Source organism: Spirulina sp. LEGE 11439, assembly GCF_059821285.1.
The window spans coordinates 155704-213374 of sequence record NZ_JCAMRX010000003.1 but is presented as its reverse complement, the minus strand read 5'-3'; the positions used below and the strand labels follow the sequence as shown (position 1 = coordinate 213374).

The window sequence follows — 57671 nt, the reverse complement described above, 5'->3', positions numbered from 1 at the left end:
ATGCTCTCTCAAAATCGTTTATCAATCTTAATTTTATCCGTTCTGGGAATTATTGCGTTAAATTGCAATTTAAAAGCAATTGCTCAATCTATTATACCAGCCAATGATGGAACGGGAACAACAGTTAATTTAACTGGGGATAATTTTACCATTGACGGCGGTTCGCGATCGGGAGATGGAATCAATTTATTTCACAGTTTTGAGCAATTTGGCCTCACTTCTGGGCAAATTGCCGAATTTCTCAGTAACTCGCAAATTCAAAATATTTTAAGTCGCGTAGTAGGCGGCGATCCTTCCATCATTAACGGCTTAATTGAAGTCACTGGCGGGAATAGCAACCTCTATTTACTGAATCCGGCTGGGATTGTTTTTGGCATAGGAGCGAGTTTAAATGTTCCGGGGGATTTTACCGCCACAACTGCCACGGGAATTAGGTTTAGTGATAATGATTGGTTTAATGTTTTTGGGAGTAATAATTACGCGGAATTGAACGAAATTCCCACTCAGTTTTCTTTCGATCTAGAACAGTCTGGAACAATTATTAATTCAGGTCATTTAACGCTCTCAGCCGAACAAAATTTAACACTATTAGGAGGAGCAGTTATCAATACCGGAACTCTCGCAACAGAAGGCGGTAATATTCTCATTTCCGCCGTTCCCGGCAGGAGTACAATCCGTATTTCTCAACCGGGAAATTTATTAAGTTTGGAAATTGAACCGCCACGAGATAGTCAAGGAAATTTGCTGGCTTTTCAGGCGATCGATCTACCAGAATTATTAACAGGGACAGATACAGGATTAACAGTAAATGGAGATGAAAACGTACAATTTAACGATTCTGGAACAATTGTACCATTTTCAATAGGAACAGCACTTTCATCAGGAATTATCGATAGTTCAGGAACGACTGGACAAGGGGGAACTGTTCATTTTTTAGGCGATCGCGTTGCTTTGCTCGATAATGCCCGTATTGATGTTTCTGGAGCAACAGGAGGAGGAATTGCTCGTGTTGGAGGCGATTATCTTGGTCAGCATTCCCTTGCGTCTTTCGCCGACGCGGGGTCTGACCGCTATTTAGGAAGTGGAACTATTCCCAATGCTCGTTTTAACTTTGGCAGTGAAAATGTTGCCATTAATGCTAATGCTCGAAATATAGGCAATGGAGGCACTGTTATTGTTTGGTCGGATGAAGCAACTCGATTTTTTGGAAATATTAGCGCCAGAGGCGGGCAAAATGGCGGCAATGGAGGATTTATTGAGACTTCTGGAAAAGATTATTTAGATGTTTTTGGCGCTTCTATTGATGCCAGTGCCGTAGCGGGAAATGCGGGAGAATGGTTGCTCGATCCTCGCAATGTTATCATTACGAATGTTACTAGTGGTGGCAGTTTTGGCGGTGGCAATCCCAATACTTTTACTCCAACGAGCGACGATGCAACCATCAATGTTACAGATATTACGGGAATTTTAGGAGGAGGAACGAGTGTTACAATTTCAACGGGAAGTACGGGAAATCAAGATGGAAATATTACCGTTGCAGCAGCAATTAATCCGGGAGGAATTGGAGGGAGTCCAACCTTAACCTTTAATGCTGCCAATGATATTATTATTAATGCTCCTATTGTTAATGGAGATACGACCCTCGGCCACAAACTTAGTCTGACATTTTCCGCAGGAGGAGATATTGATGTTAATAGCAATTTGATAACAGTTGGAGGCAGTATTAATTTAACCAGTAGTGGGAATATTGACACAACGGGAGGAATTTTAGATACTTCTGAATTTCGCAATGCAGTACCTGCTACAGTTAATTTAACACCCGGTGATGTTACTCTCAATGCAGGAGGCTCGATAAGTACGGGAGCGATCGATACTTCCGCCGCTCAAACGAATGCAGTGTTTAATAGTACGGTACAAGCAGGCAACGTCACCGTTAATGCGGGCAGTACGATCGCAGTCAATGGTGCGATCGATGCTTCAGCAGACATTTCAGGAGGTTCGACTTATACGGCAACAGGAGGAATCGTTAATTTAACTTCGGGGACAACTCCCGGAAGCAGTATTTCTTTTGTCACAATTGATACTACTGCCCTGAGTAATAATGGAGGGAATACGGCAAATGGCGGTAATACAACCCTAACTGCTTACGGACTGGTACGAGGTTCGGGAACTCTTGCCAACGGAAACACTATCGATACTTCAGGGAACAATAGTTCGGGAGCAATTCGTATTACCCACGACGGGGGTTTTGATAATATTGATTTTACGGTAGGAAGTTCAACGGCAAATGGAACGGCGGGAGCGCTTAAAGCAACACCTCAGCTTGCTTCGGGGTCATTCTCCGTGCTACCGAATGGAGGCTCTGTCACGCCAGTTTCAGGAATTAATATTACATCAATTAACAGTCCGCCGACCCTCAGCACATTTTCAACGATGGTGGTGAATTCAGGCGATATTCTCACTTTAAGTTATACCGATTTAATGACTTTAGCCAACGATGTCGATGCGGATAATCTGATTCTGACTTTAAATAATTTTACCAGTCTCGGCACGTTAACGTTAAACGGCGTGACGGTGACAGGTTCTTCTATTACTATCTCTGCGGGGGATGTTCTTGTTTATACCCCTCCCAGCAATTTTTCTGGGACAATTGCGGTGTTTGATATTGGTGCTAATGATGTCGTCTCCAACTCGAATGAGATAACCGTCAATGTCAGTTCGTCGGAGTTTGATTCTGGTTTTTCTTGTACTCTCGAATGCAACGATCGCGACATACTCGAGACAATTCCCGATCCAGAAGGCGATCGCACCGGTGCATCTTGGTTGTTAGCGGCCTTTTGTCGAGGAGATAAACGCAGAAGCATCCATGCGATCGAAACCCTCTATAGCGAAGAATATGCCCGTTATTTAGAGTTGGATGCCCCCGACCCCTTAACCTTGCAACAGGTGCAAGCAGCCCTCAAAAATGCCGAATCTAAAACAGGGGTTTCTCCCAGTGCCATTTATCTTACTTTTTGTCCGAAATCTCTCACTCCACCTTTAGCGAGGGAAATACAAGGCGAAAAAGGAGTAGAAGAAAATGCTAAGAATCTTAGCGAAACACCTGAATCAGATATTCCTTTAGGAGAGGATCGCCTCCTGAGAGATGACGATCGCCTCGTCCTCATCCTCGTTCCTCCAGAAGGAGAACCCATTCGCCACGCCATCAATGCGACTCGAGGAGAAATGAGAGATATGGCGATCGCATTCCGAACAACTGTTACTAATGTACGTCGTCCTGATGCCTATCTCAAACCTGCTCAACAAATGTACGACTGGTTACTCGCACCTTTAGAGGAAGAACTCACCGATCTCGGCATTCAACATTTAACCTATATCGTCGATGCAGGCATTCGCACCACTCCTCTCGCCGCCCTGCACGACGGCCAAGGATTCGCGATCGAACGCTATAGTATCAGTCTCATGCCCAATATATCTGCCAGCGATTTGACTCCCCATCGTTTAAAAGACGAGAAAGTTTTGGCCATGGGAGCCGATCGCTTTGCAGAATTGCCTCCTCTCCCCGCAGTTCCCGTAGAACTCGAACTTATTGCTGAAGAAATCTGGCACGGCGATAAATTTCTCAACGAAGAGTTTACCTTAAAAACCCTGAATAGCGCTCGTCAAAATTCCCCTTACGGTATCATTCACCTCGCCACTCACGGCGACTTTCGTGCAGGTGACTTAAGTGAATCTTATATTCAGTTTTGGGATTCGCGTTTGAGTCTGGATCGCCTGCGAAATCTGCGTTGGAATTTTCCCTCTGTAGAAATGTTGGTCTTGAGCGCGTGTCGCACGGCGTTAGGAGATACTGATGCTGAGTTGGGGTTTGCCGGTTTAGCGGTGGCGGCGGGAGTGAAGTCGTCTTTAGGTAGTTTGTGGTATGTGAATGATGAGGGAACGTTAGGGCTAATGAGTCAATTTTACGCACAATTACAAGATGCTCCTATTCGTGCTGAGGCGTTGCGTCAAGCTCAATTAAAGATGCTTCGTCAAGAAGTTCGTTTTGAGGAAGGACATTTAATTAGTGGGGAAGAACGAGTGATTTTGCCTCCCGATCTGTCGGGGATCGACGATCGCGTTTTATCTCATCCTTATTATTGGTCGGCTTTTACAATGGTAGGAAATCCATTTTAACAATGAGCAATAAGCAATGAACAATTTTGGGATTCTACTTACTTTTTCTATTTTCTTTGCCAGACTTTGAGAACGAGTTTGAGAAGGTTGAGGAGTCTTTGAATTTTTTGCAGTTGTCCTTCTAGTTTGCTGTAGCGATCGCGCAGGTTGGCGCTTCCTTTTTGTGCCATGTAAATATAGCGCGGTGCTGGATGGAGGGAATTATAAAGGGTGCGATCGAGAGAAATCAGAGTTTTCGTTGCTCTAGCGATTGTTTTTCGCAAGCGGATAATTTTCCATGCGACATAGAAATTAATGAGAGCAAGGATGCAATTAAAAACAATTACAAAAATCAACATCTTAAAGTTATCACCGAAAAGCTAAAAAATAGAACCTTAATATCGAGAGATGATTTTAATAATATCAGTTTTTACCGCACTGCGCGATCGAAATCATCATCATTGGCGCGATCTTGGGAAAAATCTTAAGAGTGAATGACAGAAAACGAGAGAATCTGGGTAGGTTAACTGTAGAGACAAGAGAAACATAAAACTTAGCAAAAAAGAAAGATATTTTTTGCTGAGAATGGATTTTTATTGAGTTTTTTCTCTTCTTAAATTAAGAGTGGATAAGGAGGAAGTTAGATGAAACCCGTACTCAAAAACAAATTTTTACAATATTTCTATCATTGGCGCGATCGCGAAAATGGCTCTATCTGGATTCGTGTTCTCGTCCTTGCAATCCTAATTGGTGTGTTCGTGACAAAGACACTCCCTCAATTATTTACTCAAACAAGTCATGGTCGCCAAAGTGAAAGTCGTAATAATGTTGGAGCTATGGGTCGCGCTCAACAGGCTTTTTATTGGGAAAATAAACACTTTACAACCGATCTCGTTCAACTAGGTATAGGAATTCAATCAAAAACGGTGAACTACAAATATGAAATTATTGGCATCCCATCAGACAAACCTACAATTGTCAATAATTTAGCAATTCCTCTGCAAGATGGGCTTTTAGTCCATCTCAGTATTGTTGGAACAACAATAATTGATGGTGAGCTTGTATCAATTTCAGTGGGTTGCAAATCCAAAGAACCCACAGGAAAAAATCCTATTTGGGAAGGTCTTTCTATCAAAGAAGGCGAGAAAGCTCTTAGTTGCGATTGCATTACAGTAGGCGGTCAACGTTTAATTGATTTAAGTAAATAATTGACTCTATTTCACTGGATTGACAGTTAATGAAAGCCAAAAAAGAGGAAAATATAATGAAATTAGCATTAAGAATCAAATTCTTCCGGTATCTCAACGATCGGCGCGATCGCGAAAATGGCTCTATCTGGATTCGTATTCTCATCCTTGCGATCGCTTTGGGAATGCTCAGTTTCTTCCTACTGCCTAAATTTTTCGAAAATCAAGAGAAAGAAATGCTATTTTGTTGCCGTGGCTCTGAAGGTGCTAATAATGTGGCAGCAATGAATTATGCTCAACAGGAATTGTATTTAAAGAAGCAAATTTTTGCGATCGATCCAAATCAGCTACAAGCAAAGTTTCAGTCAAATATTGAGAAATATAAATATGAAATTATGGGGAATCCAAGGGATAAACTAACAGTTATCAATCATTTAGCAACACCGATTGTAGATGGAGAAAAAGCCTATCTTGGCATTGTCCGCAAAACGATTATGAATGATGACATCGTGACGATCGCGATCGCTTGTGAATCCGTGGAACCAACCGGAAAGAATCCAAATTGGATCGGTCTTCCCACTGAAGAAAATGAGGACAATATTAACTGCGATCGCGTTACTGTCGGCGGTCAGGGTTTGATTAATTCGGGTTTACTCTCCTTTTCTCGAGTAGGCGAACAAGAAAATATTCCCGAGAATGAACAAAAATAAGGAGGCGAGGAAAATGTAAATTGCGATCGCATTATCGTAAGCGATCGGCGTTTAATCGAACTGGGATATTAATTGATTACGATAGAAACAGTTTATTTGCAAAAAGCATACAAATACCTGTGGCTACCTCCAAAAAGATCGATCTAGTCAGAACTCCTCTCTTTGCCGAAATTTCCGCGCTTGGAGCGCGTTTTACAGACTTTGCCGGCTGGGAAATGCCCGTACAGTTTGCCGGACTCAAACAAGAACACGCCGCCGTGCGATCGCAGGTGGGAATGTTCGATATTTCCCACATGGGTAAGTTTATCCTCAAAGGACAGAATTTACTCTCCCATCTTCAACCCCTCTTTCCTTCCGATCTGGAACGGTTGCAAGCCGGACAGGCTCAATATACCGTGCTGTTAAACGATCGCGGCGGAATTATCGATGATGTCATTATTTATTATCAAGGAGAAGATGAGACGGGAATGCAATCTGGGGTTGCGATCGTCAACGCCGCAACGCGATCGCGAGATAAAGAATGGATGTTACAGCATTTGCAAACATCGGGCATTACCTTAGAGGATGTTTCTCTCGATCGCGTCTTGTTAGCAGTACAAGGACCCCAAGCGATCGCCGTCCTTAAACCTCTCATTAAAGGCGATATCGAGTCCCTCAAGGCATTTGAGCATCTCAACGCATCTATCGCGGGAGAGTCGGTATTTATAGCGAGGACTGGCTACACCGGAGAGGATGGCTTTGAAATTATGCTCGACCTCGAAGCCGGACGGCAATTATGGCGATCGCTTCTCGCCGCCGGAGTTACGCCTTGCGGGTTGGGGGCGCGGGATACCTTGCGCTTAGAAGCGGCGATGGCACTTTACGGACAAGATATTACCGATGAGACCACTCCATTAGAAGCTGGTTTAGGATGGTTGGTACATTTGCCCACCAAAGGGGAATTTATCGGACGAGAAGTTTTAGAACAACAAAAACAAAACGGACTCGATCGCAAGTTAATCGGTTTAGAAATGCAGGGGCGTTACATTGCCCGTCATGGTTATCCTATCCTTGTTGAAGGTGAAAAAGTCGGAGAAGTTACGAGCGGTACCCTGTCGCCAACTTTAGGAAAAGCGATCGCTTTAGCTTACGTCCCCAAGCGTTTTGCGAAAAAAGGGACGCTCCTCGAAGTGGAAATTCGCGGTAAAACCCATCCCGCGATCGTTGTGAAAAAGCCCTTTTATCGCTCTCCTCACCGGGCTTAGTGCAACTTTTTTCATATTTTTTATGGCGATCGCTCGAAATTTCGTAAAGTTTGTTTGCGATCGTGAAATAGATTCTCAAGGGATGGTAATGTAGAAATTGAAGCAGTTAAATGCTTCTTAAAAAAACGGCATCAACGATAGCAACAGGGCAAAAAACTCTGTTTTAATGAACTTGGTTCAATATCTAAGCTGTTTCAATTTCTTGGTATCTCATACCAACCTCCAAAAACCAGAGCAACATCTTACAAGAACACTCAAATTCTCTAAACTGAAAGACTGAGGGATATCTCTAAAGTTAACTGGAAAATCAAACTTCCGACTTAAGTAGACCCCTGAAAAACTTGAAGAAAGATAGAGAAAACCGAGCAAGTCTAGAAGAAAACGCTCTGGTTTTGAGTATTTCAGCCTAAGTAGAATTTTTTTTTGTTAAAGTAAAGTTTTATTGCAAATCTGGAATTCCGCGAAAAAACCTGCTAAATTAATAATTGAAGCAGTCAATAAATGAATGCTTCCCCGGCAGATAAACAGCCAAGACCAAATGGTCAAATTAACAAGACCAAACCAACAAGTAAGAGAGGTAAACAAAGCTGTTAATATCCTATCTGTCTCGCCAAACAAAAAAAAGTACAATAAGCAGTACGCTCACAAGAAAGCAAAATTTCCCTTAATAGCGATTCCGGGAGCCATACAACTGAAACTTGAATCCTGAGTGCACCTCTAATTAATCTCATTAAACTAGAGAGCAATACAACCCGAATTCAAGGTTTTGAATTTAACATTCAACTCAGTCGCAACTCCACATAGTATCGATTAATATCGGGAAGTCCCTTGCAAGTCTAGTCGAGGTACTGCTTTTGTCATGTTTAAATTTTTGTAGGTTGGGTTTTGTTCCTCAACCCAAATTATTATTCATGTCCCGCCATTGCACGACCGATCGCAGCAAAATCCGCCTCTGAAATTGCACTTTCATAAACAAACTTGCCTTCACTCATCACGAGAAGGCGATCGCTTAATTCCAATAACTCCTCTAAATCTTCACTAACCAATAAAATTGCCACCCCATTATTTCTAGCTGTAATCAAGCGATCGCGAATGTATTCAACGGCGGCAAAATCTAATCCCGTGCAAGGATTGGCCGCAATCAGAAGTTTAATTGTATGAGAAGAAAGTTCTCGTGCTAAAACTGTTCGTTGGATATTACCGCCCGATAAAGTAGCAATAGGGACATCTGGCGAGGGTGTGTTAATGGAAAATTGTGCGATTAAACTGCGTGCCATGCGACGAATTTCCCGGAAAATTAAGAGGAATTTCCAGCGAGTTTGCGGAGGGCGATCGAAGGTTCGTAACGCCATATTTTCTGCCACACTCATTTGAGGAACACAAGCATTTTGTAAGGGTTCTTCCGGTAGAGAAAAAACGCCGCGATCGCGCATTTCTTTGCGCGTCCCCTGATAAACTTCTCCACTTACCAAAACTCGCCCTCTCGTGGTGATGCGTTGACCTGATAGCACTTCAACTAATTCTTTTTGACCGTTTCCCGATACTCCCGCTATCCCAACAATTTCCCCCTTCGCGATCGCAATATTGACTCCTTTGACGGCTTCAAATCCATTATCTTTATTAGCGTGCAGATTACGAACCTCTAAAACAGGGATTTTTTCGAGGCGCTCGACTTTAATCGTTTCCTTAATTTTTCTAGCTTTTCCTAACATCATTTCTGCCATATCGGTAATAGATAAATCTTTCACTTTTCCCGATCCGATAAGTTTTCCTTTTCTCAATATCGTCACCTCATCTGCAAATGCCATCACTTCGCGGAATTTGTGAGTAATCAAAAGTACGCTTAATCGTCCTGCGGTCACTTCTTCCCGCAACAATCCTAAAATTTCATCTGCTTCTTGAGGCGTTAAAACAGAAGTCGGTTCGTCAAGAATTAAAATTCGACTTTTTAGATACAATTGTTTGAGAATTTCTAGTTTTTGCTTCTGTCCCGCAGCAAGTCGATCGACAGAAACCTTTAAAGGAAGATGGAAAGGAGAAGTTTTCATAAATGCAGTAAGATTTTTGTATTCCTGCTGCCAATTGATGAAAAATCCGCGATCGCGACGAGACAAAACCAGATTTTCCGCAACGGTCATGGCCGGAATCGAGGTAAACTGCTGATAGACCATCCCAACACCGAATTGATGAGCATCGTTCGGGTTCTCAATACGTCGCGATCGCCCGCCGATGAGAATGTCACCGCGATCGACATGGTAAAATCCCATAATACATTTAACAAGGGTGCTTTTGCCTGCGCCATTTTCTCCCAATAACGCTTGAAAGGTACCGGGTTTTACTTGCATGGATACATCATCCAAAGCGACGAAATGGCCAAAATGTTTGGTTATTTCGCGAACTTCTAACTCGGGGGGAGAAATGATATTTTTTTGGGAGAAAGTGGAGTGCGATCTCATTTTCTCAATCAAGAATATTACTTCTTAAAATAATACGTCTGCTGTATATTGGCAAAATTAATTGTATCAACCCCTACACTTTGTAAATAGTTCGCTAATTTAAAATCATCTGTTAATACCAAATACCGATTTCGGGCTAAATCTAAAATCCCACAATCTGTCAAACCAAATTTAGCAAACTTATCCATTTCACTGATTTTTTGACTTTCCAGATAAAACTCATCAATTCTAGAAAGTAGATCGGAAAATAATACTAAGCATCGAGAACGTTCAGGTTCTTTTAGTTGATTGATTAAACTATTAACTTCCGTGAGAATATTGGGTGTTGTAACAATTTTTGCAAAACTCTTAGTGATTTTTACCAAGACATCATAATCTTTAGCTGTATATTTTTCGGTTCGATCAAATTCAGAAATTCTCCGACGATTCACTCTTCCAACAAAGAGAACCAAGAGGATATTAGTATCAATTAAAAGCCCTTTTTGTTTGTAGCATTGTAGCAAATTGCTAATATATTTTTTCATGGCTTGCGTATTTTCATAGATTGAGCTTTTCCTGACACAGTATCAACTTTAATGAGTTTGTATTGTCGTTCTTGCTTTGTTACTTCAACAATAGGAAACAATGGATTTTCATCAGCCTCAGAACTGTTGTTGATGTCAAAACCTAGCGTGATTAACCAATATTTTTGATCTTCCGATAGTTCTACTTCTTCAAGTCGTAAGTTTTCAAGATTTCCTAGAAGATCTTGAAACGATTGTATATAATTAACCGCAGATTTCACAGCAGCACGAACATCATACCTAATTTCCATCTGTGACATAGTTTTTTTCAAGATACTAACTAATTAATCTTTCTATTGTAACATAAAATAGAGTTTATTAACATTTGAGATGCACCCAATTAGCGACGGCTTTCTCTGGGTTCTATCTCATTTCGTTCTGAATCCCGGTTAATAATCCTTTGAATTTCAGCACGATCGGGAACTTCTGCAAAGACTTTTCGCCATGCTAAAACTGTTTTTTTGCCAATTTCAACTTCCATTAATGGCTTAAGATTGTGTTGATTGGATTCCGAAAATTCAAGGCGAATTATCATATTTTCTGCGGGTGCATTGGCGAGAGCATTCGCTAATTCTGGTGCAACTTCTCCATCGTTGTAAGTATATTCCTCCTCATTAATCCTAAAATGAATAGCGTGAGGAGAATACTCAGAATAGCTCCAATTTTCTACCCGTTCGTTGACGACTTCAGGAAAAGAAATACTTTCCCATTTTTCCCTTCTATGATTGTAATGCCTTCGCGAACGATAGCGAATACGAGGAACGATAGAAACACTCTCAATAAAGCTATCTCGAAAGGTTAAACGAATGGCATTGCGACTCCACTGACTGACAAAATAATCGCGATCGCCGCCAATTCCTGTATGGCGATCGTTCACATACAAGCCATCGAAATTACTGTACTCTACCTCCGACCAAGAAACGCGATCGCGATAATTTACAAGAGAAGGTTCGACAGCAAAAGCGGGAGGTGTTGCCGCCATACTCAGGAGTGCTAAAATAGTAACGATTTGCTGTTTCATGGTGTTTCCTTGATGTCTGGAAGCTGATAAACTTACAGACGCAAAAATTGATGAATAGGTTCGTTTTGTGGGATTAATTTTTTCTCTCGATCGCAACAGCCCCGACATATTCCTCACCCAGATCGAGAGCCTCAAGTTGCCATCCTTCTACTATTTTCCCTTCAATGCGATAAATTTGAGCGGGTTCATCGGGTAAAAGAGAAACTTCAATATCTTTTAACCCGACAATTCCATCTCCTGTCGCCTTGAGAAAAGCCTCTTTGCGCGTCCAAGCCGTGAAAAATGCCCTTGAGGTCAAATTAGAGGGTAAACCTTGGATCTTCTCCCATTCTGCTTGACAAAAGAAACGCTGTGCCAATTTCAATGCGTCGGGAAGGGGGCGAATTTGTTCTACATCAACTCCGATCGCGCGATCGCGACTCACTCCATACAAAACCAAATCCCCAGAATGAGAAATATTGAATTGCACCTCGCCTCCTTTCAAAAAGGGTTTTCCTTTGGCAGAATAAACAAATTGCAAATTCTGAGGATTCTGTTGTAAATAGCGTCCCAATAGCACCCGCAATAATCCCCGGCCGAAGATATAGCGATCGCGATCGCGAGGGAAACAAAATCGCCCCGCCTTCGTTTTTTCATCCTCAGAAAGCAATTTTTCCAACTCCGCCACCGTCACGGGGGGAGATTTGACATCACACCGCCAAATGCGAACCTCTCCATCCGGTAAATGGAAAATTTCGGGGAGAAACTGCCAAAATTCATCTTTTGGTTTCATTCAATCAATTTTTGGTTTCATTCAATCAATCTTTCGTTCATAATGCAAAGAAGTGTGAGAGGAGTGAGACAAAATGAATCTATTACCCGGATCTGGCGATCGTCGCGACAACCCACCTCCCCAACGCAGACGCAATTTTTGGTTGCGGCTTTTACTTATTTTAGGGGTTGGAACCGCCAGCAGTCTCGCCATTATTTGGCTTCTCGTGCAGTATTTTCTCGCCCCTCGCTTTCTCAGTCCTCGGGTGGAAAATATCCTCGAAAATCTTCTTCAACGTCCAGTAGAATTGGGGGATGTTGAATCATTTTCTCTCACCGGATTGCGTTTGGGAAGAACGGTCATTCCGACAACAGCCGATCAACCAGATACTGCCACCGTACAAAGCATTCGCGTTCGCTACAATCCTCTCATCATTTTAACACAACGCAAGCTCAATTTAGATATTGCCCTCATTGAAGCCGATGCTTATCTCGAACAAAGAGAAAAGCGAAATTGGTTAGATATTCCTCCTTTTCCCAAAAGCGATTTTCCTATTAGCGTTAATGTTTCTACGGTTCGGGTATTTGATGGCAATTTAACTGCTGTTAGTCGCTATACTGATGGAGAGTTACAACCTCCCATTCGTGTGACTGCAACTCGGGCGATCGTACATCTTAAAGATAAATATGAAAATGTTACGATCGCAGCTTTAGAAGGATTTTTTCCTGAAGGAGGAGCCTTTTCCGTTCAAGGTGAAGGAACAGTTCCTGAAAAAAAGATTCCTAATTTAAAAGCGAAATTAAACTTAACAGCAAGTAATGTTAATCTTGCAGAATTCAAGAACATTATTCCTCTCCGTCTGGAGAATTATCAGATTGCCGATTTGCAAGGAGAAGCCGGAATTAATGCCAACATTGATATTGCCGGAAATCCTTTTTCTCTCGATAGTTTACCGTCAATTACTGGAGTCGCAACGATCGCAAAAATTGCCGTTGCTAGCGAACTCGTTTCTCAACCCTTGACAATTCCGCAAGGGACGATTCGCTTGCAAGGACAAAAAGCACAATTAGAAGAGATTACGGCTTATTTAGGAAAAATTGCGACAACTGTTAATGGAACGGTTTCCCGAGAATCTGGATTTGATGTTAGCGCGATCGTACAACCGGTAGAATTTTCGACGCTGTTTAAAACTGTCGAGATTAAACCTCCCAATATTTCTTTTTCAGGAGCCGTTGAAGTTGAGAGCCAATTAACCGGAGATTTTGATAATATTAAACTATCTGGATCGTTAAAAAATGCTTGTTCGCCGCAAAAAAGCTGCATTTCCCCTCAACTCGATCGCATTGCCTTAAAAACAATTAACGCCGATTTCGATATTGCGGTCAATCAACAAATTCTCACTGTGAATCGCTTTCTCGTTAATCCTGCTTTGGGGGGCGAAATTACTGGAGATGCAAAACTGAGATGGAAAGAGAAAAATGCGATCGCGAATATCAATGTTAATAATGTTTCTGCTACAAATTTTGCTAACCTTTACGAGATAAAACTGCAAGATTCGCCTTTTAATTTAGGGCGTTTGTCAGCGCGATCGCGAGTTTCCGTCCCTCTAGACAATTGGCAAGATTTTCAGGCAACAGTAAGCAGTAATATCCTTTTAGGAGAAGGTCGCGTTACAGTGAATAATCTTCGCGTAGAAAATAGGCGCTATAATGGCACAATTCTTGTTTCTGATATGGGTTTGGGTCAAGTTCTCCCACTTCCCAATGAAGTTCGCCAGCAAATCGGCAAAGCAAATGCTAAGTTTAATTTATCGGGTTCTCTAGAAAATTTTGCTCTCGCAGCAATTGTCGAAAATGCGATCGTTCGCGGTGATGCAATCCTGAATTTAGCAGGAGGAAAGGTACAAATTAATAATCTGAATTTTGCCAATAATCAATTCTCGACGATTGCACGTTCCTCTGGAGTCAATGTCGGAAAAATTATACCGATTTCTTTGCGCGATCGCTTTCCGTTACCACCTTTAGGAAATTTAGCTGGACAATTCAATATAAGCGGAAATTTAGCCGGATTTTTCCCGGAAAACGTCACGGGAACAGGGAAAATGAGTTTGGGAATTGCAGGTGGAGAAGGCAGCGCAACCGGCTTTAACTTTGCAAATGATACTCTCACGGCCAAGGTTTCTGCCGCCGATATTCAACTCGAAGAATTATCGAAACTGGTAGCATTGCCCGCCGATCTAAAAATCAACCGAAAATCCCTCGGTCTGGTTTCTGGAAATGCCGATATTAATTATCAATTATTAGCCACTAATAAACTCGCCTTCGATCTGGCTCAACTTTCAATTAAAGGGACAGGAAATATTAATCATTTGGCAGGAGGAACGGCACAAGCGAGTTTTAAGGTTAGCGAGGGAAATTGGCTGGCGAATATCGGTGCATCAGGAATTATCCCCAGTCGAATTACGCCACAAATTCCGCCCAATTTAGAAGCGATCGCAGCAGGAAATTTTAACATAACTGGATCTTTAAATGCCTTGAATTTACAAGAAATTCGCGCCACAGGAACAGGCTATATTAATGCCGTCGGAGGAAAGATTACCGCGAATAATATTGTTTTAGCCGAGGGCAATTTACAAACTAATCTCATTCCTCGCGGACTACAAGTCAGTCGCGTGTCTTCAGAGTTACGCGGAATTTTAAATGGGAATATCAATATTAATGCAAACTTAGCAGACTTTACACCCACTGCCTTAAATGCCAAAGGAACAATTAATTTGAGTGAAGGGGTATCCCTCATCGATCGCCCTCTCGAAGCGATCTTTGCTTGGAATGGGTCGCGACTGAACATTGAGAAAGCAACCGCCGCCGACCAATTAACAGCAGCCGGTTATCTGAATATCAATCTTATCGCGCTTTTGGAACGGGATATATTGGGGGCATTGGGAGAATTTAATTTTGATGCCAACCTACAGAACGTGGATCTCGCACGCTTTAAAACCGAAGTTGCCCGCTTTACTGCCTTGGGATTGGACAATGAAAGTATTCTCCTGTCTGGGTTTGTTGGATTTGCCGGGAACGTTTCGGGAACTCTGCGATCGCCTTCTTTGCACGGTCAAGTTTCCCTCGATAACGTTGCGTTGAATCAACTGGTTCTCGATCCGGTTCTTTCGGGAGAAGTCAATTTTGCAGCCGGAGAAGGCGGGAACGCAGATATACGCGGAACAAAAGATAAAATTACCGCAACCCTCGATCGCAACTATCTCCCGGAAACCTTTGCCGTAAAACTCGACGAATTTACCGCTACGGGAGAACGAGATGGGGATATTCTCAATGCAGCGATCGCGAATTTTCCCCTTGCCCTCGCCAAAGCAACCGCCCCTTTACACCTCTTCCCGCGCTTGGTTGCCGCACAACCCCTATCGGGCAATTTAGAAGGGAACTTTGCCATCGATTTGCAAACATGGTCAGCAGAAGGAAATATCGCGATCGCCGACCCGGTTTTCGGACCCCTAAACGGCGATCGCTTTAGCGGACAAATTGCTTATGCGAATGGCATGATTTCTCTCCAAGAGGGGGACTTTAGTGAAGGAGAAACCCAATATCTTCTCGATGCCCAGTTAAGCAAGATGTTTAGCGATCCTCAAATTCAAGGAGATGTACAGATTACCAATGGAGACATTCAGGATTTATTGAAAACCTTCCGCTTAAAAGATTTTCAGGACTTCTTACGCCTTGCCCGCACCCTTGAACGAGATGCCCCCGGAGATGCAGAGGACTTAAATACCCTTGCAGTTGGCTCTCTTGACGAAACCTCGATTCTCGATCGACTGCGCCGCCTCTCAGAAATTAACACTCTCCTCGACCTCCAAGAAGAAGAACGCCGCAAAGCCTTTCCCGTACCGCCTCTCGCAGACTTACGCGGAGATTTTGACGGCACGATTCAAATCTCAGCAAAACTGCGAGAAGGGTTTGACGGGGTGGATGCAGACTTCGATCTCTCGGGATTGGATTGGGACTGGGGTTCCTTTGCGATGGATACCGCGATCGCAAAAGGAAGTATAGAAAAAGGGCTGATTACGATCTTACCTTTGGAAGTGAGAGCCGGAGACGGATTCGTGCAAGCATCGGGAACCTACGGAGGAGAAGGGATTTCCGGTAAAGTAGACGTGACGGAATTTCCGATTATTCTCTTACAAGATTTACTACCCTTACCCCCAGCGATCGGTTTTGGCGGTCGTATCAATTTAACCGCTAACCTTTCTGGGACTCAAGAAAACCCCCAAGCCCGGGGTCGAGTCGATATTGCCGATGCTCAAATTAATGATACCGATGTCTATTCCGCCGAAGGCTCCTTCAGTTATAACAAAGCACGTTTGCGTTTTTCCGGCAAAAGCCTCCTCGCAGAAGAAGGTACTCCTCTCACTTTAACTGGGGCAATTCCCTATCGCCTGCCCATCCCGATCGCTTTACCGCCGGAAGATACTTCCTTAAGCGTGAAAGCGAATCTTAAAGATGACGGACTGGCAATTATTAACATTCTCACGCGCCAGCAATTGGCATGGGAAGACGGGAAAGGGAAAGTTGATGTTACAGTGAACGGTTTTATCGATCCCGATACCAAACGTTTAGTGAGATTAGTTGCCGATGGAAATATCATCCTAGAAGATGGAACTGTTAATTTACAAGTCATTCCCGACCCCATTACCGACCTCAATGGCGAAATTGCGCTCAACTTCGATCGCATCGATGTGAAGCAGTTAACGGGGAAATTTGGCGGAGGAGATATCGTGGCATCAGGCACTCTGCCCACCTTTTCGGCCACTCCTCAAGAAAACCCTTTGACGGTGAACTTAGAAACGTTAGCCTTGAACTTAAAAGGGCTATTGAGTGGGGAAATTCAAGGAAACGTGCAAATTGCCGGCAGTGCGATCGAGCCTAAAATTTCAGGCGCGTTGGAGGTGGCCAACGGTAGCTTACAGGTTTTGGGGGCTGCAGGGGCTGGAGGTGAAGGATTACCGGGAGGGAATAGCGCCCTAGCTGAAGCCGTTTCTTTTGATAATTTACAATTGACCCTCACGGATAACTTTGCGATCGAACAATTGCCGATTTTACAGTTTGTCGCCGGGGGAAGTTTTTGGGTAAATGGAACTTTGGCCGACCTGCAACCCCAAGGTACGATTAATCTCAGGCAGGGTTTTGTGAATTTGTTTACGACAACTCTGCGTTTAGATCGCAGCTATGAAAATATTGCCCGCTTTGTTCCCGAACGAGGATTGGATCCGGAATTAGATTTACTATTATTAGGGTCGGCCTTAGAAACGTCTCGTCCTGTGATTAGAAGCGACACCTTAACCTCTGAGGTTCGCGATACCCCCACAAATGTCGGTTCGGTACAAACTCTTCGCGTTGAGGCACAAGTGACAAGTACGGCGTTTGAGTTGGCAGATACCTTGAAAACATCGGCGGCGACGGGGGGACGGCCTGCGAACCAAATTCTCACTTTAAGGAGTAATCCGCGACGCAGCGAAACTGAGTTAATTGCCTTGTTAGGTGGTGGTTTTGTCAATGCTATAGCAGGAGGAGATAGTACGGCACTAGCAGGAGGGTTAGCAAATATTGCTGGGACAGCGCTTTTAGGGGGTGTAGAAGGTCAAGTTGCCGAGGCGTTTGGATTGGATAGTTTCAGTATTTTTCCGGCAGAGGTCATTGACGATACGGGGCGCACTGGGACTCTAGGGGTGGCGATGGAGTTGGGGAAAGATTTCGGGCGCAGGTTTTCGGTGTCGGTGTTGCAATATTTGACCCCACCGGATCAGCCAACCCGTTTTAATACCCAATATCGCTTAAATAATAATTTTACAGTGCGCGGTTCGACGGATTTTTCGGGGGATAGTCGCCTTTCTGTTGAGTTTGAAACGCGGTTTTAAAATTGGGTAATGGGTTGTCATTGTTCATTGATTACCAAGGTGTACCGATGAGGGTAAATCCGCTCCAATAATAAGGATGGGAGAAATTGCGATCGCCCAATTTTGCTAATTCTTCCCCCACGGGAAAACTGCCCGTCGGAGTCAATAATGCTTCCTCTTCTAAACGGACGCTGCGATCGAGTAAAGACATCTGCGATCGCCGCACGGCTTCGGCTTTAATCGGTGCTTCTTTTAACTGGGCGTAAAAGTTCGTCATAAAACCCAACGTTCCCACATCATTCACTCGCCACAGCGTCCCCAATGCAGATTTAACCCCCGCCATCACCGCCAGTCCCGCAAATCCCAACTCGGCTTCCACATCCCCTAACGCTGTCTGACAAGCACTCAAAACAATCAATTCTACGGGAGGATCGTGGAGTCCCAATTCTCGCAATTGATGCAATCCTAACTTACCATCCCCCAATTGAATGTAAGAATCTTGGGGGGTTCCCGATTGAAAACTCCCGTGAGTTGCGAGGTGAATCATACCGTAAGGGGTTTGGCGGCGGGCATCTCGCAAGCGATCGGCGGTAAAGTCTTCATCGCGAAAGGCAACCCCTTGCCACAATTCTCCCGTTAGGATATCTAATTCTGCCGAAGCGGCGGGTAAGGGTTCTTGATCGGCAAATTTTTCGGCTCCCATGGCCAGCAAACCCAAGTTACGAATATCGACATAACTGAGATCTGTTAAAGACATACTGGGCATGATACTCACACTATAGCGCTCGATGAGAAAATCTTCACCATTGTGAAAAGCTGCCACGGGTAGAGAACGCAATCCTGTATCGAGAAGGAAGGTTAAATGCGCGATTTCATGCTTTTCGAGATCTGCTTCAAGGGGTGCGATGATCCATTGATACCATTTTTGAGCAGATTTTAAATAAGCATCGGGACGGCGTGGATTTGTAACGGTTTGACGCAACTGTCCGGCAATATTATAAGCATGTTTGCGAGGGATTCCGGTCGGATAGAGCATGGCATCCCCAGAAGGAGGAACGAGAAGAAGATAGAGCAAATCTGTATTGGCTTGAGGTTGAGGAGTCTCGGTATTGCCCAAAGCAGGAACGAAAATGGCATAAATGAGGGCGGGTTTAATCCCTGTTTTTTCCATAACTTCTCTGAGGCTGTCTTGGGCTTGAGTGAGTGTCAGACCTTCATCTTCACTATCTTGTTCTACGTTTCCTCCATTTTGCCCCGATGATAAATTTCCTGCATTCATCTCCGCCGTATTATCGGTATCGCTTTGAGAATCTGAGGTAGATTTGGATTCTTTGGTACTGTCTGACGAAGTTGCCGTATGGTTACCGCTATCGGAATTATTGGCAGCGATCGCATCTCCCGTCGTGGCGGAATTCTGAGAAGACGAAGTTACCGTATGGTCACCGCTATTGGAATTATTGGCAGCGATCGCATCTCCCGTCGCGGCGGAATTCTGAGAAGACGAAGTTACCGTAGGGTCGCCGCTATCGGAATTATTGGCAGCGATCGCATCTCCTGTCGTGGCGGAATTCTGAGAAGCAGACGAACGACTTGTAACTTCTCCTGAACTGCTATTGGCGGCAGAATTACCCGGATTTCCTCCCGTGACTGAAGCGTTATTGTTGGTAGGAGAGGGATTACTTTGAGAACTCAAAACCCCTGTTCCCGATACACTATTGTTTGCAGCAGATGCAGCGATATTTCCTCCTGTTGTCGAAGAATTATGGGTGACAGAAGAAGCGATCTGAGATCCCGAGCCGATTCCTGAATTGCTATTTGAGGCAGAAGTGCCAGTATTTCCCCCTGCTGTAGGAGTACTAGCATTTGCCGTTCCCGATGGCGATAAATCTGTTAAATTACCGCTTGCAAAATACTGTTGAAATTCTCCGGTGAGTGCTTGCTCGCTTTGAGCGAAGAAAGCGGCTGGGTTTGATATTGCCGAACTTGAAGTCAGCGAAAGAGGGGTCGAAACAGAAGATTTAGGAAATTTTACCAAGTCAACAAGGTTGGTAAAAGAGATACTAGGTGTTGTGGGTTGAGATACTGTTTCTTGTATGAGAGGAGGCGGTGATGCGATCGCGGTCTCTTCGACAAATTCAATGCGCTCATAAGCGCCAATATCCACCGTCCCCTCAGAAATGCGCGTTTCACCGCGTTGATCCGTAGAAACTGCTGTCAAGCCGTTATTGCCTGCATTGAGCGCCGGGCTATTATCAAGTAAGGCATGAGTTTGAGTTGCACCGCCATTGTTCGCTAAAGGAGCAAGTCGAGGATCGATGCCTTTCAGATTATTGATATCTGTCAGAAAATTGGTAATTCCCGTCTTATCTTCGAGCAAACTGTATTGCAAATGAATGTTAGGGGAAGAGATATCGTTACCCGTGCCACTGGCTGTATTTCGAGCGATGATAGAATTGGCAATATCAAAAGTACCAGTATTGGTGTAAAGACCGCCGCCATTGTTACCCGACGTGTTAAACGCGATCGTGCTATTCCGGATCGTGCCTCCATTTATACTCGCAACCCCACCTCCGAAACCCGTGCTAGAATTTCCCGATATTGTCGTATTGGTTAAATTGACGGTATTTGCTAGAATCCCTCCCCCATGAGAATTACTCTCATTGCTCGATATTGTACTGTTAGTCAAAGTGACAACATTGATACCGCGAAGTCCGCCCCCGTAGCGATCGCTCGAATTATTGGCGATCGTACTATTGGTTAACGTAACATTAGCACTGCGAAGTCCGCCCCCATCGCGACCGCTCGAGTTATTGGCGATCGTACTATTGGATGCTGTAATGCTAGTCGTTGCAGCAATTCCCCCCCCATCGCTGTTTGCACTTAAACTCGAGTTATTGGATACCGTGCTATTGACGAGATTAACAGTTCCACCTGCATAAATACCACCGCCACTGCTCATATTAGCGGTATTATTCAATACTTGACTATTGCGAAGATAAATGTTTGTTCCGCGAATTCCCCCACCTAAATTACTCGCTGAATTTCCCGATACTGTACTATTAATCAGATCGATGGCATGTCCGGCAATTCCACCTCCGTTACTGACCGTTGAAGTGTTATTTGAGATCGTGCTATTACTAACCGTCAAAGTCCCCATTGTTCCTTGATGCCCAATTCCTCCTCCTGCTCCCACCGTCCGACCATTACGAATGGTTAAATTATCAAAGGTAATATTTGCCGCTCCGGTAGAAATATCAAACACTTGAACGGTATTATTACCACTAATTTCAATATTATTTGTCCCGCCAGTAATCGTTAAATCGCCTCCTGTTCCATCAATATTTAAGGTCGAAGCTAAGGTAATGGTCATGGAAGAATCAAAGCGAATTTCATCATTGCCAAATCCCGTCGCGATCGCATCATTATGATTGGCATTGGTATTGGTTGCCGCGATCGCTTCTCGTAAAGTTACGACCCCATCAACTGCGTCAACATCAAGGTTACTATCAACAGTTAACACGGCCAGCGTATCTTGAAACCCATTCAAAGTATCCTCGCTAAAAGCTAAATTAGCCTCAATATTCCCCGTACTCTTTTCGAGAACCCAATTTCCCCCAAGATTGCTATTTCCAGTTAAATTAGTGGAAGCTGCAACATCTGCGCCGGTTTCCGTTGCGATCGCTTCAATCAATACATTGCCAGCCTCTCCCAAAGCCGTCAAACAACTATAAAGCAAGATATCTGCGTTAGCACTTAACCCTTCTCCCCACGATCGCAATTCTTCCCGATACTCATCGATATTATTCGCACTGACAAAATCGCTTCCCAGCCAAAAATTCCCGGCATTCCCTTCAGAAATAATGTGAATTTCATCGACTTTTGGCTCATTTCCCCCCATGAGTGTCAAGCGATTAGAAATGGTTGCAATTCCTCGCTCTTCTGGAGTAATGGCAACCGTGACAGTTCCCGGTTTTCCCCCATAGAGAAAGTCTTGATGATTTTCTATTGTCGCATCAACGAAGACATACGCGAAAGGATCTTGCGGCGTTTGTTGAAATTTTGTTACCGTTGGCGTGCTATAAATGCCATCTCCTGTATCGATCCATGTGGCTTCAGAGCGATCGACTCTCACTTGATTGGCTGCCGCTAAATTAACATTTTCTGCCGTCAGTTGACCCATGAGAGAAACATCGCCGTGATGCCACTCCATTTCCAGCCCTCGTGCCTCAATGATATTATTTTCATGGGCAGTAACTTGGGTAGCGGCTTGTACTTGCGTTCCCGTGAGCAACTCTGGCAGATCGAGAGGGGTAATGCCATTTTCTAGGGCTTCTGCGGGAACTTCCAAACTCAACAGATTTCCCGGTTGAGAAATTCGCACCCATTTTTCCCCCGGAACCGCCGCAACGGTAAGAGAGCCTCCCGATGCTTCTAATGTACCGGTATTGAGGACGCTACCCCCGATAAGGGTTAAATTTTGTCCTTGGGGAACCGCGAGATTACCCGCATTGACGATCGCCCCGGGTTGTTCGCTATCAAAGGCAAAGCGAGTGGGATTTCCGACTAAATTTTGATAGTCATTACTGCCAAACCCGTTAAACCAATTATCTCCCAAACCAATTCTCGTGGCTGTTGTGGCCGTAAAATCCCCCGGAACATTTAAACTTGCTTGAGCGCCAAAAACAATCCCGGCAGGATTCATGAGTAATAAGTTAGAATTTCCTCCTGTCACTTGAATTAGTCCGTTAATTAAAGAAGGATCGCCCCCAGTCACGCGACCGAGAATATTTTGAATATTGGGTGCGGAGAGAAAATTAACAATCTGTCCCGCATCAAGACCAAACTCCTCGAAACTATGGAATAAATTGCGTCCATCTCCGGATAATTGCCCGCCTTCAATATTGAATTGCTGACCGTTAATGGTAACAATTGTCCCCGTCCCATCGATCTCTGGCACGATGCCCCAAGCCGAGAGCGGTGCGATCGCTGTTGCGCTTAAAGCTAAAATGGGAACTGTATAGAGAGAAAATATCGATTTTGGGGAACTAGATTGGGAAGGAGATATCATGGGTTTGGTCTCTGAATACCAATAGAAAGTAATTTTTTCCTGTCTCAAGTATGGGTTTATAAAATTTGTTATGGCTGCGATCGCGATCCCAAGAAGGTCATTCCTTGAGAATACCTTGATTTTTGAGCGAACATAATACTAATTGTCAAGATTTGAGTTGACTTTTGATAATATTAATGAATCAATCGGTCGGGCTATATTTTACTTATAGCGCTCCATTATGAATTTCTTGTGAATGTCGCAAAACTTCGCGATCTCAGTAAAAATAATGATAAAAGTTGCGTTGCATCCGAGTTTTACCGGATCGATAATTATAATTCCGTATTTCTCGCGAGATTTTCCGTAGGAATTGCCAAGTTCAGTGAATTACAAATCATGCGTTTATAAAAAAAAGGAAGAGAATAAGCATCTCTTCCTTCTTTTTGAATTGGGTTTGATTTTTGCTGGGATTTTCGAGTTTGTTTTTGGCTTTGAATAGATTCTCCTTTGAGCTTTTTCCGCAACATTTGCTGTTGTTTTTTCAGTTGTCGCTGTCGTGCCGAGCCGCCTTTCCCTTTATCATTGCGGCCTCGACGGCGAGGCGACTCCCATCGCTTCAGTCTCATGGCGATCTTTCCTTAATTGTCTTACTCGTGTAACATAACACGATTTTTAGGGAATCGCAACAACCCTGTGACAGCATTCAATCTGTAATATAACGCCACCCTTCCGGTTCGTATTCTCGTTGAATTTTCACCAACCAGTCTCCTTGTGGAACGGCGATCGCATGATGTTCTTCATGAGTTAAAGTTGCCGTATCGGATAAAACTCGCAGGTAAAGCGTCCCTTCTTTTTCGTATAATTCTGCTTCGCCGTTGCTGATGCGATGAGAATGTCCGGTGACTTCGCCTTCTGCGAGGGTGAGATGAGTAAGTTTTTGTCCCGTCGCTTCTGGGACGGGTTGCAAGAGTACGTCGCCTTGTCGAATGGGTTGCATAATTTTTGGCTGAATGAGCAAGATTGATTTTCCGATCGTAGCGAATTGTTCAGAAAACTTCAATGCGTCCGTCATCGTGCAGATAAATAGAAGTATCTCCTTCAATTCTCCCCCCCGGAAGAATTTCGACTTGTAATAAGCGATCGCCAATTTGCTCGGCATTGAGAATTAATTTGCCCCCTTCAGTATCCCAAAAAATTAAAGATAAATTGGGTTTTACGGTTCCCCCCCAAAAAAACGGCGACATTCCCCCCGGGAATAACAATATCGGCTCCGTACCGCCCAATTGCTGCACTTCGATGGGAATTGCCGTGCGGTTAATCACTTCAACTCGAATCGTTTGTCCTGGGGTAAATTGTAAGCGAGGCGGGACGCAACTATTTTCCGCCGTACAGGTTTCCGCGATCGCAAAACCCTGACCCCATAATAAAGATGCCCCCAAAACCCAAGAAAAATATTTCATCGGTTATTCGTTATTAGTAATTTAGTGATTAGTTGTGGGAAAATTGCACTCTCTTTTCGCTGCTAATACCCTTTAAATTTTAATCGCACTGGGTTCATTGGGAGCCGCCGCAATACGACGACATCCCGACTCGGGCATCGCCCATTGATAGCGGCATTCTTGAGGATTTCCCCAACACAATCCGAGATATAGCTCATCAAGGGTGGCATCCATTTCAGCCCATTCTGCTTCCTTGGCTAACTCCTCGACCATTTCTAAGGTTATGCGCTGGCGTTCTTGACCCAATAACCATAATTTTAAATTGCGGCTGCGATCGCGCCAAAACTGTAGCACCGATTCTTTTGAGGATTGTAAAATTTCTTTATCTTCAGGAATGGCAGCCAGTTGATTGTGCAGTTCGGGATAAGAGATACTTTTGCCTTGAAACAGACAAGTTCGCCAAATCAAACCCGAAACTTTATATTGATGCTGATACTCGTGGATTTGTTCGCGAAATTCTCGATAGGCATACACTTTACTAATTTTATCCTGACCCAATGCCAAGGAAAGGACGGGATCGTTAAAGCGCTCTTCTGCTGAGAGTAAAACGCGCTGACCTTGCCAACTGGCTTGCATTTCGCGATCGAGAATGGAAATCAATTGTTGGGTGGTATATGCCATCGGTCTCCTTATCCTGCAAATGTTCTCGGCATTTACGAGACATGATAGCGCCGATCTTAAATAATCAAGGAAAATTATTCCATTATTAATGATGGCGATGGAGAGGAGAAAGTTGGTGCGATCGCGATAAGTTTATGCTTAAATTTGCAGGATGAGAGGGCGATCGCGCTGAAAAAGAGGAAAGAGTTATGATTAAAGTTAGGTGTATTTTATTCAATTGGAAACTTAATCAAAATAAAAATGGATGTGAGATTAATCGTTCTTCCTCTCATTCTCATGGGAGCGGGAATTATGTTTGTTTCTATTTTAAAAGTTAAAAAAATTTTGCTTTTATTTCCAGATTGGCAAGAACAAAAACAATGGAAATTTTTATATTTGTTAATGATTTTTTTCCTATTGGGTTATTCTTTTGCCATTTATCTCATTCTCACAGAGATGTATTCTCTTATCCCTCTCCTTATGGGAGTTGTTTTTTTCTTTGGTGCGTGTTTTGTTTTATTAAGCGTGCGAATTTATTATCACAGCTTATTTATTAAACAAGAAAAATATCGTCAGGCAAAAAACAATGCTGAATCAAATTTGAGAAAATTGAAACAAATGCAAATGCAGTTAATTCAAAATGAAAAAATGCTCAGTCTCAGTCGTTTAGTGGCTGGAATTGCTCACGAGATTAACAATCCGATTTCTTTTATTCATGGTAATCTCATTCATGTTGAAGAACATATAAAAAATTTATTAGTTTTAGTTAATTTATATCGCGATCGCTATCCCCAAACGCATTCAGAAATTGAAGAGTTGATACAGACAATCGATCTGGATTATTTAGAAATAGATATACCTGATATTCTCATTTCTATGCAAAAAGGGACAAATCGCGTGCGAGATATTGTTAAATCACTCCGTAGCTTTTCTCGTTTAGATGAAGAAAAATATAAAATAGTTTCTCTTCAAGAAGGATTAGAAAATACCCTCAGTATTTTACAAAGTTACCTGAAAGCAAAAAAAAAATTCCCTCAAATTGATATGATAACAAACTATAGTATCTTACCTCTAGTAGAATGCAATCCGGGAGAAATCAATCAAGTTTTTCTTAATTTATTAGTGAATGCTAGTGAAGCGATCGCTCGAAAAGTCGAAAATTCAACCGAGCGAGAATCCGGTAAAATCTGGATTGCCACCGAAATGATTTCTCAAGATCGGGTGAGAATAACGATCGCCGATAATGGTATGGGCATCGAAACAGAAATTCGCGATCGCATCTTCGATCCTTTCTTTACCACCAAATCTCTCGGACAAGGAATGGGACTAGGACTTGCGATTAGCTATCAAATTATCGTCGAAAAACACAAAGGGAGCCTACAATGCTTTTCGACTCCTCAAAAAGGCACAAAATTCATTATCGAACTGCCAACACGATAGGGATGAGTTGTTCGGGATTTGTTAATGATTTACCAAAATCCCTTTCTTCCTTCGGGCATAACCGTTGACCAATTGGTTTTAGCGATCGCTAATTGATCCTCTGTAATTTTAGCGCTAGTCAAATTTGCCCCACAAAGATTGGCTTTATTCAAATTCGCCTGACTGAAATTAGCATGACTGAGATCGGCTCCGCGCAAATCTGCCTCTTCGAGATTCGCCCCAGCAAAATAGGCACGCACTAAATTCGCGTTGCGTAAATTCGCTTTCGCCAAACTCGCCTTCCCAAAATCGGCCTTAGTCAAATTGGCTTTTTGTAGATTGACCCGACGCAATTTCGAGCCGTGAAAAATACCACCCGCTAACTCTGCTTCGGGTAAATTCAGTTGACTCAAATTCTGTTGAGCAAAATCTCGAACTCCCTTAACATAGCGATCTAAAACCGTTTGTGCATCCAGTCTGACAACCTTCCGTTTTTTAGCCGGTCTGCCCGTCGTATTCATAATATCGCCAGAATCTGGCAATCGCGACCCGCGCCCAGAAAATCCGCTTCCCGGATTATAAGAATTGTATCCCCCCAGTCCAGCACCGCCACGTTTTCCGCGTTCCCTGCGCCGTCGCAATTGTTCGGCCAACTTCTGAGAGGCAGAAGAAGGTTTGGCGCGATCGGAAGAGGTCTTACCCGAATCCGAATTGCGTCCAGAATGGGATAAATTACTACTACTCTCTTGACCTTGTGGCGTAATTAATCCTTGTTTTAAACTATCTTCATAGGCTTCTAATTCCATTGCCCGCAAAACGTCATCGGCAGTTTTATAGCGATGGCGAACAGACACTTCTAACATTTTTTGCAAAACTTTAGCCAACTTGTCGGAAATATCCATTTCTTTGCGCCATTCCATCTCCCCAGTTTTTTGGTTGTAATCTAACTCTTTGGGAGATTTTCCCGTGAGTAAATAAATACAAGTTACACCGAGGGCATAAACATCACTGGCATAAACCGGACGCAGTGCCATTTGTTCGGGAGGGGCAAAGCCGGGGGTTCCGATCGCAAAGGACGTTAAAGCGGTTTGATCGGAAGTATTGGCAGCAGCTTGAGGATTTACCTTATTTTTAACGGCTCCAAAATCAATTAAAACTAACTTTTTATCTTGCTCTCGGCGAATTAAATTGGCCGGTTTAATATCGCGATGAATGACTTGCTGAGCGTGAATATATTGAATCATCGGCAGAATTTCACTTAAAAATTGCCGCGCTCCTGCTTCGCTGAGGGGGCCATTCTTTTTAATTTCCTGTTGTAAATTATTGCCTTTCACATATTCTTGGACGAGATAAAAATGTTGGCGGTATTCAAAATAATCTAAAAGTCTGGGAACTTGGGGATGATTGCCAATTTTCCCTAAAGTTTCTGCTTCCCGCTCAAATAATTCTTTCGCCATTTGAAAGACTTGCGGATCGTTGGTTGTCGGGCGCAATTGTTTGATTACACAGGGGGGATTCCCCGGTAAGGACATATCAAGGGCCAGAAATGTCGTGCCAAATCCCCCGTGACCGAGGGATTTTACTCCTCGATAGCGATCGCGCATTAAGATAGGCACGCTGCAACTTTGACAAACCTCGACATTATCGGGGTTTTTGGGGGAAGAACAGGAAGGATTGAGGCAATAACTCATTCAGCGTCACCGAATGTAACGTTGTTGGAAAACAAGGACTTCAAGAGACTCTATCTAGAAGGGTAGGGGGTATAACCCCTCATTAAATAAGCCGACAAAATACCGATAATTTTGCGGTTGAGGAATAGAAAATTCCTCTCAATACCTAGGATATCTTAATTTCTAACGATATTCCTACCGAGAATTTAGGTTTCGCTGGCGATCGCGATCGCCTCGATTGAGGATTGGTTAAAAACCATGTATTTTCTTCATTAAACTTCACTAAAATAAAAGTCTGGAAAGCAACTTGAGATAATCCCGTTTTCCTTAGTCTTGCCCGCTTTTTCCCGAAAACGCCCCGTTCCTTGTAGGATAAAAAATTGACGCTTTCAGTAAAAACGACGAGTTAATGCAAATTTCTGTAAAATGGCTGCGGGAATTGGTGGATATCGAACTGCCCGCGAGCAAGCTGGCGGAAACCTTAACGATCGCTGGCTTTGAAGTCGAGGATATTGAGGATCGCCGTCTCTGGGCGGATGGGGTAGTGGTGGGGAAGGTTTTGGACTGCCAACGCCATCCCAATGCGGATAAATTGAGCGTCTGCGAGGTAGATATCGGGAAAGATGACCCCTCGACCATCGTTTGCGGTGCAAGCAATGTCAAGGCGGGGATTTTTGTGGCGGTTGCTCCTCCCAAGACCTATTTACCCATTATCGATCTGAAGTTAAAAAAGGCCAAATTACGGGGAATTAAGTCTTTTGGCATGATTTGCTCGTTGAAAGAATTGGGCTTGGAAAAAGAGTCGGCGGGAATTCATATTTTTACCGAAGCCGATCTGGAAGTGGGACAAGACGTTCGCCCGTTGTTGGGATTGGATGATGTTATTTTAGATTTGACCTCGACGGCGAATCGCGCCGATGCGTTGAGCATGGTGGGGGTTGCGCGGGAGGTAACAGCCCTCACGGGCGGAAATTTGCATTTACCGGCAGTTCCCGAGGTCGCGATCGCCGACGGTTCGGGTTTAAACGTTGCGGTGGAAGAGTCTCGCGGCTGTCCGGTTTATATCGGTACGGTTATTGAAGGCGTAACGATTGCGCCGTCTCCCGATTGGCTACAATCTCGTTTAAAAGCGGCGGGAGTGCGTCCGATTAATAATGTGGTAGACGTGACCAATTTGATTTTATTGGAGTGGGGGCAACCGTTACACGCCTTCGATCGCGATCGCCTGCAAGCAGTTACGGATGATAAGGATTTAACCATTAGCGTCCGCTCTGCCAAGGAAAAGGAAGTTCTCACAACGTTGGACGGGCAAAAACGGCAATTACAAACTGAGAATTTGCTGATTACGGCCAATGATACTCCGGTTGCTCTGGCGGGGGTGATGGGAGGAGAAGAAACAGAAGTCTATGACGGCACGACCAACCTATTATTAGAAGCAGCTTTATTCGATCCGGTCTTTATTCGTCGTTCTGCTCGCTGTCAGGGGTTACGGACGGAAGCCTCGGCGCGTTACGAACGGGGAGTTAATCAAGCAGAACTGGATATTGCTGGTCAAAGAGCGATCGCATTAATTCTGGAATTGGCAGGGGGAAGAGTAACCGTACAGGATCGCGACGACAACCGCAGCGATCGCGCGTCTTGGTCGCGGACGATTGAATTGCGTCTTCGCCGCATTCGTGAAATTTTGGGTAAGGTGAAGGGAGAAAATGGGAGGGCGATCGATCTGGCGGCTGAAGATGTGGAACGCATTCTCACGGCTTTAAATTGTAATTTGGATATCCCCCCCCTTGATAAGGAGGATGTTAGAGATGAGAGGGTTTGGCGGGTGACGGTGCCGCCTTACCGTTATGGGGATTTAGAGCGAGAAATTGATTTAATTGAAGAGGTGGCGCGGTTGTATGGGTACGATCGCTTTTGCGAAACTCTCCCGAGTCAAACTTTACCGGGGAGCATTCCTGCGATCGACCAAGCCCGAAGTTTATTGCGGGAAGCCTTTCGCGGTATCGGTTTGACGGAATTGGTGCATTATTCCCTCGTGAAACCGGAAATCTCGGAGGTGCCGATCTCGAATCCTTTACTCAGTGAATACTCTGCCCTGCGAAGAGAATTGCTGGATGAGTTTATCAATGCGTACGAGTACAATTTTACGCGGGGCAATGGGGCATTAAATGCCTTTGAGTTGGGACGAATCTTTTCTCGCGATGAGGCGGGTAAATTTTGCGAAACGGAAGCGATCGCGGGGATTTTAAGCGGCGATTTCTTTCCTCAAGGACGATGGACGACGGGAGGGAAAGGTTCGCCAATGTCGTGGTATGAAGCCAAGGGGCTATTAGAGGCAGCTTTTGCGCGTTTGGGGGTGCGGGTTGACTATCAAGCCAGCGAGGAGGACGATCGCTTACATCCGGGACGCACGGCGGCTTTAGAGTTGTCTGGGAAGCGTTTGGGCATTTTTGGGCAGTTACATCCCCAAGTACGGCGCGATCGCGATCTGCCCGAGGAAATTTATCTCTTTCAATTGAATGCGGAACTTTTACTTGCAGCGATCGATATCGAGGCACGAGTGAAATTTCAATCTTTCTCGCCATATCCCGCCGTCGCCCTCGATCTCGCCTTTTTTGCCCCGGTGGATCTTCCCGTGGCGGAACTGGAAAAAACCATGCGGGAAGCAGGGGAAGATTTGCTGGTGAAAGTGGAACTGTTCGATCGCTATTTGGGGAAAAATGTCCCGGAAGGTCAGCACAGTTTAGCTTTTAGTTTGGCTTATCGTGCCAGCGATCGCACTTTAACGGACAATGAAATCGAACCCGTTCATCAAAAGGTACGGGAGGCGCTTACAGAAAAGTTTGCGGTAACATTGCGATCGTAGTGTGTCAACAGCATTGGCTTGTCTTGCTTTACATTCCGCTTTTAAATTTAAACGAGTTAGTTTTTCTCGTTCTTCGAGATTGCTCAAGTAGGAAATCCCGCAATTAAGGCGATCGACGATATTGAAAAGATTTTCTTCTTGCTCGCTTTCTGAAATTCTTTCCCAAAGAATGCGACCGATCGCTACATTTGTCTCTGCTTTTTCTGTTTCAGGAATGAGTTCATAGGCTGCTTGTTGAATGCGATCGTGGGCGAATTTGTAGGACTGAATGAGTAAGTTTTCGTCCAATTCCGAGACTGAGAAAATAAAGTGGCGATCGAGAGCAGTTTTTAACAATTCAAAAACAGCTTGCGGCGATCGTTCTGCGATCCATGTTAATGTCGTTAAATCGAATTCTGCTCCCAAATAAGCCGCGAGAGATAAGATTTCGCGAAGGATTTCCTCTTGTTTTTTCTTGAATTAATCGTGACAGCTTTCTCACGCGATCGGGAGTCTGTCCGATAATCAAATTAAAGCGATTTTGTGCTTCATTTGCACCTAAAGTCGGAACGGGATCTTGTTTGCCGATAATCAGTTCGACTTCAGGAATAATATCAACGATAATTTGTCCGTTATTTCCCAATGCCTGGGATAACTTTTCTCGCCAAATTCGCAATTTTCGATCGCTTTTCGATTTCTTTTTCTCGTCCGTAGAGTTTTTGAGGAATTTGCAAGCGATCGCTAATATCTTGCTGACCCAGAGAAAAAGAAGTAATTTCTCTACTTAGGCGTTAAGGGTTGGGTGCGAAATCTGGCTGACGGACGGGTAGAAGCTGTTTTTGAAGGCGATCGCGAGGTAGTTGAAACGATGATCGAGTGGTGCGATCGCGGTTCTCCAGCAGCAGTCGTTCGCGATGTCGCGATCGAATACGAGGAATGGGAAGGATTAGAAGGATTTGAAACTCGCTATTGAGATTGTATTGAGTTTTTTCGTGTTGTTTGGCTCGATTTTCTCTAGGGAAGAAGTCATAATACAATGTTAAGGCTATTCCTCTATTTATTTATTATCGGCAATAGGAACAATACCATCAAGAGAACTGGGAATATTAGACAAAGTTTCTTCTTCTACAAATTCCTCGTTGCCTGCGATCGCCTTAACTTTGGTAATTGGCTGTTTGGGACTGGCGATCGTTGACGAACAATATCGGCTATCATTCTACGATCTTGGCAAGATCGTAGAATGATGTCTTTTTTGGTTGGGTTGCTCCTCTCGATCGCAAATAAAAGATAAATGGTAATGTTTGAGTGAGTTTATCGATCGCTCAAACATTACCGATCGCCTTCATAGAGTCTACAATCGCTGGATTTGGTATAATTCGACTGGATAAACCCTTGGGATACAAATTATGTTTAACCTCACTCAAAGGCAGCAGAAACAGCCCAAAAGGGAAGACCTGCCCACAATGTACGACTTACCGAGTGAAGAAGTAGGAGAATCGGGTTTGCCAGACCAATATCACCCCTTACAAGCCGAATTATTAGAGCAAACATTTCAACCTCGCAATTACTCGTCAGAGCAGGTTTTTTCGGCAATGGATCTCAATATCTATTACGACGAGAACAGCACGCGACGATACAAACGTCCAGATTGGTTTGGGGTTGTGGGAGTTCCTCGACTTTATGAAGATCGAGATTTACGCATGAGTTATGTGATTTGGCAAGAACGAGTTAATCCTTTTATTGTTGTAGAGTTATTATCTTCCAGTACTCAACGAGAAGATTTGGGACAAACTTTTAGAGAGGACAATGAACCGCCGACGAAATGGGAAGTTTACGAGCAATTTCTACAAGTACCGTATTATGTTGTTTACGATCGCGAACGGGATTATTTTCGCGCATTTCATTTAGAAAGTTCTCTCTCTCGCTATCAAGAATTAGAAGTAACCCATAATCAACTTTGGTTAGAAGAGTTAGAGTTAGGATTAAGATTATGGCACGGAACTCATAAAAGGATCGAACGGCTATGGTTGCGTTTTTATGATGCTTCGGGGAATTTGATCCCAACTTCAGCCGAACGCGAATCCCAAAGAGCCGATCGCGAATCCCAAAGAGCCGATCGTGAACGACAAGAAAAGGAACAAGCACAAACAGCATTACAACAATTACGAGATCGCCTCCTTGCACGAGGAATCGATCCAGACTCGATGGACTAAAAAAAGCACGCAATTTGCGTGCTTTTAAGAATTAAATGAAAACCAAGCTACAGATCTCGATCTTCAATCACTTTATCAATCAAGCCATATTCTAAGGCCTCATAAGGAGACATAAAGAAATCGCGATCGGTGTCTTTTTCGATCTTATCGATCGCTTGACCCGTTTGCTCTGCCATAATTTCATTGAGTTGTCGCTTAATCCGCAGAATTTCGCGGGCCTCAATTTCGATATCGGTGGCTTGTCGGCGACCTTGAATGCCGCCTAAAGGTTGGTGAATCATGATGCGAGAATGAGGTAAGGCTAAACGCTTTCCTTTTGTTCCTGCTGTTAGTAAAAAAGCCCCCATCGAAGCCGCCAAACCAACGCAAAGGGTGACAACTTCCGACTTAATATGCTGCATGGTATCAAAAATTGCCATGCCCGCCGTCACCGAACCACCGGGGGAATTGATGTACAAATAAATGGGCTTATTTTGGTCTTCCGAATCGAGATAAAGCATAATGGCAATAATCTGATTCGCTAAGTTATCATCGACACCGCGACCGAGGAAAATAATCCGTTCGCGATAAAGGCGATCGTAAATGTTAATCCAATCAGCATAAGGCTGACCGGGCATTTGATAAGGGACTCTGGGAACACCAATAGGCATGATAAAAATCGTAAATAAAGAACGTTATTCAGTTATCAGTTATCAGTTATCAGTTCATGCTTCAATAGCATCTATTGACTGTTTACTGTTCACTGTTCACTGTTTTAAGGGAGTGCGGGAACGGGTTGAGGCAGATCTTTACGACTTTCCAAAACTTTATCGATGAGACCGTATTCATGCGCCTTTTCTGGTGTGAGATAAAGCATTCGGTCTGTATCTTTTTCCAGTTTTTCCACGGTTTGCCCCGTATTTTTGGCAAAAATTTCTAACATTGCCTGCTTGTTGGCCAGCACTTCTTTCGCCCGAATTTGAATATCAGAGGCTTGACCTTGAGCACCTTGACGAGATTGGTGCAGAATAATGGTGGCATTGGGCAAGCTGGCGCGACAGCCTTTTGTGCCTGAAGAGAGAATCATCGCCGCCGTTCCCATCGCTTGACCGATGCAGATCGTATGAATGGCGGGTTTGATGTAGTTCATCGTGTCGCAGATGGCGAAAGCCTCTGTTTCAAAACCGATCGCTTCGCCTCCATACCAAGAAGTACCAGTGGAATTGATGTACATATAAATGGGCTTTTCGGGATCGTCAAATTGCAAGAAAAGGAGTTGGGCGATAATGAGTTCCGTGACATCAAGCCCCATTTGTTGTTTGTATTCGTCTGGAGAAACAAGGGGTAAACCCAAATAAACAATTCGTTCTTTGAGCAACAAAGACGGTAAATCTGGCGGAGGAGTGCGATAGGAACCACTTCCTCGATAATAAGGCGATTGTACGGCTCGGATCGGTTGGTTCATCATCGTAATATTTGAACAATCTGGCAAGTTTTTCTTGCTTGTGTCGGGCGGGAAAAACTTGAAGCGTTTGACCCGATCGCCAACGGTTATTTGTTGATTTTAGCTTATAGAATGAAGGTAGCGTTCTCAAACCGTCCCTGAGTTGGAGGTTGAACCATGAATTCATCGCAACAACCGAACAAGAGCGCGATCGCTGCCTTCTTTTTCCTTTGGGAGTGCGCTGTCCCCGCTCAAGCACAACTCTTCCCCGATCGCCCGACTTTTTTTGAGGAAGGTAATCGTCAGTTAGAGCGAGAAATCCAAACCCTACAAGAGTCTTCCCCTAACACTTCCGTTCTCACGATTAATTCTGGGCAACTACAATGGCAAAAATTTCTCTTCCGAGAAGGAAACTTTAGCGTCTGGATGCCCACCGGAGAAATCTCGCAGCAAGGTCGGGAAATCCCTACATCAATGGGTATACTGGTTTTGGCTGAATTGATTGCCGCGCAATCAGAATCTCGCTTTCTGGTAAGTTATTCTCAGCCCTTGCGATCGATCTCCACTGCCGATCCAGACGTTTTCTTGTCCGAGTTACGCGATCGCCTTGTTGCTGATACGGGAATGACCCTCACTCGCGAGACCGAGATATTCCTCGCTGATTATCCGGGTCGAGAATTAATGGGCATTGAAGGCGAGGAAACAATTGTCTTGCGTTTTTACCAAGTGCGCGATCGCGTTTATCTTTTTGGTGCGATCGGGAAAAACGAAAACGAACGCGATCTATCCTTAGCCAAGCAAACTTTTTTTGATTCCTTTGAGTTGCTCTAGCCTTTTCGCGCAAAATGGCACCAACCCGTAATAAAATTTAAGTGACGTTTTGTTTGGTAAAGGTTGACAATTACGATGAAATATGCTGTTGCTTTCTGGGCGGGTATCGTTGCGATCGCTATATTATGGTTTCCCACTTCTGCGATCGCCGGAAGTTCTTCTTTAATTCGCGCCTATGATGATGAAGTCGTGGTCAGCCAAGATTTTGCCGGTCAAAATCTCCAAGAGGCTGAATTTGCCAATACCAATCTCGGAGCGGCAGATTTTAGCAATACCGATTTGCGCGGTGCGGTTTTTAATGGCTGTTCTCTCATTGCAGCGAATTTGCACGGTGCCAATTTTGGCAATGGTATTGCCTATCTCAGCGATTTTAAAAATGCCGATTTAACCGATGCCATTTTTACAGAGGCATTACTTTTACGCTCTCTATTTAACAATGCCAATATTACTGGAGCGGACTTTAGTTTTGCCATTCTCGATCGCCAGCAACAAAAACAACTTTGTCAGAGAGCTTCTGGAGTGAATTCAGTCACAGGGATTGCAACTAAAGCATCTTTAGGGTGCTAAAAATATTTCGTTTTGTGACTGTCTATGACATCCTCCCCGTCGTGAAATGGACGGGGATTCCTCTAGAATAAGCGCGTCCTACTCAGCAACGATATCATAGATATTTGAGTCAGAGACTGCTGGAAACCTCAGTCACTTCACCAAGTTTTGGGAGAGAACTAAAATGTTTTCTAAAATACGTCGTTTGTGCGATCGCTTTTTTAATAAATCGAGAAAAATCAATAACGAACCCATCAACAAAGTGAGTTTGATTGTTGTTATTATTATTATTGATATTTTTATTTTAATCAATGTTTTTTCCGGACTGGACGATATCGGTCGCTGGTATCTCGATCCTTCTCTGGCTCATCCTTGTTATTTTGAATGGGTGGATTATCGCGATCTCGCAACACCAGATAAGGACTATGAAACGATCCGCGCTTCCTTACAACAGAGTGTAAAATTTCAAGACCGATATCAACAAATCGAACAAGGACATCTAGGCAAAGTTTCTCCCACTTGCTTGAGTTATGGAAACTTAAAGGATAAAGTTAATACTGTCGAAAATCAGCAAATCTCAACTAATATCGAGCAAAAACAGGCACAAATCAATACTCTAGGATTAAAAAATCACCAAATTCGCGAGCAATATGATTCAACATTGTTAGAAAAAATAGCCGGACAATCGCGCGATCGCTCGATTAATCTCGTCGGTGCAGAAAAAGCCAAACAAGAATTAGATGAGAATAATCGTAATATTACTACCTTAAAAACAGAAATTTCCGATCTGAAAAATGAGTTGTTCTCAAAACCAGAAAGTATCAATCTAATCGGTTTTCTGAATGAGAACGAACAATTTTTAAGCGCAGAGAAAGACTATAAACGCGCTTCTTTTTGGTATCCCAGTATCCAGATTGCTTTTCAATCCCTCTTTCTCGTACCTCTGATCGTTATTGCTTTATTGCTGCACAATTTTTCTCAGCGCAAAGGGTATGGACTCATGGCGCTGATGAGTTGGCATTTATTGGTTATCTTTTTTATTCCACTAATTATTAAAATCTTTGAATTTCTGCAAGTCGGGGTATTGTTTGAATTTCTTTTCGCTCTCATTAGTAATCTTTTCGGGGGATTGCTTTTTCTCATTAATTATCTTTATATTTTGCTCATTCCCGCCCTCGGCTTTGGCATGATTAAGTTTTTTCAAAAGATTGTTTTCAATCCTAAGATTCAAGCAGCTAACCGAGTTCAAAAAGTGCGGTGTATTAAATGTGCAAAGAAATTGCGACCTCACGATCCTCACTGTCCCCATTGTGGTTATTATCAATATGTTGAATGCCCTAACTGCCACAATTTGACTTATAAAAAGCTATCATATTGTAAAGAATGTGGAGCATCTCAAAATAGCAAAGATTTTAACTAAAAAAATGCCTTTCGTGAGGATAAACTGATGAGCAATTCGATTATTCAACTTGTTGACGAACTCCCCAAAGATAATATTACCGTCAAGGTTCTCAAAGCACTTGATTTTATTGCCCCCGGTCAATGGGATAATCTGGTCGGATTTGATGAAACTATTACTAAGATTACCGAGGAAACTGATGCTAAGATCGTCCGACATATCCACGATCGCGCTGCTTCTCTCTATCTCGATCCCGATACGGGTTATCAGGGTGCAATTGGATTGTATCAGGCGATCGATAAGGCTGATGTGGCAATGGCAACAGCAGCACTGGCGAATAAAGTTGGTGAAAAAATTAGTTTTCTCTCTTTTCTCAGTAATATTACTCCGAAAGCTGACACGACTCAAACTATCGATTTGTTATTGAAAATAGCGGTTGAAGTTATTGCTTTTTGCAAACTGAATGGTATTCCACAACCCAACCCGCAAAAATTTGCGACTTCTTTGGCGGAAAATTATCAGGGTGCGGGTTTTATGCGGATGGTTGCGTTAGTTTGCATTGATGGAATGTTGCCTTTGGGTCCGGATTTTCTGACAAAAATTCACGAGATCGTGCAAGGAATTGATGCAGGAGTAATTACTAAAAATCCCGTTTTCTTGGGGATTCAAGATAAATTACCGGGCGATACGACCAGCGATCGTGTTGGTTTTCTCAATCAATGTTTTGCGGCGATCGAAGGATGGATGAATGGGTTTATTGAAAAAACAGGGATTACCCCCCAAACCCTTTCTCAGAGTTTAGGAAAATTTGTCCAAATTGCCGATGATAACTTGGATTTTGTCGCCGCAGTATTGGATCAAACCACAAATTATTACGAACATACAGGCATTCAAAGCGTTTCTCGTCGCTTGATTTTAGATGCTTATGAATTAGTGAAGGAAGATTTAAAAAATACTCCAACAGACTTAGATAATAATGATTCTGAAGGAGGAATTGCCGAGTTTTCTATCGGCGATACAATCGAAGTATGGGATAAAGATGAGGAAGATTGGTATGAAGCGACAGTCCACAAAATAGAAGTTAAAAAAGGAAAAAATCGTTATTTTGTTCATTATGTCGGTTACGGAACTTCAGAAGATGACTGGGTGAAAGAGAAAAATGTTCGCTCTGGCGATCGCACCGATGCTGATGAGAATGGTTATGCGATCGGTCAAAAAGTACAGGTTTGGGATGATGATGAGGAAGAATGGTATGCTGCTGTTATTAAAAAGATCGATGGCGATCAATATCGCGTTCATTATATCGGTGAAGACGATTCTTTTGATGAATGGGTGGATTTAGACGACATTAATTAATAGTTGTCGGTTAATCACTTTTTTCGTGCGATCGCATTTTCTCGATTTATCTCTTTCCAGCTTAAGAAGTGAGAGATATTATTTTGATTTGCCGTATCGTAAACACAAAAAGCTCTGCGATCGTCATTAGTTTTCTATAAACCTAATGGCAAATCTTTTTTGATCTGAAGTTTTTCCTTTTCCTCTTCTGAGAGATTGTTAAGATAACCATTTCCATATTCGGTTCCCATGTATTTGACCAAGCAGTGAGAACTACATTATCAATTCTGGTCAATTGTACTGGTTTTTCCAAAACTCTAGTAAACTTGCGCCCTACATTCTCAAAAACTGCATCTAACGGAGTTTTTTGTATTGGTGCCATAGATTATAAAATTAAATGAGTTTGCACTATTCCAACTTAAAGGTCGATTTTATTCAAAATAGTCAATCCTTGCAGAAAGTCCCGATCTTCGCTGATATGAGGGATTTTAAGCTGACTATCCGACATTCCCTTCGCCAGTTGTCGCTGACGCACGATCGCAAAACTTCCGGGGGCTAAAATTTGCAAGCGAGGAGGAGGAACTTCCGACGATCGCACGGTGGTATACGGATTATTAAATTCTCCCAACCAATATTCAAAACGAGAGAGGAATTTTTGCGGATCTGCTAAGGTTTGTCCGTCGGTTAATTCGATATTGATTAAATAGCGAGAAGGGAATTCATTATCGGATAACGTAATGCAAAAATCATCTAAATTCAAGTTAAATTCTTGACTTAATGCCTGCATCACTTGGGTTGCATGAAACTCCGTCGTTTTTTCCGTCGTTGCCGACAATAAGCCCCCGCGTCGATGGCGAAAAACAATAATCGGGGCTTGTTCGTAGAATCCTAAAATTTCGACAACATCGCCGATATCATAACGATAAATACCACTGTAACTCGTCACGAGTATTCGATAACGTTGACCGATTTTAACCTCAGTTGCTAAAAGAGTTTGCGGGTTTTCTTTATCCCAATCTTCTTCCGGGATAAATTCATAAAAACTGCTACCAATCGATAAAATATTGCCTTCTTGATTCAGATCGTAGCAAACGCCAAATGTTCCTTCTGCGCTGCCATAAACACCACCAAAAATTGGCGTATCGCCAAAATAATCGGGGAAGCGCTGGAAATAAAAATCTGAGGTTCCTCCCATTGCTGTAACGACTAAAGATAAATCCGGCCAAGCTGATTTTGGGGTGAGTTTTCCTGTAGCGTTGGCAATCTTTTCTAATTGAGCCGCACGTTGAGGATTGGTGCGTAATTTTCTCTCCAAGTGGTGGCGTAATTTGGGTTCGATTTTTACCCAATCTGCGATCGCGCCCGATCGCAAATCTTGAATTAAATCTGGCGTATATTTTTCTAAATAACCGCAAGTTCGCAAAATTAACATGGGAAAATTGGTCACCATTTGTCCCACCGAAGGATTGCTCAAGGCAAATAATAAACAAACATAATGGCGTGAGATACTATCCGCAACTTTTAAGGCATCGTAAGGCATTGCCAAGAGTGGGCGATAGAAACGATTGCTGCGAATGCTACCGACAGTTACGGGTCCATAGTCGATGCCACCACGGGTTACACCTTGAATGTTGGCAGAATTTGTATTTAATAATTTTCCAAATTTAAGCGGTAAACCTTTTTGTTTGGCTTGCTTTTCTAAGGCCTCGATCGCAAACCCAAAGGCGGCTAAGTTCGGTTTTGCCAAACTTTTCTGATAGCGTCGCGTCACGGGAATGCGCTTTTGTTTACCGGTAGAACCACTGGTTAAGCTGATATAAATTACCGGATCGGGATTAAGAATATTTTGCTCTCCTTGGGCAATGCGCTCCGTGTAAGGATCGTAGCTGCTGTAGGGAAGAATGGGAACGCGATCGCGAAATTTCTCTATCGTTGTCAAGTTACCAATGCCAAATTTTTGACCGAGTTCCGTATTTTGATGCGATCGCAGCATTTCCAGCAAAAACCGTTCTTGTACCGCTTCAACAGAATGAGTTTTGCGAATAAAATCATTTTTGGCACGTTGGACGATCGCACGTAAAACAGAAAAGATTAAATCGGGCATTTTTCAGTTATCAGTTATCAGTGAACAGTTATCAGTTGTTAATTAATTTGTAATTGAGCAAAAAATTGCGAACAACCAATAATAAATAAACAACCGCGCTTAGCGCGGTTGTTCGCGTTTTAGCTCACCTTGTCCGTAGAAGCATAAATTGCTTCTCGCGTGGCGACCATTGTTTCAACCAAGCGATCCATATCCTCGCGGGTATGGAGAGCATTCGCAGTAATTCGCAGGCGCGGTTTGGCAATAAACCAAATGGGGGACACCCAAATACCATATTCTTCCATCAAATGATTGGCAAAGTGTTTGGGGTTAAGCTCTGGAGGGAGAAGGACTGGAATAACATTGGTTTCGCCAATGGGGTTAAATCCTTCTTGATTCAAGAGCGATCGCAAGTAGCGGGTATTGGCCTGCAGCGTCTGGACAAGTAAGGGATTTTCTCTGACTTGACGGATGCTGGCCAAAGCGGCGGCTGTCACTGGGGGAGGGAGAGAAATCGTACCGATGGAAGTCGGGGAAACATCCAACAGATCGATCAACTCCCGAGAGTGACTGCTAATCGCGGCTCCAGCAGAAGCGGCAAACTTCGAGAAGGTGGTCATAATAATCGGCACCATGCCGCGATCGAGTACCGATTGAGGGGTAATGCCGAAATGGTCGTAAATCCCCCCTCCCGACTTACCTAGCGCACCACTGGCATGAGCTTCATCCATGACGATGACGCTACCGGGATAGTTTTCTAAAACATCCAACATTCCCGGTAAGGGCGCGATATCCCCATCCATCGAGAATACTGCGTCAGAAACCACCATCAAGCGATCGCCCGGACGGTAGTAACGCCGTAATTTACGTTCTAAGTCATTGAGATCGCAGTGACGATAGGCTTTAACTCGTACTTCTGGACTCTGAGAAAACATTTTCCCAGAGCGATTATCAGCATTAGCCACCGCAGAAACAATACAACCGTGATTGAGAATATCGGTTAAAATTAGAGTTTCGCGCGTATTGCGGAAGCCGGGGATGGGGATGGCTAAATGACAAAACCCATCCATTAATGCCTGCATTGCCATCCAAGCATTGAGAAATAGATGGGTATGGGAAAGATGCTTAAAGGCTGAGATTTCTTCCTCGAGTTGGCGATGGAGGTCAATGCGACCGCTCAACACCGAGCAAGAACTGTTAGAGGTGCCATACTGCCAGATTGCATCTACGGCGGCTTGTTTGACATCCTCTGACTGAACTAAGCCCAAAACATCATTCGTGCAGAAGGTGAGGAGCTTATGGCGCTTCCCTGTAGCCGGATCTTCAACGTCAACTAAATTTCCCTGCTTGTTATGGCAGATGAATTTGTCTGGATAAAGCCCGCTCTTGTAAGTGGCGTGCATATAGTCTTGGACAACTTTCACTGTGGATTCTCCTCATCTCCTAGTCTCTTTGATGATTCTAATAGGGTACATTTCCGCGTGCAGATTTTGGGGATCGAGGTGGCCATTTCGGATCTGGATAGACAAAATGATGAGATAAACCGGATTTTTGTTTGACTCTTCTTCCCTCTAACTGGTGACTGGTGACTGATAACTGGTGACTGATAACTGGTGACTGATAACTGGTGACTGGTGACTGGTGACTGGTGACTGTCTTAAAATCCTTCTCCTCCATCGCCTTCGGCTTTTTTGCGAATTTCGTCAAACATGATCTCTTCAAAAATGAGCGTTCCGACAATCCGATTGAACTCTTCAAGTTGACGCACATCGCGATCGCTAAAACTGGTCCGAAATCCTTCGGGAACTTCTTTGGCGCGAGAGAGAGTCGTCGGGGTGGCGGGATGATGGTATTCCGAGGGATAGCCCGGTTTCTTTTTATTCACCAGTTGCAAGATTCCCATTAAGTCATTTTCTTGATTGAAGATGGGCATACAGAGCAAACTACAGGTTCGATAATGGGTTTCTTTATCCGATCGCATGGCCATGGCCGAACGTGCCGTATCGTTGTAAAGATCGAAATCCACTTTAAGAATTTGGGAATTCAAGTCAGAATTACCCGCAGAAGTCCCCGGACTGAGGGAAATCGAAGTATTGCGAGGATTTAAGGCGTATTCTGCGGCTAAACCCGCATAACCGGCACCAATGGGGAGGGGAGGGATTTTAATCAGTTGCAAGCCTTCGTTGCCCACGTAGCCCTCGCTAACGAGGGTTTCATCATCGCGATCGAAACGCCAGAGGGTACAGCGATCGGCGTTGACGAGTTCTCGAGCGGCCTTCATGACTTCTTCGGCGCTATTTTCTCGACTGGCGTTGAGAACCCAATGCTGTGCCTTCATTAACGCAGAGGCATTCTGCTGTACCTGAAACATTTGGCAGAAGGAAAGGCAACCTTGGAAAAAATGAAAAAATGAGTCGGAGGTGCGATAAAAGTTGTCGATATCCGCATGGACGAATCCTCGATAATCTGCGTTGTGCGGTTGGTTATCGGTGCTGGGTTGTTGGCTATCGGTGATGGGTTGGGAAAACTGGGAATTGTACGATCGCAGGAGTTTGCGAGAGGCTTCGATCACGGCGACCAATTTACCTCGGCGATCGCTGACGGGAAAGAAGACAGAAGAGCGATCGTATTCGGCATTGGGGATCGTACTGGGAATGTGAACGTATTTGCTTTTTTGCCAGCGTGCGACGAGGGCGATCGCATTATCGTCCTCAAGAGAATATTCAATGCGGCGAAAACTCGTCGATTGTTCTTTGCGTTCGGGTAAAATCGTCCAGAGTTTATTCACTGTCGTGTCAAATAAATAAACCCGCGCTGTTTTTGCCCCCAAGGAAATACGTGCCACTTCCGACATATTTTTGAGACTGGAATAGAGAATTTCATAGTTCTCCAGTTCGGAAAACTGTCTGGCATTTTGCAAAACCATTGCCGCTTGCGCGTTAAAAGCTTCCATGCGGCGCTCGTCATCTTTGCCAAAACTAATCTCAAAACATGCGGGAGCCTCATCGAGATAGCCTCGGGTGGGTCTGACAAACCCCTCCCGCGTCTTATTCACCAGTTGAGTGACCCCGATCAGCTTTTTGCGTTGGGGGGAAGATTCGTCATAGCCCAATACGGGCATACAGAGCAAACTACAGGTACGATAGTCATTTTCGAGATCGAATTGTTTGGCGGTGGCGGAACCGACTTGTTCGTAAACATCAAAGGGGATATTCAAGGGTCGGTAATTCCCCTTTTGTGCTTGTTTGGCGACCTGTCCCGCAAATCCCTGCCCGACTTGGAGATAGGTCTCTCTGACGTTGCCATCCTCTGTGGGAATTTCCGTCCAGAGTTTTTGCTGGCTAAAATCCAAAATCCACAACGTCGAGCGATCGGCATCTAATAAGTCTTTGGCGGCATTCATCACCTGTTGCAAGGCTTCGCTAAACTCATTGCTGCTTTGAGAGATGGCGCGGGCGGCTTTGGTAGATTTAACGCTCCCTTTGAGGTGTTGGGTCAGGTTGTAGTAGGTTTGAATGCTTTCTAGCATTCTCAGGATAGTGGAAGTCGAAACCAGTTGTAAAAATTTATTTTCATCTTCTTGAGTAAAACCGAGGCGGCTGTATTTTTCGGCATCGGCTTCTCGGGAATTGAGGGGAGGCGTGCGATCGCTTTTACGAATTTTATTAATAAATTGAATAACAGCAAAAACCTGATTATCTTCATTTTTCAAGGGAATCGTGAGCATGGTATGGGTTTTAAATCCCGTCCGGCGCTCTTGTTTTTTGAGTTCTCGGGAATGTTCGTGTTCTGCCGCCGGATAGGGAATGCGAAGCGATCGCCCGGTATCTGCGACCCGTCCCGAAACCCCTGCCCCCATCGGTACGGAAATTTCAAAAGTTTGTTGTTGGTGATTGGTGATTGGTTGTTGGTTGTTGGTTTGGGCAAAAATTGACCAAAGGCGATCGCGATCTTCATTGACAAAGTAGATGGTCGTGCGTTCGGCTTCCAACCAAACCCCGATATTACTGGCAATGGAACCAAGGGCGAGGGAATAGACCCGCCGCAGTTCTTCAAGCCATTGAATATTCTCCTCGATATTGCTGGATTGAATAATGCTTTGGCGTTGTTTGCGGAGTTTGATCACATCCCGAGAGATTTCCTGTTCGAGATGGGCGATCGCTGCTGCGAGGGGGGAAGATTCTCCCGAAGGTAAGGACTCGACTTCTGGGGCGGCTCTATTTTTGACGATTAACTGAGGAATGAGGGGCTGCGGCATTTTATTGGCGTGTTTAACCCGTTCTGCTTGCAAGGCTAAACAGCCCATTTCAAAGGCTTCGTTAATGCCTTCGCCATAGCCGATCCAGCGATAAAACTCCGTCGTAAATAAATGTGCGGCCTCGAGGCCGATATCGGCATCAATAACGATGGTGGCTTGAATGCAATCGGAAATCGCATCGGCTTGCAAGACGGAGAGACAGCGATCGAGGATGGCGCATTTGACCGATCGCCCGAATTGCTCGAACAGTTGAGTCAGTTGCCCGGGATCGAGCAGGCGGGCATCTTGGGTTTCACTGGCAAAAATCAATCCTTCTAAGTCATCCGCCCCACAAAAATGAATTAAATGGGGTTGCTGTTGCGCGATCGCGAGGGTTAAATCTTCGTAAAAGATGGCAGGGAGTTTCTCGACGGCAATTTCTTTGCCTCGGGGAGTTTTCTGCACCGCTTGTTTAACTCGGTTGGTTTCTCGGTCTAATTCGGCGGGTTTGGTGGTGTGGGGACGGGCGGAGGCGACTAAAATTTTACTAACGGGAAGGCTGGGTTGGCGAGTGGGGGAAGCGGTGGCGATGCGATCGAATTGAAAGCCCTGAGTCCATAAAATTTTATGTTGTCCCGTGGCCAGACCGCGAATGGTGACGCGCTCGATCCCGCCCGGTTTGAGGGCGACCATCTGTTTGCGAAGCCAGCTAAACAACTTGTCGGGCTTGTAGAGTTGAGCGCCCTCGAGGAAAATTCGCAAGGTGCGATCGCGGCGATCGATGCGGCTATCCATTCCTTTGGGATTGAGTTTCTCGTTGAGAAGGAGCGCGATCGCTTTAGGATTCCCTTGTTTTGCTTTCTGAAATAGGTTCGAGGGCATGGGAAAAGAGGGAAAGGGGAAAAAACAAGCCTTTATCCCTCTTTCCTTTTTACTCTGAAGATAGAGTTTTTTTCAATTCCTTGGCAATATAAAGCGCTAAAGCGATCGCTTTGGGAAAAATGGATCGATATTGAAGCCAGTAAGGTGCGTTAATAAAGCACCTTACGAGATTAGCGATTAGCTGAAACTATCCACTATGAGATTGACGATCGCATTGTTTCCTCCTCTAAAGCCAGAACATTGTTATAAAAAAAACAAGTAAAGAATGGATCGAAGAAGTTTTAGAACCTATTTATCAAAAAGAATTAAAAATAGCATGAGGTAGTCTAGTAAGGTGCGTTACGTTCCACTAACGCACCTTACTTCGCGCTACGAAGCAGGCCGCAGCTTACACTGGAAGTTCTGGTCAAACTCCTCGGGACTCATATACTGACCTGTCGGGAAGTATTCGCCCATCACTTCTGCTTCTTGACCCGGCTCCGTGGTTTTGTGAGGTGCGTATTCAAAGTCATTAAGAGGCAATTGCCAACGATTTCGAATCTCTCCCAGCCACATATCGCCAAACCCATCACCGGCGGCGGGAAACTCTAACCAAGCGTAACCGCATTCATAACGGGCTTTCTTGGGACGGTAGGATGGCCGACTGACGACGATGGTGTAATAACCGTTTTCATCGACGGGGATCTCTTCATCAAAGACGCTATCAATCACTCGCGCCCGAGATAAAGGCTCATCTGTTGCCCAAGAGAAATAGCGAACGTCCGCATCCGACTCGTCCAAGGTTTCATCGCCAAAATAGGTCGTGGGTGTCTTGGGTTTTTTGCCTCGCAAGACCAAGACTTCGCCAAAATCGCGATCCATCCACGTCACCAGATAAACCGTTGTCGAATTGATAAATCCGCCGGAACCCACATTGGGATCTACTGGAGGAAGACACTTCTCTGCATTATCGGGACCTTGCTCGAAGTTGGCACAGAAATTATACTTCGCAGTCCACTCGCGGATGATGTAGGGCGGATTCTGAGCAGGCCAAGTATTGGGTCGATCTTGGTTGTACCACTCCGTGCGATCGCGCTCCTTCCGATAAGCCTCAGCATCGAATGCTGGCGTGGGATAAACGCGACTCATATCGCCTTTGAACTTAGAGTATTCATCTCCGCAGAGTGCATCGCCCTCGATGATACTACCGTCTTTCAGGACAATTTTCGCCTCGGGTAATTCCGTACCGCCCAGCAGATTTGTTCCCTTATCAGCGACAAAGATTCGCATCACTACGATATACCCGATATCGGGGAACTCTTCTTCCCCAAGGTATAAGGTATTAGGTTCGAGCTGCAATTTTTCTGCTTGCTTGGGGAAGGCCTCGGCGAATGCTTCTTCAAATTCAGTCAGATTCTCGGGAATCTTTTTCAATTTTGCTGTCAGGTTAGGGAAGGACTCAGCAAAATCTACTGCGAAGTCTGGAGCATTATCGGGGATCTTTTGTAACTTTTCTGCCCACTCGGGGAAGGCCTTAGCAAACTGTTGTTTGAACGTAGGCAGGTTCTCGGGAATCCATTTCAGAGTATAGGAACGATTCTCGGCTGTGCGATCGCCCCCGTTTTGCAAGGGGTTCGTCGATCCTTCGTCGGGTTCGATCTGATAATCGACGATCTGATGATCGCCGCCAACCAAGGTGGCTGAGTTTGGATCGTAAAAGTAGCCGCTAAAGGTCATCGATCGAGCATGCGGAAATTCACCTTTTATCTCAACGTGACTGCCCTCGGGGAGAGAAAATAAAGCGACGGGATAGGCAGATTGTTGATCGGGATAGAAGGCGTTGTGATAGGGGTCGGCACCAACGGTTGTTTTCCAGAAACAGTTTTCGAGATCGATGTCCGAGCGAAACTCTCGACCGCTATTGGCCGGATCGCCATCGCGATCGAAGGGATCGATCGCATCCTTCAATTCAGGCAAGATACTATTAACAGCACCTAACTGAGGGAGAAAACTGGGTTTAGCCAAGGCCATACTCGGAAATAACAGGATATCTCCCAACAAAAGAGAGACCAGCATCGCAAACACTGCGATCGCTCTCCCCATGCGGTTCAAAAAACCGTTAAAAAACATTAAGAAAACCTCACAAAAAGATTAAACAAAACTCGGGTTGTTGCCCAGAGATTGCAAGGTCAGTTTAGTGGTAGGCTATTTCTGGAAATAGACAAAAATTCCAACTTTTTAAGTCATATAAATTAAATAACCAATTTTCAAAAGCAATAAACACTACTTATAATAAGACATATTATTTTTTTGACCAAAATAATAAGATCTCAAGCCTCCCGCTTTAATCGGAGGAACTGAGGTCGTTCGCGAAGCGTTCCCGGAGGGAGCAGGGATGCTGAATTCGATTCAGCATATTCAATCGACCTGTTGATAACTGATAACTGAAATGACAAAATTCTGCAAAAAGGAGTTGGTTGATGGATGTCAACAATCGTAAAATTGCCCTCGCTCGAGATAATCTCGGGACGAACGATCGCAAGATTGTCTCTAAATTCTTTACAGATTTGGATGGTTTCAAAGAGTTTTTTGAGTATCAAGGGAAGGAAATAATACAACTCAGTCCCGGTGCTCTTCAAGCTGAGTTTTTATCAATTCAGGTAGGTGACTTATATTTTGTATACAATCAAGCGAACCAAGGCGTTCAATTTTCAGGTGAGGGACAAAAAGAATACATATCTTTTGCGATACTTTGGTCTGAGAAGGAAAAAGAATATTACTCTTTTCGTCACGCTGTCGAGCCTCAAAGGACTATTTTTGGTTTCAATAATCGGGAAGCAGACGAAATATTTCCTCAAGGTGTAACGCTGACACACATTATCATACCCGTTACAACTTTTGATACTTATGCCAATCGACTACAACGCTACGATCTAAACGATCGCTTCCGGAGTAAAAATCATGTGAATTTGCTCCCAACGGGGATGCAAGAAATTAAAGATTACTTGCAACAACTGATTTGGTTAGCAGTATACAAACCGATTTGGTTACATCAACCTCATATTGAAAAACTCGTTGCCGATGATTTCCTGCCTTTGTTAATTAGTCAAATTCCGATTAAGCGGAATTCCAAGGCTTTTCTCAAATCTTCTCGACGATCTCAATTAATTGTCCGAGCAGAACAAAAAATGTTAGCCTACTTAGACAAACCTCTAACTTTAAAACAGCTTGCTGAAGATTTAGAGTCGAGCAGTTCTGCATTATCTTATGGTTTTCAAGACTTATTTGGCTTGAGTCCCATGCGCTATCTCAAAGTACGACGATTGAATGCAGTGCGACAATGTTTGAAGGCAAGTGAACCCGAAAACTGCACGATCGCCATCCTCGCCAGTCAATTTGGATTCTACCATCCCAATCATTTTACTAAAGATTATAAAACTATGTTTGGGGAATTACCTTCAGAGACGTTGCAAAACACGGCAAAAGTTAACTCAAACCCTGATAAATATAATATCGAAGTCAAAAGCCAAAAATGGCTAGCAGATCGCTGTATGCTATAAAGATTGATGGTATCGAGACAAAAGACTGATATGAATCAAATGAAAATTGCAACATGGAATGTGAATTCAATTCGCACTCGTCAAGCGATCGTGAAAAATTGGTTGCAAACGCATTCTATCGATGTGCTGTGCTTACAAGAAACGAAGGTTATTGATGCAGATTTTCCCCGAGAACCTTTTGCGTCTCTCGGCTATCATCTCTACATCTCGGGACAAAAGGCTTATAACGGCGTTGCTCTGTTGAGTAAAATGCCTTTAGAAGACGTAAAAATAGGTTTTGCTGAAGTTGTCGGCGCAGAAATTACCGGAGAGTTTGACGAACAAAAGCGGGTCATTTCTGGAGTTTTTGAGGATGTCAGAATTGTTAATCTTTATGTTCCTAATGGGTCGGCGGTGGGGAGCGAGAAATATGATTATAAGTTGCGTTGGTTGCAAGTATTACGAGAATATTTGCAAATCTTGAGGGATAAAGGCGATCGCGAACTTTGTGTTTGCGGCGATTTTAATGTTGCGTTAGAAGACCGGGATATTTATAAGCCCAAGGGGAAAAACAAGCATATTATGGCTTCTCCTGCCGAACGTCAAGCTTTACAGGATGTTTTAAGTGTGGGTTTAACGGATGTCTTCCGCCAATTCACAGAAGATACGGGGCATTATAGCTGGTGGGATTATCGTCGCGGCGGTTTTGCTAATAATCGCGGTTGGCGTATTGACCATCATTATCTCACTTCTGGGTTATGCGATCGCGCGAAGAGTTGCGTTATTGATATCGAACCTCGGAAGTTAGAGAAACCGAGCGATCATGCCCCTGTTATTGTGGAAATTGCTTGAATTAGGAGCGGGTTGTTCGGTGCGATCGCTTGTTGTTTGGGTTGGATTTTGGAAGTGCGATCGCCTTCCTTTCTTACCCTTTATTCTCCGTCATTTCGTCGAATCAAGTAACGAATTTCTTCGAGTAAAATATTAAATCGTTTGTCGCTTTCGGCTTGACGTTGTTTACCGAGTTCTATTTCTTTTTTCGCTAATTCTATTTCTTCTTTCACAGATTCCATATCTCGTTGACTTTGAGCCGCGACTTGTAATAAGGCTTGTGCGGTTACTCTCAAACCATCAATACTATCTTTGACTTCACTAACGCTCGAAGTTAGCTCATCTACTCTTGATGCTAACCCGTCCAGCATTTCATCTGTCCAACGTTGTACGGTCATTTGTCTTTTTCCTTTGCTGCTGTTCTGTAATTCTATTGTATCAGATCGTGAGTGCGATCGCCTTCCTTTCTTACCCTTTATTCTCCTTCATTTCGTCGAATCAAGTAGCGAATTTCTTCGAGTAAAACATTAAATCGTTCGTCACTTTCGGCTTGACGTTGTTTTCCTAATTCTATTTCTTTTTTCACTAACTCCATTTCTTCTTTGGTTAACTTCATTTCTTCTTTCATTAGTTCCATATCTCGTTGACTTTGAGCCGCGACTTGTAACAAGGCTTGTGCGGTTACTCTCAAGCCATCAATGCTATCTTTGACTTCACTGATACTATCTTTGACTTCACTAACGCTCGAAGTTAGCTCGTTTACTCTTGATGCTAACCCGTCCAGCATTTCATCTGTCCAACGTTGTACGGTCATTTGTCTTTTTCCTGTGTTACTGTACTGTAATTCTATTGTATCAGATTGGGAGTGCGATCGCGTTACTTTTTAAGATTATATTTTCCTATTTTAGATGCCTTTCTATTCTATGAAAAATCATCTACATCCTACTGAATCTGCAACAACCCATCCAGAATCTCCGAAAGCAGTAGAAACATAAATCCATTGAAAATTATTTGCTATTGCCTGTTTTTGAGAATCGACTTCAAGATTTACTCCAACTTCCAAAAATTCGCTGCTTTTAGAATCAAAACTAGGAAATTCATAGAGGTTTGTTTCTCGAACAATTTCGCATTGATTCAGTGGTATAGTATTAAAGCGTGTACTTGGAAAAAATGTTTGTGGAAGAGATGTTTGTGGAAGAGATGCTTGTGGAAAAAGTGTTTGTGGTTGAGTAACAATAATTGGAGGACACAATTTAAGTTCACTCTTCTCGACATAACCAAAAAATTTACCTTGTATATCGGAAACTGCAATTAACCGTTGTCCTATTCTAGAATTTTCTAAAAGATAAACTATATCATTTTTGTTTAAAAAAAAGCCTGTTATAGCTCTAATACTATTTGCACTGTAAAGAGGAGTTTCTCGTTTTACAGAGCGACAGTCTCCTTGTCTACCCAACATAAATAATCCTGAAACTTCAGTTGAATTTTGGTCGGGAGGAGACAAGGAATCTTGAGTTGTTTCATTGGGATTTTGTACAGGAGTTTCTGAGACAATAATAGAATTAGGAGATGAAATTGTTTCATTATTTTCTTCATTAGTATCAGTTAATTCAGAATTCTGAGAAGAAGATTCAGAATTACCAAGGACATTAGAACTTACAGAATCTTTATTCTCATTGGGTTGTAGTAGCTCAGAAATAGATTTTTTTGGAAGTTCGAGATTATTATAAAAGTCAGGACTTTGAGGTAAAGATTCAAGACTATCAGGAAGAGTGAAATTCAAAGAATCTCTATTTTCATTAGGTTTTGGTAATTCAGGAACAGGTATATTTGGAAGTTCAAAATTATCAGGAAATATAGAAACATCAGGAATAGTAGGATTTGAAAATTCTCTATTTTCACTAGATTGTGGTAACTCAGGAATAGGTGTTTTTGTAAGTTCAAAATTATCAGGAAAACTAGGGCTTTTAAGAGAAGTCTTAGGTGATTTTTTTAGGTTTTCTGTAGGAGTTTGAGATTGAATTGAAAATATTTGATTGTATATCAATAATCCACATCCTCCAATCAAAACAAGAGCAATTAAAATCAAAAAATCGAGTGAAATCAACGGTTTTTCAATATATTTTTGCATTTCTTCTGTCTCTGCATACCGAGGAATTAAACAATTAACTCCAGAAATTTTAACAAGATTATTGCTTTTACCCAGTTTTCCAAAATAGTTCAATGCTGTTTTAGTATTTCCGCGAACTAAATCGACCATTCCTCGTGAATAATTTAGTAACTGCTCGCATTCTGAAAGAGGATTTTTGAGAGTTTCGACAATCTCAGCAATACGAATAATATCTTCTCGATTCTTTTCATCTTGATAAGTCTGGGATAATTCTAAAGCCAATTCTCTTGCTGCCTTTTCCGGTTGAGAATAGGCTAAACCCGTCCAGCGTTGTGCTTGACCAAAATCTCGCCGATCGCGATCGCTACTTTTCGTCAAAGGATCTGCATAAGCCAACAAAAAACGAGATAGTTCTTGAATTCGTTTCTCCTGAAAATTCTCTTCTGCTTGTAGTCTATCTAACAATAGATTCCGTATTTCTGCATCCATCTCATACAGTTCTTCTCCCACCTCCTCGCACAAACCCGACAGCAAAAAGTCATTCACCGCAACCCAAGGAATATCTAATACTTCTCCTCTGGTATCAAAACGAAAATTTGCCCACAGACATTGCAATAAATCGGGAGTTAATGCCAAAGGAAAAGCCGCATGATAGGCAAAGAAAAGATGAGTTTTGCCAAAACGCCGCTCAAAGATTTGAATTCGTTTCTCGATGGGTTTATGATGAGTATCGAGTTTCATCGGCTTGCAAAAATAAAATAGATAGATAGGTTAATATAGAATCAGAGAATTTTGAGGATACTGGACAATGCTACTGAAAGACTCAATTTTAGCAAATGTGGAACAACTGCCGATCGCATTGCAAGAAGAAGTGCTACATTATTCAGAATATTTGCTGAGTCGCCACCGTAAGGAAAAGTTGCCAGTCGGACAAAAAAAACGAGGAGGTTTAGGGCTTCTCAAAGGTAAAATCTGGATGGCAGATGATTTTGACGCGCCCTTGGAAGAGATGAAAGAGTATATGTAACCCGATACTAACAACATGACACAATTACTGCTAGATACTCATATTTTCATCTGGTACTTAACAGACGATCCTAAACTCGGTTCCGCACTTTCAAATCATTTGGAGAATCCAGAAAATGAGCTTTTTATTAGCATTGCCAGTCTTTGGGAGATTGCAATAAAAATTAATGTTGGCAAACTAAATTTAGGATGTCCTTTTGCGGAACTTTTCTGGTTTAGCGATCGCGTTGGCATTACGCTATTATCGGTAACTCAATCGGATTTAGAGTCTTATCTCAGTTTGCCCCTTCATCATCGCGATCCTTTCGATCGCATGATTATCACTCAAGCAATCAATCGATCGCTAACAGTCGTCAGTCGAGATACAATGTTTGCTGCTTATTCCGTAAATCGGTTGTGGGAATAAAGGAATTTCCCTTGCTGTTACCGCGATCGTCCTCGCAACGCATCGATCGCACTTTGAAACCCCAGACGATCGAACTCAAACATCGGTACAATTTGGGCAATTTCCTCGGCTGTCGTCCCCAACCAGCGATCGCGAGGCATAGGATTCAACCAAACCAGATAACGCACCTGTTGCTTTAATTCTCGTAAAAAAGTTGCCGTAAGCTGCACTCGTTTTTCATTATACCCGCCCCTCGCCGCCCCGCCATCACTGACGATCAGCGCTACCGTCCATTGAGAACAGTTTTTAAAAACCGATGCGATCGCTTCAAAATCTTGATGATAGGGGTCGCGATAAAGATATTTTACCGGACAATTGTGGAAATAATAGGTCTCCAATTTACCCAAACGACCTGCATGTAATGCCGTTTCAACCAGTCGAGTACACAGAGAATCAAATGCAACCATCGAGCCTTCGCGATCGACCAATAATAACAGTTCAACGCGATTCGTGCGACGCGGAATTAAAACCGGCTCTAATAAGAATCCATCGCAACCAATTTGATTCGCTGTTGCGGTAATATCTAACTCAATTTTACGACCTTCTCGCACCGAAGAGCGTAAATAGCGCCAACTTTGTTTCATTTGTCGTTGCGTCAAAGGATAAGAAGTCGTCGAGAAGAAATAATGCTTTTGAGTATTGGTTTTCTCGCGATTAAATGTGCGTTCCATCGTTTGAGCAATTTGAATTTCATCCTCTACTGTTTGAGTCAGTATCTTGGATAAAGTTTCTGAAGTTTGCACCTTTATCAAGGAATCCAGAGGCGAAGAATTTGTTTCTTTATCTTGGCCGAGTTTTTGCACGATCCAACCTACGATCGCCCAACTTCCTCCTAAAATCGACAGCGAAATGAGTCCTAAAATGAGCCAATCTGGACGAACCGTATTATTTGGGTTGTCTTGTTCTATATTGGGGATTTCTCCTTGAGGAATTTCAATGGGGTTTCCGTTTAATTCGCTTGGCTCTACATTTCCCAAGAATCTCGAAATTCTATTTTGTACAGAAGGATTAAATAACAATAATATAATCCCTGCGATCGCCAGTCCGCCTGAAATCCAAGGAAGTAGCGATCGCTTTTTCTTCACCTGCTGAGAATTTCTGCGATCGCCTTTCTTTTCAACCTGCAAAAAGATCGCAGGTGGTGTCACTACTTCATCATTCATCACCTGCTCAAAATGATAAGCAAAAATACCCCTCTCTTCCTCAGATTTAACCCAAATCAGGCAGCAAAGACGAAATAATGCAGCGCGATCGGGAAAACCAAAACCCCGTTGTAATGCTTTTAAAACTAACTCATATTCCCCAATTCCCAAGGGCAAACCTGCCTCTTGCAAGCGCGTAAACAATTCTAATAAGGGTAACGCTTCCACTGAATTCGTCTCAGTTTTCTGTTCGTTTTTTCTTCTCTTATTTCTTATTGTCTTGGCCAACTACTTCTTAACTCAAAAAAGGGTCTACAGGAGCGCACAGATTCCCACTCTGTTAGGATATCATTGTCAAGTCAATAAGTCAAGCAAAAAATGAACGATTTCAGAACATTTTCTTAGGAATTTCACCAATTAAATAAATATTGTCATCTGACTCAATTTAATCCCGCTTAATCTCGTTGTAAATAACGGCGATGTTGCTCCCAACTTTTCAACAATACTTGATGATAAGGTAGCTTTCCCTCCAACTGCGATAAAATGTCGTCAACAGATTTAACTTGGGATTCTCGTGCCAAAACGCGAACCCAATCAATTAACTCGCTGGTACTGACCTTTTTACCGACACTGCGATCCTTCTCCATTTCTTGCCGTAACACCCAAAAACGAGAAACGGCTTGAGTAATTAGTATCTCCGATACATCCTGAAAACGAGCATTAATAATCTCGACCAAGCGATCGCGATCGGGAAACTCTACATAATGAAACAAGCAACGCCGCAAAAACGCATCGGGTAAATCTTTTTCATCATTGCTGGTAATAATCACCAACGGAGAAACCCGATGGCGAATTGTGTCCCCTGTCTCCTCTATTTTAAACTCACCCTGTTCCAACTCCGTCAACAGATCGTTAGGAAAATCAATATCAGCTTTATCGATCTCGTCAATTAAAACGACTGTCTTGACTTCATTGTAAAAAGCTCGCCCGAGTTGTCCCAAACGGACATAAGTTTTCGGATCGGAGATCCGAGAAACATCTTCAGATTTAATTAAATTCGCTGCCACCAATTGAGCATCCCGCAAGCGTCCCACGGTATCGTAAACATATAACCCATCCTGCGCCCGACTGGTCGATTTAACATTCCATGCCTCATAGGGTAAACTTAACTCATAAGCCACCGCCTTTGCCAGCCTTGTTTTACCGCATCCCGGTTCTCCCTTTAACAAAAGCGGACGTTGTAAATAAAGCGCTAAATTAACTGCTTCCACTAATTCCAGACTGGGAAGATAGGGATAAATCAACTGTCCATTTGTATCCCATTCTTTCGCTTTTGGCTGTACCGTTCCTGTATAATTGTATTGAAGATTCAAAGTTTCCACCATCGTTCGACTTCCTCGTACCAATTAAACCCGAAACGAGCGCAAATTTCCACCAGTACATATTCTGGAATACCATCATCGCTATTTTTTAAAATAGCTTTCACAGTCTCATCAAAATCGTGAGTCAATTCAATGGGTAACTCTTTATCTTTTTCCATCATCCATTGAGTTAAAGTCTCATCGGTAAATTGGCTAATTTTTTTAGGTTTAATCGGATTATAAGGGCGATCGGGATCTATATTTTCTGAAAACATGCTATCTAAATTACCAATTTTTCCGTCATAATCGACCAAAAACATTAATAATTTATATTCGCTTGTTTCCGAACTCATTTTTCTCGCTTTCTTTGCCAAAGGAATCCAGAAATCTCGAATTAATCGCCGTAAAGAATCTGTTTTCATATAGTCTACATCATGGAAAATCAACAACACATTTTGAGTTTGCCACCAACGATAGACTCTTTCCGCAATTTCCTCTGGTGAAAAAGATATTCCTCGCAAACCACAGCGCCTGCCTAATTCACGCCATAATGCTTGTACATTTGTGCCTCTTGCTTTCCGACTCAAATTAATTTTAATCACTTTTCCCGTTATGGTTTCAGGAAGATGATTTTCAACTAAACGATTGAGTAACCAGCGCTGTCCGTGGTCAATAGAGCCATGAATTAAAAAAGCTGAAATCGACTGTCTTTTTATAACTTGGAAGAATTTTATTTCCTGTTCTTGATAACCTAATTTAGAAAGAATATCATAGAGTTTTTCGCTATCAATAAATTTCCAAATACGCTCCAATTCTGCGATCGCGATCGCAATCCCTTTTTTATCCCCCTTCCTATGGCTAACAACCCCCAAAACATTCCCTGTTATTTCATCCACCACCGGAGAACCACTATACCCCGATTCTAGGGAATAATCGTCAGTAATTTGTAAATCCCATGCTTGCGTTGCCATCCCCGATCGCTTAAATTGTTGGATTCCGACGCGATCGCCCAAAACCCCTGCAAGAGAGCGAATAATAATCTGATTATTGCTAAACTTTTGAAAACCCGCCGTTTCAAAACAACGCCCTTTTTGCCCAGTGTTTTCTAACGGTAACGCAAATTTTCCCCATAATCCTTCAACTCTTAAAACCGCTAAATCTAAATCCTGTTTTTCGCCCGAGGCGATAACTTTTGCGGGAAGTTCCTTGTTATAATT

43 protein-coding genes and 1 pseudogene (1 of these 44 running past the window's edge) are annotated in these 57671 nt (G+C 43.4%); 17 read left to right on the top strand and 27 right to left on the bottom strand.

Annotation, left to right across the window (positions count from 1 at the left end):
• Entirely contained in the window at positions 1 to 4176 is a 4176-nt protein-coding gene (locus AC6RV6_RS03495) for a CHAT domain-containing protein (protein ID WP_500238928.1), read from the top strand.
• Positions 4177 to 4223: 47 nt separating this feature from the next.
• Here the strand turns inward: AC6RV6_RS03495 and AC6RV6_RS03490 are convergent, their stop codons facing one another.
• A complete protein-coding gene (locus AC6RV6_RS03490) occupies positions 4224 to 4514 on the bottom strand; it encodes a hypothetical protein (protein WP_500238926.1) in 291 nt (96 codons plus the stop codon).
• Between the two features lie 285 nt (positions 4515 to 4799).
• Between AC6RV6_RS03490 and AC6RV6_RS03485 the strand changes: the two genes are divergently transcribed.
• The 3 genes from AC6RV6_RS03485 to gcvT all read left to right on the top strand — a co-directional run bounded on the left by AC6RV6_RS03485 (position 4800) and on the right by gcvT (position 7296).
• The gene (locus tag AC6RV6_RS03485; protein WP_500238925.1) at positions 4800 to 5363 is read left to right on the top strand and encodes a type IV pilin-like G/H family protein; all 564 of its coding nucleotides are present in this window, start codon (positions 4800 to 4802) and stop codon (positions 5361 to 5363) included.
• Between the two features lie 56 nt (positions 5364 to 5419).
• On the top strand, positions 5420 to 6052 hold the full coding sequence (locus AC6RV6_RS03480; protein ID WP_500238924.1) for a type IV pilin-like G/H family protein: 633 nt from the start codon (positions 5420 to 5422) through the stop codon (positions 6050 to 6052).
• A gap of 119 nt (positions 6053 to 6171) precedes the next feature.
• Positions 6172 to 7296, top strand: a complete 1125-nt coding sequence (gene gcvT / locus AC6RV6_RS03475; RefSeq protein ID WP_500238922.1) for a glycine cleavage system aminomethyltransferase GcvT — start codon at positions 6172 to 6174, stop codon at positions 7294 to 7296.
• 905 nt (positions 7297 to 8201) lie between these two features.
• Here the strand turns inward: gcvT and AC6RV6_RS03470 are convergent.
• From AC6RV6_RS03470 to AC6RV6_RS03450, 5 genes are all read right to left on the bottom strand, one after another.
• The gene (locus AC6RV6_RS03470; protein WP_500238921.1) at positions 8202 to 9752 is read right to left on the bottom strand and encodes an ABC transporter ATP-binding protein; all 1551 of its coding nucleotides are present in this window, start codon (positions 9750 to 9752) and stop codon (positions 8202 to 8204) included.
• 17 nt (positions 9753 to 9769) lie between these two features.
• Complete coding sequence (locus tag AC6RV6_RS03465) at positions 9770 to 10276, bottom strand: PIN domain-containing protein (protein WP_500238920.1); 507 nt, start codon at positions 10274 to 10276, stop codon at positions 9770 to 9772.
• A complete protein-coding gene (locus AC6RV6_RS03460; protein ID WP_500238919.1) occupies positions 10273 to 10575 on the bottom strand; it encodes a hypothetical protein in 303 nt (100 codons plus the stop codon). Before AC6RV6_RS03460 ends, AC6RV6_RS03465 begins: the two co-directional genes overlap by 4 nt.
• 80 nt (positions 10576 to 10655) lie before the next feature.
• Positions 10656 to 11336, bottom strand: coding sequence for a hypothetical protein (locus tag AC6RV6_RS03455; protein ID WP_500238918.1), 681 nt, complete (start codon positions 11334 to 11336; stop codon positions 10656 to 10658).
• Positions 11337 to 11409: 73 nt separating this feature from the next.
• Positions 11410 to 12108 carry a 4'-phosphopantetheinyl transferase family protein gene (locus AC6RV6_RS03450; RefSeq protein WP_500238917.1) on the bottom strand — a complete coding sequence of 233 codons (699 nt, stop codon included), beginning with the start codon at positions 12106 to 12108 and terminating at the stop codon, positions 11410 to 11412.
• A 73-nt stretch (positions 12109 to 12181) separates the two neighbouring features.
• Between AC6RV6_RS03450 and AC6RV6_RS03445 the strand changes: the two genes are divergently transcribed.
• Positions 12182 to 18013, top strand: a complete 5832-nt coding sequence (locus AC6RV6_RS03445; RefSeq protein ID WP_500238916.1) for a translocation/assembly module TamB domain-containing protein — start codon at positions 12182 to 12184, stop codon at positions 18011 to 18013.
• Positions 18014 to 18044: 31 nt separating this feature from the next.
• Here the strand turns inward: AC6RV6_RS03445 and AC6RV6_RS03440 are convergent, their stop codons facing one another.
• The 5 genes from AC6RV6_RS03440 to AC6RV6_RS03420 form a co-directional block, all read right to left on the bottom strand.
• Positions 18045 to 23060 (bottom strand): CHAT domain-containing protein, encoded by a 5016-nt coding sequence (locus tag AC6RV6_RS03440; RefSeq protein WP_500238915.1) that lies wholly within the window; start codon positions 23058 to 23060, stop codon positions 18045 to 18047.
• Between the two features lie 311 nt (positions 23061 to 23371).
• Complete coding sequence (locus AC6RV6_RS03435; RefSeq protein WP_500238914.1) at positions 23372 to 23665, bottom strand: hypothetical protein; 294 nt, start codon at positions 23663 to 23665, stop codon at positions 23372 to 23374.
• 77 nt (positions 23666 to 23742) lie between these two features.
• Positions 23743 to 24036 (bottom strand): DUF8820 family protein, encoded by a 294-nt coding sequence (locus AC6RV6_RS03430; RefSeq protein WP_500238913.1) that lies wholly within the window; start codon positions 24034 to 24036, stop codon positions 23743 to 23745.
• A 49-nt stretch (positions 24037 to 24085) separates the two neighbouring features.
• Positions 24086 to 24499, bottom strand: a complete 414-nt coding sequence (locus AC6RV6_RS03425) for a hypothetical protein (protein WP_500238912.1) — start codon at positions 24497 to 24499, stop codon at positions 24086 to 24088.
• Positions 24500 to 24571: 72 nt separating this feature from the next.
• Positions 24572 to 25159 (bottom strand): hypothetical protein, encoded by a 588-nt coding sequence (locus AC6RV6_RS03420; protein ID WP_500238910.1) that lies wholly within the window; start codon positions 25157 to 25159, stop codon positions 24572 to 24574.
• A gap of 240 nt (positions 25160 to 25399) precedes the next feature.
• On the opposite strand from AC6RV6_RS03420, the gene AC6RV6_RS03415 reads away from it, so the two are divergent.
• Entirely contained in the window at positions 25400 to 26578 is a 1179-nt protein-coding gene (locus AC6RV6_RS03415) for a sensor histidine kinase (protein ID WP_500238909.1), read from the top strand.
• Positions 26579 to 26607: 29 nt separating this feature from the next.
• Here AC6RV6_RS03415 and AC6RV6_RS03410 read toward each other — a convergent pair whose 3' ends face one another.
• Entirely contained in the window at positions 26608 to 28248 is a 1641-nt protein-coding gene (locus AC6RV6_RS03410; RefSeq protein ID WP_500238908.1) for a serine/threonine-protein kinase, read from the bottom strand.
• 388 nt (positions 28249 to 28636) lie between these two features.
• Here AC6RV6_RS03410 and pheT point away from each other — a divergent pair, with 388 nt between their 5' ends.
• On the top strand, positions 28637 to 31093 hold the full coding sequence (gene pheT, locus AC6RV6_RS03405) for a phenylalanine--tRNA ligase subunit beta (protein WP_500238907.1): 2457 nt from the start codon (positions 28637 to 28639) through the stop codon (positions 31091 to 31093).
• Here pheT and AC6RV6_RS03400 read toward each other — a convergent pair.
• Positions 31010 to 31498, bottom strand: a complete 489-nt coding sequence (locus tag AC6RV6_RS03400) for a hypothetical protein (protein WP_500238906.1) — start codon at positions 31496 to 31498, stop codon at positions 31010 to 31012. The genes pheT and AC6RV6_RS03400 overlap by 84 nt on opposite strands.
• Complete coding sequence (locus tag AC6RV6_RS03395) at positions 31431 to 31748, bottom strand: hypothetical protein (RefSeq protein ID WP_500238981.1); 318 nt, start codon at positions 31746 to 31748, stop codon at positions 31431 to 31433. The genes AC6RV6_RS03400 and AC6RV6_RS03395 overlap by 68 nt, the downstream gene beginning before the upstream one ends.
• 108 nt (positions 31749 to 31856) lie before the next feature.
• On the opposite strand from AC6RV6_RS03395, the pseudogene AC6RV6_RS03390 reads away from it, so the two are divergent.
• Both AC6RV6_RS03390 and AC6RV6_RS03385 read left to right on the top strand, forming a co-directional pair.
• Positions 31857 to 32045, top strand: a pseudogene (locus AC6RV6_RS03390) (acylphosphatase); the annotation flags it as partial.
• 490 nt (positions 32046 to 32535) lie between these two features.
• Positions 32536 to 33285 (top strand): Uma2 family endonuclease, encoded by a 750-nt coding sequence (locus AC6RV6_RS03385; RefSeq protein WP_500238978.1) that lies wholly within the window; start codon positions 32536 to 32538, stop codon positions 33283 to 33285.
• A 47-nt stretch (positions 33286 to 33332) separates the two neighbouring features.
• On the opposite strand, the gene AC6RV6_RS03380 is transcribed toward AC6RV6_RS03385, so the two are convergent.
• Positions 33333 to 33935 carry an ATP-dependent Clp protease proteolytic subunit gene (locus tag AC6RV6_RS03380; RefSeq protein WP_500238905.1) on the bottom strand — a complete coding sequence of 201 codons (603 nt, stop codon included), beginning with the start codon at positions 33933 to 33935 and terminating at the stop codon, positions 33333 to 33335.
• Positions 33936 to 34039: 104 nt separating this feature from the next.
• A complete protein-coding gene (locus AC6RV6_RS03375) occupies positions 34040 to 34729 on the bottom strand; it encodes an ATP-dependent Clp protease proteolytic subunit (protein ID WP_500238977.1) in 690 nt (229 codons plus the stop codon).
• 156 nt (positions 34730 to 34885) lie between these two features.
• Here AC6RV6_RS03375 and AC6RV6_RS03370 point away from each other — a divergent pair, with 156 nt between their 5' ends.
• From AC6RV6_RS03370 to AC6RV6_RS03355, 4 genes are all read left to right on the top strand, one after another.
• Entirely contained in the window at positions 34886 to 35539 is a 654-nt protein-coding gene (locus AC6RV6_RS03370; protein WP_500238904.1) for a hypothetical protein, read from the top strand.
• 75 nt (positions 35540 to 35614) lie between these two features.
• On the top strand, positions 35615 to 36106 hold the full coding sequence (locus tag AC6RV6_RS03365; RefSeq protein ID WP_500238903.1) for a pentapeptide repeat-containing protein: 492 nt from the start codon (positions 35615 to 35617) through the stop codon (positions 36104 to 36106).
• 163 nt (positions 36107 to 36269) lie between these two features.
• Positions 36270 to 37505 carry a hypothetical protein gene (locus AC6RV6_RS03360; RefSeq protein WP_500238902.1) on the top strand — a complete coding sequence of 412 codons (1236 nt, stop codon included), beginning with the start codon at positions 36270 to 36272 and terminating at the stop codon, positions 37503 to 37505.
• A gap of 27 nt (positions 37506 to 37532) precedes the next feature.
• A complete protein-coding gene (locus AC6RV6_RS03355; protein WP_500238901.1) occupies positions 37533 to 38840 on the top strand; it encodes a Tudor-knot domain-containing protein in 1308 nt (435 codons plus the stop codon).
• Positions 38841 to 39237: 397 nt separating this feature from the next.
• On the opposite strand, the gene AC6RV6_RS03350 is transcribed toward AC6RV6_RS03355, so the two are convergent.
• From AC6RV6_RS03350 to AC6RV6_RS03330, 5 genes are all read right to left on the bottom strand, one after another.
• Positions 39238 to 40923, bottom strand: coding sequence for a GH3 auxin-responsive promoter family protein (locus tag AC6RV6_RS03350; protein WP_500238900.1), 1686 nt, complete (start codon positions 40921 to 40923; stop codon positions 39238 to 39240).
• Between the two features lie 119 nt (positions 40924 to 41042).
• Positions 41043 to 42326 (bottom strand): aminotransferase class I/II-fold pyridoxal phosphate-dependent enzyme, encoded by a 1284-nt coding sequence (locus AC6RV6_RS03345; protein WP_500238899.1) that lies wholly within the window; start codon positions 42324 to 42326, stop codon positions 41043 to 41045.
• A gap of 37 nt (positions 42327 to 42363) precedes the next feature.
• Complete coding sequence (locus tag AC6RV6_RS03340; protein WP_500238898.1) at positions 42364 to 42579, bottom strand: hypothetical protein; 216 nt, start codon at positions 42577 to 42579, stop codon at positions 42364 to 42366.
• On the bottom strand, positions 42560 to 46021 hold the full coding sequence (locus tag AC6RV6_RS03335; RefSeq protein ID WP_500238897.1) for a GAF domain-containing protein: 3462 nt from the start codon (positions 46019 to 46021) through the stop codon (positions 42560 to 42562). The genes AC6RV6_RS03340 and AC6RV6_RS03335 overlap by 20 nt, the downstream gene beginning before the upstream one ends.
• Positions 46022 to 46390: 369 nt before the next feature.
• A complete protein-coding gene (locus AC6RV6_RS03330) occupies positions 46391 to 48130 on the bottom strand; it encodes a hypothetical protein (protein ID WP_500238896.1) in 1740 nt (579 codons plus the stop codon).
• Positions 48131 to 48480: 350 nt separating this feature from the next.
• Between AC6RV6_RS03330 and AC6RV6_RS03325 the strand changes: the two genes are divergently transcribed.
• Both AC6RV6_RS03325 and xth read left to right on the top strand, forming a co-directional pair.
• Positions 48481 to 49560, top strand: a complete 1080-nt coding sequence (locus AC6RV6_RS03325) for a helix-turn-helix domain-containing protein (protein WP_500238895.1) — start codon at positions 48481 to 48483, stop codon at positions 49558 to 49560.
• Between the two features lie 39 nt (positions 49561 to 49599).
• Positions 49600 to 50391 carry an exodeoxyribonuclease III gene (gene xth / locus AC6RV6_RS03320; protein ID WP_500238894.1) on the top strand — a complete coding sequence of 264 codons (792 nt, stop codon included), beginning with the start codon at positions 49600 to 49602 and terminating at the stop codon, positions 50389 to 50391.
• Positions 50392 to 50471: 80 nt separating this feature from the next.
• Here xth and AC6RV6_RS03315 read toward each other — a convergent pair whose 3' ends face one another.
• From AC6RV6_RS03315 to AC6RV6_RS03305, 3 genes are all read right to left on the bottom strand, one after another.
• Entirely contained in the window at positions 50472 to 50768 is a 297-nt protein-coding gene (locus AC6RV6_RS03315) for a hypothetical protein (protein WP_500238893.1), read from the bottom strand.
• 77 nt (positions 50769 to 50845) lie between these two features.
• Positions 50846 to 51184, bottom strand: coding sequence for a hypothetical protein (locus AC6RV6_RS03310; RefSeq protein WP_500238892.1), 339 nt, complete (start codon positions 51182 to 51184; stop codon positions 50846 to 50848).
• 117 nt (positions 51185 to 51301) lie between these two features.
• On the bottom strand, positions 51302 to 53221 hold the full coding sequence (locus AC6RV6_RS03305) for a hypothetical protein (protein WP_500238891.1): 1920 nt from the start codon (positions 53219 to 53221) through the stop codon (positions 51302 to 51304).
• A 67-nt stretch (positions 53222 to 53288) separates the two neighbouring features.
• Between AC6RV6_RS03305 and vapB the strand changes: the two genes are divergently transcribed.
• Both vapB and AC6RV6_RS03295 read left to right on the top strand, forming a co-directional pair.
• Entirely contained in the window at positions 53289 to 53507 is a 219-nt protein-coding gene (vapB, locus tag AC6RV6_RS03300) for a type II toxin-antitoxin system VapB family antitoxin (protein WP_500238890.1), read from the top strand.
• A gap of 15 nt (positions 53508 to 53522) precedes the next feature.
• A complete protein-coding gene (locus tag AC6RV6_RS03295) occupies positions 53523 to 53912 on the top strand; it encodes a type II toxin-antitoxin system VapC family toxin (protein ID WP_500238888.1) in 390 nt (129 codons plus the stop codon).
• Between the two features lie 17 nt (positions 53913 to 53929).
• Here AC6RV6_RS03295 and AC6RV6_RS03290 read toward each other — a convergent pair whose 3' ends face one another.
• From AC6RV6_RS03290 to AC6RV6_RS03280, 3 genes are all read right to left on the bottom strand, one after another.
• Positions 53930 to 55321 (bottom strand): hypothetical protein, encoded by a 1392-nt coding sequence (locus AC6RV6_RS03290; protein ID WP_500238887.1) that lies wholly within the window; start codon positions 55319 to 55321, stop codon positions 53930 to 53932.
• Positions 55322 to 55548: 227 nt separating this feature from the next.
• Entirely contained in the window at positions 55549 to 56478 is a 930-nt protein-coding gene (locus tag AC6RV6_RS03285) for an AAA family ATPase (RefSeq protein WP_500238885.1), read from the bottom strand.
• On the bottom strand, positions 56463 to 57671 hold the 3' portion of the coding sequence (locus AC6RV6_RS03280) for a trypsin-like peptidase domain-containing protein (RefSeq protein WP_500238884.1). The gene runs 171 nt beyond the window's last position; 1209 of the gene's 1380 nt are visible here — the last part of the coding sequence; its start codon lies beyond the right edge, outside the window; the stop codon is at positions 56463 to 56465. The genes AC6RV6_RS03285 and AC6RV6_RS03280 overlap by 16 nt, the downstream gene beginning before the upstream one ends.

Coding starts and splice junctions, on each gene's coding strand:
- AC6RV6_RS03495 (WP_500238928.1), top strand. CDS start 1: ATGCTCTCTCAAAATCGTTTATCAATCTTAATTTTATCCGTTCTGGGA.
- AC6RV6_RS03490 (WP_500238926.1), bottom strand. CDS start 4,514: ATGTTGATTTTTGTAATTGTTTTTAATTGCATCCTTGCTCTCATTAAT.
- AC6RV6_RS03485 (WP_500238925.1), top strand. CDS start 4,800: ATGAAACCCGTACTCAAAAACAAATTTTTACAATATTTCTATCATTGG.
- AC6RV6_RS03480 (WP_500238924.1), top strand. CDS start 5,420: ATGAAATTAGCATTAAGAATCAAATTCTTCCGGTATCTCAACGATCGG.
- AC6RV6_RS03470 (WP_500238921.1), bottom strand. CDS start 9,752: ATGAGATCGCACTCCACTTTCTCCCAAAAAAATATCATTTCTCCCCCC.
- AC6RV6_RS03465 (WP_500238920.1), bottom strand. CDS start 10,276: ATGAAAAAATATATTAGCAATTTGCTACAATGCTACAAACAAAAAGGG.
- AC6RV6_RS03460 (WP_500238919.1), bottom strand. CDS start 10,575: ATGTCACAGATGGAAATTAGGTATGATGTTCGTGCTGCTGTGAAATCT.
- AC6RV6_RS03455 (WP_500238918.1), bottom strand. CDS start 11,336: ATGAAACAGCAAATCGTTACTATTTTAGCACTCCTGAGTATGGCGGCA.
- AC6RV6_RS03450 (WP_500238917.1), bottom strand. CDS start 12,108: ATGAAACCAAAAGATGAATTTTGGCAGTTTCTCCCCGAAATTTTCCAT.
- AC6RV6_RS03445 (WP_500238916.1), top strand. CDS start 12,182: ATGAATCTATTACCCGGATCTGGCGATCGTCGCGACAACCCACCTCCC.
- AC6RV6_RS03440 (WP_500238915.1), bottom strand. CDS start 23,060: ATGATATCTCCTTCCCAATCTAGTTCCCCAAAATCGATATTTTCTCTC.
- AC6RV6_RS03435 (WP_500238914.1), bottom strand. CDS start 23,665: ATGAGACTGAAGCGATGGGAGTCGCCTCGCCGTCGAGGCCGCAATGAT.
- AC6RV6_RS03430 (WP_500238913.1), bottom strand. CDS start 24,036: ATGCAACCCATTCGACAAGGCGACGTACTCTTGCAACCCGTCCCAGAA.
- AC6RV6_RS03425 (WP_500238912.1), bottom strand. CDS start 24,499: ATGAAATATTTTTCTTGGGTTTTGGGGGCATCTTTATTATGGGGTCAG.
- AC6RV6_RS03420 (WP_500238910.1), bottom strand. CDS start 25,159: ATGGCATATACCACCCAACAATTGATTTCCATTCTCGATCGCGAAATG.
- AC6RV6_RS03415 (WP_500238909.1), top strand. CDS start 25,400: ATGGATGTGAGATTAATCGTTCTTCCTCTCATTCTCATGGGAGCGGGA.
- AC6RV6_RS03410 (WP_500238908.1), bottom strand. CDS start 28,248: ATGAGTTATTGCCTCAATCCTTCCTGTTCTTCCCCCAAAAACCCCGAT.
- pheT (WP_500238907.1), top strand. CDS start 28,637: ATGCAAATTTCTGTAAAATGGCTGCGGGAATTGGTGGATATCGAACTG.
- AC6RV6_RS03385 (WP_500238978.1), top strand. CDS start 32,536: ATGTACGACTTACCGAGTGAAGAAGTAGGAGAATCGGGTTTGCCAGAC.
- AC6RV6_RS03380 (WP_500238905.1), bottom strand. CDS start 33,935: ATGCCTATTGGTGTTCCCAGAGTCCCTTATCAAATGCCCGGTCAGCCT.
- AC6RV6_RS03375 (WP_500238977.1), bottom strand. CDS start 34,729: ATGAACCAACCGATCCGAGCCGTACAATCGCCTTATTATCGAGGAAGT.
- AC6RV6_RS03370 (WP_500238904.1), top strand. CDS start 34,886: ATGAATTCATCGCAACAACCGAACAAGAGCGCGATCGCTGCCTTCTTT.
- AC6RV6_RS03365 (WP_500238903.1), top strand. CDS start 35,615: ATGAAATATGCTGTTGCTTTCTGGGCGGGTATCGTTGCGATCGCTATA.
- AC6RV6_RS03360 (WP_500238902.1), top strand. CDS start 36,270: ATGTTTTCTAAAATACGTCGTTTGTGCGATCGCTTTTTTAATAAATCG.
- AC6RV6_RS03355 (WP_500238901.1), top strand. CDS start 37,533: ATGAGCAATTCGATTATTCAACTTGTTGACGAACTCCCCAAAGATAAT.
- AC6RV6_RS03350 (WP_500238900.1), bottom strand. CDS start 40,923: ATGCCCGATTTAATCTTTTCTGTTTTACGTGCGATCGTCCAACGTGCC.
- AC6RV6_RS03340 (WP_500238898.1), bottom strand. CDS start 42,579: ATGGAGGAGAAGGATTTTAAGACAGTCACCAGTCACCAGTCACCAGTC.
- AC6RV6_RS03335 (WP_500238897.1), bottom strand. CDS start 46,021: ATGCCCTCGAACCTATTTCAGAAAGCAAAACAAGGGAATCCTAAAGCG.
- AC6RV6_RS03330 (WP_500238896.1), bottom strand. CDS start 48,130: ATGTTTTTTAACGGTTTTTTGAACCGCATGGGGAGAGCGATCGCAGTG.
- AC6RV6_RS03325 (WP_500238895.1), top strand. CDS start 48,481: ATGGATGTCAACAATCGTAAAATTGCCCTCGCTCGAGATAATCTCGGG.
- xth (WP_500238894.1), top strand. CDS start 49,600: ATGAAAATTGCAACATGGAATGTGAATTCAATTCGCACTCGTCAAGCG.
- AC6RV6_RS03315 (WP_500238893.1), bottom strand. CDS start 50,768: ATGACCGTACAACGTTGGACAGATGAAATGCTGGACGGGTTAGCATCA.
- AC6RV6_RS03310 (WP_500238892.1), bottom strand. CDS start 51,184: ATGACCGTACAACGTTGGACAGATGAAATGCTGGACGGGTTAGCATCA.
- AC6RV6_RS03305 (WP_500238891.1), bottom strand. CDS start 53,221: ATGAAACTCGATACTCATCATAAACCCATCGAGAAACGAATTCAAATC.
- vapB (WP_500238890.1), top strand. CDS start 53,289: ATGCTACTGAAAGACTCAATTTTAGCAAATGTGGAACAACTGCCGATC.
- AC6RV6_RS03295 (WP_500238888.1), top strand. CDS start 53,523: ATGACACAATTACTGCTAGATACTCATATTTTCATCTGGTACTTAACA.
- AC6RV6_RS03285 (WP_500238885.1), bottom strand. CDS start 56,478: ATGGTGGAAACTTTGAATCTTCAATACAATTATACAGGAACGGTACAG.